The organism is Acidovorax sp. Root217 (genome assembly GCF_001428645.1).
GTDB lineage: Bacteria > Pseudomonadota > Gammaproteobacteria > Burkholderiales > Burkholderiaceae_C > Acidovorax.
Genome location: NZ_LMIH01000023.1, coordinates 167138 through 223611, shown reverse-complemented (window position 1 = coordinate 223611; position 56474 = coordinate 167138). Strand labels below are relative to the sequence as shown.

Annotated in this window: 53 protein-coding genes (1 of these 53 cut by a window edge); 27 read left to right on the top strand and 26 right to left on the bottom strand. The window is 64.0% G+C overall.

What is annotated here, in order from left to right; all coding sequences use genetic code 11:
* The 5 genes from rbfA to ASE31_RS20905 all read left to right on the top strand — a co-directional run.
* Window positions 1-168 carry the 3' end of a 30S ribosome-binding factor RbfA gene (gene rbfA / locus ASE31_RS20925; protein WP_057203714.1) on the top strand. 207 nt of this gene lie to the left of the window's left edge, so only the last 168 of its 375 coding nucleotides appear in the window; its start codon lies beyond the left edge, outside the window; the stop codon is at window positions 166-168.
* 3 nt (window positions 169-171) lie between these two features.
* A complete protein-coding gene (truB, locus tag ASE31_RS20920; RefSeq protein WP_057203713.1) occupies window positions 172-1164 on the top strand; it encodes a tRNA pseudouridine(55) synthase TruB in 993 nt (330 codons plus the stop codon).
* Entirely contained in the window at window positions 1161-2981 is a 1821-nt protein-coding gene (gene typA, locus ASE31_RS20915; protein WP_057203712.1) for a translational GTPase TypA, read from the top strand. Before truB ends, typA begins: the two co-directional genes overlap by 4 nt.
* Before the next feature lie 213 nt (window positions 2982-3194).
* Window positions 3195-4067 (top strand): DMT family transporter, encoded by an 873-nt coding sequence (locus ASE31_RS20910; protein WP_369819480.1) that lies wholly within the window; start codon window positions 3195-3197, stop codon window positions 4065-4067.
* Between the two features lie 11 nt (window positions 4068-4078).
* Complete coding sequence (locus ASE31_RS20905) at window positions 4079-5182, top strand: enoyl-CoA hydratase/isomerase family protein (protein WP_057203859.1); 1104 nt, start codon at window positions 4079-4081, stop codon at window positions 5180-5182.
* A 355-nt stretch (window positions 5183-5537) separates the two neighbouring features.
* On the opposite strand, the gene ASE31_RS20900 is transcribed toward ASE31_RS20905, so the two are convergent.
* The 4 genes from ASE31_RS20900 to smpB all read right to left on the bottom strand — a co-directional run bounded on the left by ASE31_RS20900 (window position 5538) and on the right by smpB (window position 7989).
* Window positions 5538-6431, bottom strand: coding sequence for an anti-sigma factor (locus ASE31_RS20900; RefSeq protein ID WP_057203858.1), 894 nt, complete (start codon window positions 6429-6431; stop codon window positions 5538-5540).
* Entirely contained in the window at window positions 6431-7000 is a 570-nt protein-coding gene (locus ASE31_RS20895) for an RNA polymerase sigma factor (protein WP_057203711.1), read from the bottom strand. Before ASE31_RS20895 ends, ASE31_RS20900 begins: the two co-directional genes overlap by 1 nt.
* Before the next feature lie 21 nt (window positions 7001-7021).
* Window positions 7022-7390: a hypothetical protein gene (locus tag ASE31_RS20890; protein ID WP_057203710.1), complete on the bottom strand. Its 369-nt coding sequence runs from the start codon at window positions 7388-7390 to the stop codon at window positions 7022-7024.
* Window positions 7391-7515: 125 nt separating this feature from the next.
* A complete protein-coding gene (smpB, locus tag ASE31_RS20885) occupies window positions 7516-7989 on the bottom strand; it encodes an SsrA-binding protein SmpB (protein ID WP_057203709.1) in 474 nt (157 codons plus the stop codon).
* Window positions 7990-8137: 148 nt separating this feature from the next.
* On the opposite strand from smpB, the gene ASE31_RS20880 reads away from it, so the two are divergent.
* Together ASE31_RS20880 and ASE31_RS20875 are read left to right on the top strand one after the other, a co-directional pair.
* Window positions 8138-8578 (top strand): type II toxin-antitoxin system RatA family toxin, encoded by a 441-nt coding sequence (locus tag ASE31_RS20880; RefSeq protein WP_057203708.1) that lies wholly within the window; start codon window positions 8138-8140, stop codon window positions 8576-8578.
* Window positions 8571-8927 (top strand): RnfH family protein, encoded by a 357-nt coding sequence (locus ASE31_RS20875; RefSeq protein ID WP_057203707.1) that lies wholly within the window; start codon window positions 8571-8573, stop codon window positions 8925-8927. The genes ASE31_RS20880 and ASE31_RS20875 overlap by 8 nt, the downstream gene beginning before the upstream one ends.
* A gap of 60 nt (window positions 8928-8987) precedes the next feature.
* Here ASE31_RS20875 and ASE31_RS20870 read toward each other — a convergent pair whose 3' ends face one another.
* Window positions 8988-9539: a DUF4124 domain-containing protein gene (locus ASE31_RS20870; RefSeq protein ID WP_057203706.1), complete on the bottom strand. Its 552-nt coding sequence runs from the start codon at window positions 9537-9539 to the stop codon at window positions 8988-8990.
* Between the two features lie 140 nt (window positions 9540-9679).
* Here ASE31_RS20870 and guaB point away from each other — a divergent pair, with 140 nt between their 5' ends.
* The 4 genes from guaB to guaA all read left to right on the top strand — a co-directional run bounded on the left by guaB (window position 9680) and on the right by guaA (window position 13638).
* Window positions 9680-11155, top strand: coding sequence for an IMP dehydrogenase (gene guaB, locus ASE31_RS20865; RefSeq protein ID WP_057203705.1), 1476 nt, complete (start codon window positions 9680-9682; stop codon window positions 11153-11155).
* Between the two features lie 114 nt (window positions 11156-11269).
* Entirely contained in the window at window positions 11270-11542 is a 273-nt protein-coding gene (locus ASE31_RS20860; protein WP_057203704.1) for a type II toxin-antitoxin system Phd/YefM family antitoxin, read from the top strand.
* Window positions 11539-11973: a type II toxin-antitoxin system VapC family toxin gene (locus tag ASE31_RS20855; protein WP_057203703.1), complete on the top strand. Its 435-nt coding sequence runs from the start codon at window positions 11539-11541 to the stop codon at window positions 11971-11973. Before ASE31_RS20860 ends, ASE31_RS20855 begins: the two co-directional genes overlap by 4 nt.
* 45 nt (window positions 11974-12018) lie before the next feature.
* A complete protein-coding gene (guaA, locus tag ASE31_RS20850) occupies window positions 12019-13638 on the top strand; it encodes a glutamine-hydrolyzing GMP synthase (RefSeq protein ID WP_057203702.1) in 1620 nt (539 codons plus the stop codon).
* A gap of 237 nt (window positions 13639-13875) precedes the next feature.
* Here guaA and ASE31_RS31865 read toward each other — a convergent pair whose 3' ends face one another.
* The 7 genes from ASE31_RS31865 to ASE31_RS31185 form a co-directional block, all read right to left on the bottom strand.
* Window positions 13876-15126, bottom strand: a complete 1251-nt coding sequence (locus ASE31_RS31865) for a hypothetical protein (protein WP_157412602.1) — start codon at window positions 15124-15126, stop codon at window positions 13876-13878.
* Window positions 15127-15360: 234 nt separating this feature from the next.
* Window positions 15361-16536, bottom strand: a complete 1176-nt coding sequence (locus ASE31_RS20840; protein ID WP_082604293.1) for a hypothetical protein — start codon at window positions 16534-16536, stop codon at window positions 15361-15363.
* On the bottom strand, window positions 16533-18452 hold the full coding sequence (locus ASE31_RS31190; RefSeq protein WP_082604292.1) for a hypothetical protein: 1920 nt from the start codon (window positions 18450-18452) through the stop codon (window positions 16533-16535). The genes ASE31_RS20840 and ASE31_RS31190 overlap by 4 nt, the downstream gene beginning before the upstream one ends.
* Window positions 18453-19667 carry a hypothetical protein gene (locus ASE31_RS20830; protein ID WP_057203698.1) on the bottom strand — a complete coding sequence of 405 codons (1215 nt, stop codon included), beginning with the start codon at window positions 19665-19667 and terminating at the stop codon, window positions 18453-18455.
* An 18-nt stretch (window positions 19668-19685) separates the two neighbouring features.
* Entirely contained in the window at window positions 19686-21623 is a 1938-nt protein-coding gene (locus ASE31_RS20825; RefSeq protein ID WP_082604291.1) for an HAD-IIB family hydrolase, read from the bottom strand.
* Between the two features lie 14 nt (window positions 21624-21637).
* A complete protein-coding gene (locus ASE31_RS20820; protein ID WP_235514710.1) occupies window positions 21638-22294 on the bottom strand; it encodes an NADAR family protein in 657 nt (218 codons plus the stop codon).
* Window positions 22291-22482, bottom strand: a complete 192-nt coding sequence (locus ASE31_RS31185) for a hypothetical protein (protein ID WP_082604290.1) — start codon at window positions 22480-22482, stop codon at window positions 22291-22293. Before ASE31_RS31185 ends, ASE31_RS20820 begins: the two co-directional genes overlap by 4 nt.
* 655 nt (window positions 22483-23137) lie before the next feature.
* Here ASE31_RS31185 and ASE31_RS20815 point away from each other — a divergent pair.
* The 3 genes from ASE31_RS20815 to ASE31_RS20805 all read left to right on the top strand — a co-directional run bounded on the left by ASE31_RS20815 (window position 23138) and on the right by ASE31_RS20805 (window position 25932).
* Window positions 23138-23524, top strand: a complete 387-nt coding sequence (locus ASE31_RS20815; protein ID WP_057203856.1) for a hypothetical protein — start codon at window positions 23138-23140, stop codon at window positions 23522-23524.
* A gap of 82 nt (window positions 23525-23606) precedes the next feature.
* Window positions 23607-24665 (top strand): hypothetical protein, encoded by a 1059-nt coding sequence (locus ASE31_RS20810; protein ID WP_235514709.1) that lies wholly within the window; start codon window positions 23607-23609, stop codon window positions 24663-24665.
* A gap of 214 nt (window positions 24666-24879) precedes the next feature.
* Complete coding sequence (locus ASE31_RS20805; RefSeq protein ID WP_157412601.1) at window positions 24880-25932, top strand: hypothetical protein; 1053 nt, start codon at window positions 24880-24882, stop codon at window positions 25930-25932.
* Window positions 25933-25951: 19 nt separating this feature from the next.
* On the opposite strand, the gene ASE31_RS20800 is transcribed toward ASE31_RS20805, so the two are convergent.
* A complete protein-coding gene (locus ASE31_RS20800; protein ID WP_057203694.1) occupies window positions 25952-26905 on the bottom strand; it encodes a GlxA family transcriptional regulator in 954 nt (317 codons plus the stop codon).
* A gap of 109 nt (window positions 26906-27014) precedes the next feature.
* Between ASE31_RS20800 and ASE31_RS20795 the strand changes: the two genes are divergently transcribed.
* The 4 genes from ASE31_RS20795 to ASE31_RS31860 all read left to right on the top strand — a co-directional run bounded on the left by ASE31_RS20795 (window position 27015) and on the right by ASE31_RS31860 (window position 30809).
* The gene (locus tag ASE31_RS20795; protein WP_057203693.1) at window positions 27015-28010 is read left to right on the top strand and encodes an SLAC1 anion channel family protein; all 996 of its coding nucleotides are present in this window, start codon (window positions 27015-27017) and stop codon (window positions 28008-28010) included.
* 177 nt (window positions 28011-28187) lie between these two features.
* Complete coding sequence (locus ASE31_RS20790; protein ID WP_057203692.1) at window positions 28188-28838, top strand: TetR/AcrR family transcriptional regulator; 651 nt, start codon at window positions 28188-28190, stop codon at window positions 28836-28838.
* 22 nt (window positions 28839-28860) lie between these two features.
* A complete protein-coding gene (locus ASE31_RS20785) occupies window positions 28861-30576 on the top strand; it encodes an acyl-CoA dehydrogenase family protein (protein ID WP_057203691.1) in 1716 nt (571 codons plus the stop codon).
* 95 nt (window positions 30577-30671) lie between these two features.
* On the top strand, window positions 30672-30809 hold the full coding sequence (locus tag ASE31_RS31860; RefSeq protein ID WP_369819477.1) for a winged helix-turn-helix transcriptional regulator: 138 nt from the start codon (window positions 30672-30674) through the stop codon (window positions 30807-30809).
* 235 nt (window positions 30810-31044) lie between these two features.
* Here the strand turns inward: ASE31_RS31860 and ASE31_RS20780 are convergent, their stop codons facing one another.
* The 4 genes from ASE31_RS20780 to ASE31_RS20765 form a co-directional block, all read right to left on the bottom strand.
* The gene (locus tag ASE31_RS20780; protein WP_057203690.1) at window positions 31045-31800 is read right to left on the bottom strand and encodes a zeta toxin family protein; all 756 of its coding nucleotides are present in this window, start codon (window positions 31798-31800) and stop codon (window positions 31045-31047) included.
* A complete protein-coding gene (locus ASE31_RS20775; RefSeq protein WP_057203855.1) occupies window positions 31797-32045 on the bottom strand; it encodes a hypothetical protein in 249 nt (82 codons plus the stop codon). Before ASE31_RS20775 ends, ASE31_RS20780 begins: the two co-directional genes overlap by 4 nt.
* A 65-nt stretch (window positions 32046-32110) precedes the next feature.
* On the bottom strand, window positions 32111-32755 hold the full coding sequence (locus tag ASE31_RS20770) for a protocatechuate 3,4-dioxygenase (protein WP_200961149.1): 645 nt from the start codon (window positions 32753-32755) through the stop codon (window positions 32111-32113).
* A gap of 46 nt (window positions 32756-32801) precedes the next feature.
* Window positions 32802-33662, bottom strand: a complete 861-nt coding sequence (locus ASE31_RS20765) for a MurR/RpiR family transcriptional regulator (protein ID WP_057203853.1) — start codon at window positions 33660-33662, stop codon at window positions 32802-32804.
* A gap of 125 nt (window positions 33663-33787) precedes the next feature.
* Between ASE31_RS20765 and ASE31_RS20760 the strand changes: the two genes are divergently transcribed.
* Entirely contained in the window at window positions 33788-34792 is a 1005-nt protein-coding gene (locus ASE31_RS20760; protein ID WP_057203689.1) for a tripartite tricarboxylate transporter substrate binding protein, read from the top strand.
* A 4-nt stretch (window positions 34793-34796) separates the two neighbouring features.
* Complete coding sequence (locus tag ASE31_RS20755) at window positions 34797-35753, top strand: succinylglutamate desuccinylase/aspartoacylase family protein (RefSeq protein ID WP_057203688.1); 957 nt, start codon at window positions 34797-34799, stop codon at window positions 35751-35753.
* A 9-nt stretch (window positions 35754-35762) separates the two neighbouring features.
* Here ASE31_RS20755 and ASE31_RS20750 read toward each other — a convergent pair whose 3' ends face one another.
* Complete coding sequence (locus ASE31_RS20750) at window positions 35763-36539, bottom strand: helix-turn-helix domain-containing protein (protein ID WP_057203852.1); 777 nt, start codon at window positions 36537-36539, stop codon at window positions 35763-35765.
* Between the two features lie 352 nt (window positions 36540-36891).
* On the opposite strand from ASE31_RS20750, the gene ASE31_RS20745 reads away from it, so the two are divergent.
* The 3 genes from ASE31_RS20745 (at window position 36892) to ASE31_RS20735 (ending at window position 39018) form a co-directional block, all read left to right on the top strand.
* On the top strand, window positions 36892-37548 hold the full coding sequence (locus ASE31_RS20745) for an MSMEG_1061 family FMN-dependent PPOX-type flavoprotein (RefSeq protein WP_235514716.1): 657 nt from the start codon (window positions 36892-36894) through the stop codon (window positions 37546-37548).
* Window positions 37535-38269, top strand: a complete 735-nt coding sequence (locus tag ASE31_RS20740) for a siderophore-interacting protein (protein WP_057203687.1) — start codon at window positions 37535-37537, stop codon at window positions 38267-38269. The genes ASE31_RS20745 and ASE31_RS20740 overlap by 14 nt, the downstream gene beginning before the upstream one ends.
* Window positions 38270-38361: 92 nt before the next feature.
* Window positions 38362-39018 carry a 2'-5' RNA ligase family protein gene (locus tag ASE31_RS20735; protein ID WP_057203686.1) on the top strand — a complete coding sequence of 219 codons (657 nt, stop codon included), beginning with the start codon at window positions 38362-38364 and terminating at the stop codon, window positions 39016-39018.
* 278 nt (window positions 39019-39296) lie between these two features.
* Here the strand turns inward: ASE31_RS20735 and ASE31_RS20730 are convergent, their stop codons facing one another.
* The 4 genes from ASE31_RS20730 to ASE31_RS20715 form a co-directional block, all read right to left on the bottom strand.
* Window positions 39297-41930 (bottom strand): diguanylate cyclase domain-containing protein, encoded by a 2634-nt coding sequence (locus tag ASE31_RS20730; protein ID WP_057203685.1) that lies wholly within the window; start codon window positions 41928-41930, stop codon window positions 39297-39299.
* Between the two features lie 151 nt (window positions 41931-42081).
* Window positions 42082-43710 (bottom strand): methyl-accepting chemotaxis protein, encoded by a 1629-nt coding sequence (locus ASE31_RS20725; RefSeq protein WP_057203684.1) that lies wholly within the window; start codon window positions 43708-43710, stop codon window positions 42082-42084.
* A 202-nt stretch (window positions 43711-43912) separates the two neighbouring features.
* On the bottom strand, window positions 43913-45628 hold the full coding sequence (locus ASE31_RS20720; protein WP_082604284.1) for a PAS domain-containing methyl-accepting chemotaxis protein: 1716 nt from the start codon (window positions 45626-45628) through the stop codon (window positions 43913-43915).
* A gap of 47 nt (window positions 45629-45675) precedes the next feature.
* A complete protein-coding gene (locus ASE31_RS20715) occupies window positions 45676-46395 on the bottom strand; it encodes a helix-turn-helix domain-containing protein (RefSeq protein WP_057203683.1) in 720 nt (239 codons plus the stop codon).
* A gap of 153 nt (window positions 46396-46548) precedes the next feature.
* Here ASE31_RS20715 and ASE31_RS20710 point away from each other — a divergent pair, with 153 nt between their 5' ends.
* The 4 genes from ASE31_RS20710 (at window position 46549) to ASE31_RS20695 (ending at window position 51299) form a co-directional block, all read left to right on the top strand.
* Entirely contained in the window at window positions 46549-48099 is a 1551-nt protein-coding gene (locus ASE31_RS20710; RefSeq protein ID WP_162261426.1) for a PAS domain-containing sensor histidine kinase, read from the top strand.
* The gene (locus tag ASE31_RS20705; RefSeq protein ID WP_057203681.1) at window positions 48096-48737 is read left to right on the top strand and encodes a response regulator transcription factor; all 642 of its coding nucleotides are present in this window, start codon (window positions 48096-48098) and stop codon (window positions 48735-48737) included. Before ASE31_RS20710 ends, ASE31_RS20705 begins: the two co-directional genes overlap by 4 nt.
* Window positions 48738-48957: 220 nt before the next feature.
* Entirely contained in the window at window positions 48958-50925 is a 1968-nt protein-coding gene (locus ASE31_RS20700) for a bifunctional diguanylate cyclase/phosphodiesterase (RefSeq protein ID WP_057203680.1), read from the top strand.
* 41 nt (window positions 50926-50966) lie between these two features.
* Window positions 50967-51299: a hypothetical protein gene (locus ASE31_RS20695; protein WP_157412598.1), complete on the top strand. Its 333-nt coding sequence runs from the start codon at window positions 50967-50969 to the stop codon at window positions 51297-51299.
* Between the two features lie 68 nt (window positions 51300-51367).
* On the opposite strand, the gene ASE31_RS20690 is transcribed toward ASE31_RS20695, so the two are convergent.
* From ASE31_RS20690 to ASE31_RS32745, 4 genes are all read right to left on the bottom strand, one after another.
* Window positions 51368-52657: an HD-GYP domain-containing protein gene (locus tag ASE31_RS20690; protein WP_057203678.1), complete on the bottom strand. Its 1290-nt coding sequence runs from the start codon at window positions 52655-52657 to the stop codon at window positions 51368-51370.
* Between the two features lie 66 nt (window positions 52658-52723).
* On the bottom strand, window positions 52724-54277 hold the full coding sequence (locus tag ASE31_RS20685) for a chemotaxis protein CheW (protein ID WP_057203677.1): 1554 nt from the start codon (window positions 54275-54277) through the stop codon (window positions 52724-52726).
* Window positions 54278-54329: 52 nt separating this feature from the next.
* On the bottom strand, window positions 54330-55691 hold the full coding sequence (locus tag ASE31_RS20680; protein WP_057203676.1) for a PAS domain-containing methyl-accepting chemotaxis protein: 1362 nt from the start codon (window positions 55689-55691) through the stop codon (window positions 54330-54332).
* Window positions 55692-55843: 152 nt separating this feature from the next.
* The coding region (locus tag ASE31_RS32745) for a methyl-accepting chemotaxis protein (protein WP_235514708.1) at window positions 55844-56474 on the bottom strand (631 nt) is incomplete at its 5' end.

Here is a 56474-nt window from a genome sequence, read left to right as displayed (position 1 = left end):
GCGGCGCTCAACCAGGCGGCTGGGTTCCTGCGCAACGGCCTGTTCAAGCGCCTGCACATCCACACGGTGCCCACGCTGCACTTCGTGTACGACCGCACCTCTGAGCGTGCGGCCGACATGAACGCCTTGATCGCCAAGGCCGTCTCTTCGCGCGCCCAAGAGGAGTAGTCCATGCACTCGCCTCGCACCAGGGTGCAGCGGCGCCCTGTGCATGGGGTGTTGCTGCTGGACAAACCGCTCGGCCTGTCGAGCAACGACGCCTTGCAAAAGGCCAAATGGCTGCTGCGCGCCGAAAAAGCGGGCCATACCGGCACGCTTGATCCGCTGGCCAGCGGCGTGCTGCCGCTGTGCTTTGGCGCGGCCACCAAGTTCAGCCAGCTGCAGCTCGATGCCCCCAAGACCTATGAGGCCGTGGCCCTGCTGGGCGTGACCACCACCACCGGCGATGCCGAGGGCGACGTGATCGAACGCCGCCCCGTGGTGCTGGCCGAGCTCACGCCCGAGCGCCTGGCTGCCGTGCAGCAGCAGTTCACCGGCCCCCTCCAGCAGGTGCCGCCGATGTACAGCGCCCTCAAGAAGGACGGCAAGGCCCTGTACGAATACGCGCGCGCCGGCATCGAGGTGGACCGGCCCGCACGCGACGTGGTGATCCATTCGCTTTCCCTCACGCTGCTGGCGGACAATCCGGATGCCATCGCCGTTAAAATGGTGGTGCAGTGCAGCAAAGGCACCTACATCCGCACGCTGGGTGAGGACGTGGGCGCGGCGCTGGGTTTCGGTGCCCACCTTACCTTTTTGCGCCGCATCGATACCGGGGGTATCGGGGTGGAGCGCTGTGTCACGCTGGCGCAGCTCGAAGCCATGGAGGAGGGGGAGCGCCTGGCGCAGCTGGAGCCGCCCGAGTCCCTGCTGGCGCAACACGTGCGTGTCACGCTGGACAGCGAGAATGCTGCTCGCTTCCTGTCGGGCGTACGCCGCCGAGGCACCTGGCCCGATGCCGGGGCCGTGGCGGTGTTTGGCGACAATCCCCCGGCGCTGCTGGGGGTGGGCCACATCGTGGGCGGGGAGCTGGTGCCCGACAGGCTCCTGAGTCCGCTGGAAATTCAACAAATTTTGGAAGGTACGCCGCACCTGCAAGCCAGCGGCACATTGGAAAAACTATGACTAAACAGATCCGCAACATCGCCATCATCGCCCACGTTGACCATGGCAAGACCACCATGGTGGACCAATTGCTGCGCCAGTCCGGCACCTTCGCCGACCACGAAAAGGTCGTCGACACCGTGATGGACAACAACGCGATTGAAAAAGAGCGTGGCATCACGATCCTGGCCAAGAACTGCGCCGTGAGCTGGGAAGGCACCCACATCAACATCGTGGATACCCCTGGTCACGCGGACTTCGGCGGTGAAGTGGAGCGTGCCCTGTCCATGGTCGACAGCGTGGTGCTGCTGATCGACGCGCAAGAGGGCCCCATGCCCCAGACGCGTTTCGTGACCAAGAAGGCCCTGGCCCTGGGCCTGCGCCCCATCCTGGTGGTGAACAAGGTCGACAAGCCCGGTGCCAACCCCGACAAGGTCGTGAACGCCGCGTTCGACCTGTTCGACAAGCTCGGTGCCACCGATGAGCAACTCGACTTCCCCGTGGTGTACGCCTCGGGCATCAACGGCTGGTCGTCGCTGGTGGAAGGCGCTCCTGGCGAGCAGTGGGGCCCCGACATGTCGGCCCTGTTCAACACCATCCTGAGCCACGTTCCCCCGAACACGGGTGATCCGGCCGCTCCGCTGCAGCTGCAGATCTCGGCGCTGGACTTCTCCACCTTCGTGGGCCGCATCGGCGTGGGCCGCATCAGCCAGGGCACCATCAAGCCCATGATGGACGTGGTCGTCATGGAAGGCCCCGATGGCAAGGCCGTCAAGGGCCGCGTCAACCAGGTGCTGACCTTCCAGGGCCTTGATCGCATGCAGACGCCCATGGCCGGCCCTGGCGACATCGTGCTGATCAACGGCATCGAAGACATCGGCATCGGCGTGACCATCACCGACCCTGCCAACCCCGCGCCGCTGCCCATGCTCAAGGTGGACGAGCCCACGCTGACCATGAACTTCTGCGTGAACACCTCGCCACTGGCCGGCCGCGAAGGCAAGTTCGTGACCAGCCGCCAGATCTGGGACCGCCTGCAAAAGGAGCTGCAACACAACGTGGCCCTGCGCGTGAAGGAAACCGACGAAGAAGGCATCTTCGAAGTGATGGGCCGTGGTGAATTGCACCTGACCATCCTGCTCGAAAACATGCGCCGCGAAGGCTACGAAATGGCCGTGTCCAAGCCCCGCGTCGTGTTCCGCGACGTGAACGGCGAAAAGCACGAGCCTATCGAACTGGTGACGGCCGACATCGAAGAAGGCCACCAGGGCGGCGTGATGCAGGCGCTGGGTGAGCGCAAGGGCGAGTTGGTGAACATGGAGCCGGACGGCCGTGGCCGCGTGCGCCTGGAGTACCGCATTCCTGCGCGGGGCCTGATCGGCTTCACCAACGAATTCCTGAACCTGACGCGTGGCTCGGGCCTCATCAGCAACATCTTCGACAGCTACGAGCCGCACAAGGGCGACATCGGCGGCCGCAAGAACGGCGTGCTGATCTCCATGGACGACGGTGAAATCTTCACCTACGCCCTGGGCAAGCTCGACGACCGTGGCCGCATGTTCGTCAAGGCCAACGATCCCGTGTACGAAGGCATGATCGTCGGCATCCACAGCCGCGACAACGACCTGGTGGTGAACGCCACGCGTACCAAGCAGCTGACCAACTTCCGCGTGTCCGGCAAGGAAGACGCGATCAAGATCACGCCGCCCATCGATGCCACGCTCGAATACGCCGTGGAATTCATCGAGGACGACGAACTGGTCGAAATCACGCCCAAGTCCATCCGCATCCGCAAGCGCCACCTGAAGGAAAGCGACCGCAAGCGCGCGGGCCGCTGAGAGCGCGGCGTTCCCTCTCCGTGCTGGAGAGGGGAATGACGACACCAGGCTGAAAGGCTTGCCAAAGGGCCACAGTCACCATGCTGTGGCCCTTTTGTCGTCAAGAGCGGTTAAAAGAACTCTTTCGGCGCCGTCGCTGCGCGCAGGCCTTCGGGCTGGGCGCGTTCCGTGGGGCTGCTTTTGGACGAGGATGCAGGCGATGGCGGTAACCCGGTGAAGCTCACCCATTCAAAGGCCGTGGCCCTGATGGTCGCCGTGACCCTGATGTGGTCCATCGCCGGCGTCGTCACGCGCCACCTGGAGCAGGCGCGCAGCTTCGAGGTCACTTTCTGGCGCAGCCTGTTCACGCTGGCTGCGCTGCTGGTCATACTGCCTGCGCTGCAGGGGCGTGCGGTGTTCGCCTCCATGCGCCAGAGCGGGCGGGCGTTGTGGATCTCGGGCCTGTGCTGGAGCGTGATGTTCACCGCCTTCATGGTGGCCATTCTGCTCATGCCGGTGGCCAACGTGCTGGTCACCATGGCGGCAGGGCCCCTGCTCACCGCGCTGTTCGCGCGCGTGTTCATCGGCCACCGCATCGCCCCGCGCACCTGGGCTGCCATCGGTGTGGCAGGCTTGGGTATCGCCTGGATGTACGGCTCGCAAATGGCCGGGCTGCCCGTGGTGGGCACGCTGGTGGCCTTGTGCGTGCCCGTCGCCGCTGCCATCAACTGGACGGTGGTGCAGCACGCGCAGCGCCACGGCCATGCGGTGGACCTGGCGCCCGCCGTGCTGGTAGGGGCGGTCATCTCGGTGGTGGCCACGCTGCCCCTGGCGCTGCCGTTCCAGGCCTCGGCGCATGACCTTTGGCTGCTGGCCCTGCTGGGCGTGGTGCAATTGGCCATCCCCTGCGTGCTGGCAGTGCGCTGCGGACAGGTGCTCAAGGCCCCCGAACTGGCTCTGCTGAGCCTGCTCGAAGTGATCTTTGGTATTTTGCTGGCATGGCTGGGCGCGGGCGAAGAGCCCGCTGCCGCCGTGCTGACGGGTGGCGCGCTGGTGATCGGCGCGCTGGTTTTCAACGAATTACTGGCTTTCAAGGAACAACAATGACGGAGACGACCATGACTGCAACCAATACGGCTGCCGCTGCCGAAGTGCTGAGCGAAGTGCGCGGCCAGGTGGGCTTCATCACGCTGAACCGCCCGCGCGCGCTCAATGCGCTGTCGCTGGGCATGGTGCGCGACCTCATGGCCATCCTGCTCGCGTGGCAGCACGACGATGCAGTGCTGGCCGTGGCGATTCGCGGCAGCAACAAGGAGGGCCCCTTCGGCGCCTTCTGCGCCGGTGGCGACATCCGCTTTTTGCACCAGGCCGGCAGCCAGGGCAACCCGCAGCTCGAGGACTTCTTCACCGAGGAATACGCCCTCAACCACCTGATCCACAACTACGCCAAGCCCTACATCGCCTTCATGGACGGCATCGTCATGGGCGGCGGCATGGGCATCAGCCAGGGCGCCGCGCTGCGCGTGGTGACCGAGCGCACGAAGATGGCCATGCCCGAGACGGCCATCGGCCTGTTCCCCGACGTGGGTGGCGGCTACTTCCTGGCGCGCTGCCCCGGCAGCGCGGGCGAATGGCTGGCGCTCACCGGCGACACCATCGGCGCCGATGCGGCCGTGGCCTGCAACCTGGCCGATGGCTGCATCCCGGTGGACCAGCAGGCCCCCGTGTGGGAGGCCCTGGGCACGCAGCCGTTTGCCGATGCAGAGGCCGTCAAGGCCTTCGTCGTTGCGCGCCTGCTGCCGAAGAACCAGGCGGTTGCGGTAGAACTGGCTCAGGCGGATACTTACTTCGCGCTGCCCACCGTGGGCGAGATCGTGCGCGCCCTCGAAGCCGCCGATTCCGACTGGGCGCGTGCCACCGTTGCCACTCTGCGCAAGCGCTCGCCGCTGATGCTGCACGTGGTGCTCGAACAGATCCGCCGTGCGCGCGGCATGGGCCTGGCCGACGACCTGCGCATGGAGCGCGACATGGTGCGCCACTGCTTTTACCTGCGCCCCGGCCAGAGCGAAACGGTGGAGGGCATCCGCGCCCTGGCCGTGGACAAGGACCATGCGCCGAAGTGGAACCCCGCACGCATCGAAGACGTCACGCCCGCCATGGTGGCACCGTTCTTCGCCAGCCCCTGGCCCGCGCACTCGCATCCCTTGGCAGCCTTGGTGTGACCCAGAACGCGGCCCGCTGACCTCGTCAGCGGGTTCCCGTCAGGCCCCTGCTGCGACGGCCTTTGGCGCCTGCGCGTGCATGCGCAGGAGCATCGACTCGAGTTTTTCGTTGGTCAGCCCGGTGTGCGCAGTCGCACGTGCCGCCTGTGTGTCGGCTGCCCGCACCTCTGCTCTGCCCGATGGGTCGACGGCACGGCCCAATGTGGGGGCCGAAGAACGGGTGCTGTGTGCTGTCGTCATGGCGAATCGATCCATCGGTGTTGCTGGCGCAACAGTCTGATGGGGATCCGTGCCGCCCGGTCTTGAAAAAAGCAGGGCAAAGCCGTGCGAGATCGGCCGATCTGCGGATCGGTCGCTACAGCTGCCGGTGCACCGCCGCTGCCAGGGTAAGCAACTCCTGGCGCGACAACTGGCCGCTCAGGGCATAGCCAAAGCCCTGGTCGGCCCAGTAGAAGCCAGGCACGGGGCCATCGCTGGTGAACTGGAAGGCGGTCTCTGCCGCACTGGGCGGCACCGGCGCGCCAGGCTTGGCCGCAACGGGGGCTGCCGGGGCGCCGGGCCGCGCGATGGCGCCCAGGTACAGGGTGATGCGCTCGCCCTTGGTGTTCTGGTACATGAACTGCGCGCGTGCGCCCGCATCACCGGGCAGCAGGCGGCCACCCACCAGTTCGTAGCCTTCATCGGCCAGCACGGGCAGCTTGAGCGGGCGGCCCAGCCGCTTGGAGAGCCACTGCACCAAGTGCTCCTGCTGCGCGGCAGGCACCTCTACGGGGTGGCGCACCTCGGGCTGGTACACGGCATGCGCCACGGCGGCCTGCTGGGCAAAGCGCTGCCCGGTGGCGGCCAGCACCAGGGCCTGGCTGTCGGTGCGGCCCGTGGCGGGCCACAGGCTGCGCCCGGTCCAGCCCAGGGCAAACGCCAGCAGCACTGATGCTGCCATGCCGCCCCAGCGCCACCATTGGTCCTGCCGCTCCCTGCGGGCCGACGTGCGCAGTGCGGCGGCCACCAGGGCCTCGGGCACAGGCTCGGTCAGCATGCCCTGGTGCAGGGCGCGCAGTTGCTGGCGCTGCTGCTGCCAGTGCGCCAGGGTCTCTTGCGCGCCGGCCTGGCCTTCAAGCCGGTGGCGCAGGGCGGTTTCATCCGCAGGCGACAGGCGGCCATCCGCCAGCGCATGCCATGCGGCTTCGTCGTCGGTGGGTGGGGCAGGGTGGTGGTGCTTGTCCATGGCGGGCTGGCGCTCGGGCTTCATCATTTGAGGCGGCGCAAGGTGGTTGGCTGGCCGGCGGGTGCACCGTGGTCCGGGGGATTCTCGGTGGCTGCCGGGGCCGGGGCCGGTGCGGTCGAGGCAGTAGGCGCACGCTCCATCAGCAGGCGCAGGCGGCTGCGCGCGCGCGACAGGCGCGACATCACCGTGCCCACGGGGATGCCCAGAATGCGCGCCGTGTCGCCATAGTCCATGTCCTCCAGCGTCACCAGCAGCAGCACGGCGCGCTGCTCGGGCGGCAGGCGCTGCAGGCAGCGCTCCAGGTCCAGCGCATCATCGCCCATGCCGGCGCTACCCTGCAGGCTGTCGTGCAGGTCATCCAGGTCCAGATGGGGCTGCGGCGGCTGGGTGCGCAGCTGGTTGAGGTACAGGTTGTGCATCAGCGTGAACAGCCAGGCGCGCAGGTCGCTGCCCGTGCGCCACAGCAGCCATTTGCTGCAGGCCCGCTCCAGCGTGTCCTGCACCAGGTCGTCGGCCGCCCAGGCATCGCCCGTGAGCACGCGCGCATAGCGGCGCAGTGCGGGCAGCTGTTCGACGACCTGGGTGCGGTTCATGCCGAGGGGGCGGGGTAGCGATCAGGGGCGTGCCGTGCGCCACACCTGGTTCACGCCGTCGCCCGTCTTGTCGCCGGGCTTGGCATCCTTGACCCAGTAGTACAGCGGCTTGCCCTTGTAGGCCAGTTGCATCTTGCCGTCGTCACGGGTGACCACGCTGTAGTCGCTGCCGGGTGCCTTGTCGGCCATCAGCGGCGGCCAGTTGGTGGCGCAGGGGCCGTTGCACACCGACTTGCCGCTGCCGGCAGCATCGCGGTCGAAGGTGTACAGCGTCATGCCGCCGGCACCCACGAGCACGCCGTCCATGGTTTTCACGGGGCCATCGGCGGCCATGGTGGAGCAGCCGGCAATGGCAACGAACGCGGCGATGGACAACAGGGTCTTTTTCATGGTTTCTCCAAGTGGAAGAAGGGGGTTGCAGGCACCGGCAAATGCCGCCTTGCACCTCCACAAACACCGGGGCGCAGTGGTTTATTCCACCGCGCATGAGAAAAGTTGAGCCTGCCCGCCAGGCGTCAGCGGTTGCGGCTCTTCATCGCACGCTCCACCTCGCGCTTTCCTTCGCGGTCCTTGATGGTGTCGCGCTTGTCGTGCTCGGCCTTGCCCTTGGCCAGAGCGACCTCGCACTTCACGTAGCCGTTCCTCCAGTGCAGGTTCAGCGGCACCAGCGTGTAGCCCTTTTGCTCCACCTTGATGATCAGGTGCTTGATGTCATCCTTCTTGAGCAGCAGCTTCTTGGTGCGTATGGCATCGGGGCTCACGTGGGTCGAAGCGGTCTTGAGCGGGTTGATCTGGCAGCCCAGCAAGAACAGCTCGCCGTCACGGATCAGCACGTAGCCGTCGGTCAGCTGCACCTTGCCTTCGCGCAGCGCCTTCACTTCCCAGCCGTACAGGACCATGCCTGCCTCGTGGCGTTCTTCGAAGAAATAGTTGTAGGCCGCCTTCTTGTTGTCGGCAATGCGGGCGGTTGGATCGGGTTTCTTGGCCATGAGTTATTAATTGAGGCGCAAACGAGGAGATAAAAGGCCTCCCTACAATGCTTGTGTCTCGCACCTGTCATTTTAGGGCGTGTCCTCGATCTTCTTTGGCCCATGCCACCGCATGTGGCGACGATCGTGGCCCAAGCCCTTCCCTTGCATGAAAACCGTCAACAAGTCCGTCCTCATCTGGTACAGCCCCGAAGAAATGTTCGCCCTGGTCACCGGGGTCGAAAAATACCCCGAGTTCCTGCCCTGGTGCGACAGCGCCACCGTGCTGGAGCAGTCGGACGAGGGCATGACGGCCGAGGTGGGCATTGCCTTTGGCGGCATCCACAAGGCCTTCGTCACCCGCAACACGCACGAGGCCGGCCGGCGCGTGCAGATGCGCCTGGTCAAGGGCCCGTTCTCGCAGCTCGATGGTGACTGGCACTTTCACCCCGTGGGCGACGGCAGCCAGCGCGCCTGCAAGGTCGAGCTGGGCCTGAACTACGGCTTTGACAACGCCGCCCTGGCTGCCCTGGTGGGGCCCGTGTTCGACCGCATCGCGGGCAGCATGGTCGACGCCTTCGTGAAGCGCGCGGAGCAGGTGTATGGCTGATGGCACCGGCGGCACACCGGCTGCGGCAACCCTGCAGATCACCGTGGTGGTCTCGCTGGCGCCCCGGCAGGTAAGCGAATGCACACTGCAACTGCCCCCCGGCAGCACCCTGGCCGACGCCCTGCAGGCCGCCGGGCCCACGGCTGCGCAGCGCGAGGGCATGGTGTGCGGCATCTGGGGCCGTGCCCAGCCCGAGACCACCGTGCTCAAGGACCAGGACCGGGTCGAGCTGTACCGGGGCCTCAAGGTCGACCCCAAGGTGGCACGCCGCGAGCGCTTTGCACGCCAGGGTGCACGCGCCACCGGCCTGTTTGCCCGGCAGCGGCCTGGTGGCAAATCAGGATACTAAATGAAACAAAAACGGCGCCCAAGGCGCCGTTTTTTTGCCACGAATGGGCTTTTGGCGGGCTCAGCGCTTGCAGTCGGAGGCGATCACCGCGTTGATGCGCTTGGTCTCGGCGGCGCGCTGGGCCTCGTCGAGGAACACGCGCTCACCCTGGGCCGTGGTCTGCCGCAGGGGCGTACCCGAGTCCATCAGGGCCTTGGCATCGCGTGCTTTGGTGCAGTTTTCTGCCTTGGCCTTGGCGACCTTGTCGTCCTCGGCCTTCTTCTTGGCGGCTTCGGCGGCTTCGGCTTCGGCCTTGCGCTTCTCCAACTCCTTGTCCTTTCCGCTGGCGGCACTGGCCGGTGCCGCAGGGGCTGCGGCGGCGCCAGAGGCTGCGGTAGCTGCGCCGGCCGGTGCCGGTGCGGCTGCAGCGGCAGGTGCACCGGCGGCTGGCGTGGTCACGCGCGGGCCGCCAAAGCTCGGCTGCTTGAGCATGTTCTTTTCCGGAATGTCCTGCGGTGGCGGGCGGTCACTGAAGACCTTGCGGCCGTCCTTGTCGATCCACTGCCATTGCGCGGCAGCACCCAGGGCCCAAGTGCAGGCGACGGCCAGTAAAACAATCTTGTGCAATTTCATGCAGGCAAGTTTAGCCGTGCAACAAGTCTGCCGCCAGTGCGGGCGGGAGGGGTGGGGCATGCTGCAACGCCGCACGGGCGGGTGTGGCGCCCTGCAGCGCGTTGCGCAGACGGGTACAATCCGTCTTTTGGAGCCTTCTCATGCGCCTTCTTGGAAAAGCGCTCACCTTCGACGATGTGTTGCTGGTGCCAGCGTACTCCCAGGTCCTGCCCAAGGACACGTCCCTCGCGACGAAACTCTCCCGTAACATCCAGCTGAACCTGCCTCTCGTGTCCGCCGCCATGGACACCGTGACCGAAGCGCGCCTGGCCATTGCCATTGCCCAGGAGGGCGGCATCGGCATCGTGCACAAGAACCTCACGGCGCAGGAGCAGGCCGCCCAGGTGGCCAAGGTCAAGCGCTACGAATCCGGCGTGCTGCGCGACCCCGTGGTCATCACCCCCGAGCACACCGTGCTGCAGGTGCTGCAGCTGTCCGAGCAACTGGGCATCTCCGGCTTCCCGGTGTGCGACGGTGGCAAGGTGGTGGGCATCGTCACCGGGCGCGACCTGCGCTTTGAAACGCGCTACGACGTCAAGGTCCACCAGATCATGACCCCGCGCGAAAAGCTGGTCACCGTCAACGAAAAGGACGGCACCACGCCGGCCGAAGCCAAGGCGCTGCTCAACAAGTTCAAGCTCGAGCGCATCCTGGTCGTCAACGACGACTTCGAGCTCAAGGGCGTGATCACCGTCAAGGACATCACCAAGCAGACCAGCTTCCCCAACGCCGCGCGCGACAGCGCCGGCCGCCTGCGCGTGGGCGCGGCAGTGGGTGTGGGCGAGGGCACCGAAGAGCGCGTCGAAGCGTTGGTGCGTGCCGGCGTCGACGCCATCGTGGTCGACACCGCCCACGGCCACAGCCGCGGCGTGATCGAGCGCGTGCGCTGGGTCAAGCAGAACTACCCGCAGATCGACGTGATCGGCGGCAACATCGCCACCGGCGCAGCCGCCTTGGCATTGGTCGAGGCTGGTGCCGACGCGGTCAAGGTCGGTATCGGCCCTGGCTCCATCTGCACCACCCGAATCGTGGCCGGTGTGGGCGTGCCCCAGATCATGGCCATCGACAGCGTGGCCACCGCCCTCAAGGGCACCGGCGTGCCGCTGATCGCGGACGGCGGCGTGCGCTACAGCGGCGACATCGCCAAGGCCCTCGCCGCAGGCGCCAGCACCATCATGATGGGCGGCATGTTCGCGGGCACCGAAGAGGCGCCCGGCGAAGTCATCCTGTTCCAGGGCCGCAGCTACAAGAGCTACCGCGGCATGGGCAGTATCGGCGCCATGCAGCAGGGCAGCGCCGACCGCTACTTCCAGGAGTCGACCACCGGCAACCCCAACGCCGACAAGCTCGTGCCCGAAGGCATCGAAGGCCGCGTGCCCTACAAGGGCTCCATGGTCTCCATCGTCTTCCAGATGGCCGGTGGCGTGCGCGCCGCCATGGGCTACTGCGGTTGCGCCACCATCGACGACATGAACAACAAGGCCGAGTTCGTCGAGATCACCACCGCCGGTATCCGCGAAAGCCACGTGCACGACGTGCAGATCACCAAGGAAGCGCCAAACTACCGCGCTGAATGATTGACCGTTGTGGATGCAATCTGGCCTGATTGAAAATATCTGGTCAGAATGATATAGTCTGGTCTGAATTAACCATTCAGGCCAGACTTTTTCTTTTTGGGGGTCCGTGCATCCATGCAGTCCGTCGGTATCTACGAAGCCAAGAGCAGGTTCTCCGCCCTGATCGAGCTGGTCGAGCAGGGTGAAGAGGTGCGCATCACCCGCCACGGCAAAGAGGTGGTGCGCCTGCTGCCCGTGCGCCGCCGCCCCGTCATCACCGACGAGCAGATCGCCCGCGAGCTGGGCCAGATGGACGCGCTGCACGCCAGCATCCGCCCCGCAGGCGAGGCCGCCACCACCGCCGCCCCCGACACCTTGCGCCGCAAGGGCAGGGCCGCAGCAGCATGACCGCCTTCGTCCTCGACGCCTCCGTCACCGCCGCCTGGCTGCTGCCCGACGCGGCCAGCGAGCACACGCGCCGCCTGTACACCCTGATCCGCCGCGACGAGGTCGAGCCCCAGGCCCCCAACCTCTGGCAGTGGGAGTGCAGCAACCTCATCAGCAGCGGCGTGCACAGCGGCCGCATACCGCCCGCATCGGTCGAAGGCCTGTGGGGCGTGCTCGAAGCCATACGCCACCGCGTGGAGCTGCACGAACTCGCCCCCGCCCAGCACAAGGCCGTGCTCGACGTTGCGCTCGACACCGGCCTGCCCACCTTCGACGCCGCCTACCTCTGGCTGGCCCGCTCGCTGCGCCTGCCCCTGGCCACCTTCGACCCCGCCCAGGCAGCCGCTGCCCAACGCAGCGGCGTACCGCTTCTCGACCTCTCCAGCCTCTGACCAGGCATCCCCCGTTTTTTGTCATCCCCCCGACCACCCAACGCCATGCAACACCAGAAAATCCTCATCCTCGATTTCGGCTCGCAAGTCACCCAGCTCATCGCCCGCCGCGTGCGCGAAGCCAACGTGTACTGCGAAGTGCACCCCTGCGACGTGACGGACGAGTGGGTGCGCGACTACGCCAAGGACGGCTCGCTCAAGGGCATCATCCTCTCCGGCAGCCACGCCAGCGTGTACGAAGACACCACCGACAAGGCGCCCGAAGCCGTGTTTACGCTCGGCCTGCCCGTGCTGGGCATCTGCTACGGCATGCAGACCATGGCGCACCAGCTGGGCGGCAAGGTCGAAGGCGGCCACAAGCGCGAATTCGGCTTTGCCGCCGTGCGCGCCCGTGGCCACACCGCGCTACTCAAGGACATTGCCGACTTCACCACCTCCGAAGGCCACGGCATGCTCAACGTGTGGATGAGCCACGGCGACAAGGTCACCGAGCTGCCCCCGGGCTTCAAGCTCATGGCCAGCACCGACAGCTGCCCCATCGCCGGCATGGCCGACGAAGAGCGCCGCTTCTACGCCCTGCAGTTCCACCCCGAAGTCACCCACACCGTGCAGGGCAGGGCGCTGCTCGACCGCTTCGTGCTCGGCATCTGCGGCACCCGCCCCGACTGGGTCATGCGCGACCACATCGCCGAAGCCGTCGAACTCATCCGCCAGCAGGTGGGCAATGAGGAAGTGATCCTCGGCCTGTCGGGCGGTGTCGATTCGTCCGTGGCCGCAGCCCTGATTCACCGCGCCATCGGCGACCAGCTCACCTGCGTGTTCGTCGACCACGGCCTGCTGCGCCTGAACGAAGGCGACATGGTCATGGACATGTTCGTCGGCAAGCTGCAGGCCAAGGTCATCCGCGTGGACGCGAGCGACATGTTCCTCGGCAAGCTGGCCGGCGTGAGCGAGCCCGAAGCCAAGCGCAAGATCATCGGCGGCCTGTTCGTCGACGTGTTCAAGGCCGAGGCCGCCAAGCTCAAGGCCGGCGACGGTGGGCACAAGGGCGCCACCTTCCTGGCCCAGGGCACCATCTACCCCGACGTCATCGAATCCGGCGGCGCCAAGAGCAAGAAGGCCGTCACCATCAAGAGCCACCACAACGTGGGCGGCCTGCCAGAGCAACTGGGCCTCAAGCTATTGGAGCCCCTGCGCGACCTGTTCAAGGACGAAGTGCGCGAGCTCGGCGTGGCCCTGGGCCTGCCGCCCGAAATGGTCTACCGCCACCCCTTCCCCGGCCCCGGCCTGGGCGTGCGCATTTTGGGCGAGGTGAAGAAAGAATACGCCGACCTGCTGCGCCGCGCCGACGCGATCTTCATCGAAGAGCTGCGCAACCATGTGGACGAAGCCACCGGCAAGAACTGGTACGACCTCACCAGCCAGGCCTTCACCGTCTTTCTGCCCGTCAAGAGTGTGGGCGTGATGGGCGATGGCCGCACGTACGACTATGTCGTGGCCCTGCGCGCCGTGCAGACCAGCGACTTCATGACCGCCGACTGGGCCGAGCTGCCGTACGCCCTGCTCAAGAAGGTGTCGGGGCGCATCATCAACGAGGTGCGGGGCATCAACCGCGTGACGTACGACGTGAGCAGCAAGCCGCCAGCGACGATTGAGTGGGAGTGAGTTGGGTTTCTGGTAGACCAGTTACTTGAAAGTTGCCGCCACTGCTTACTTTTCGAAAGGTAAGTCGCGGCAGCTATTGAGGCCTGTCGCTGTGCAGCGACGTTATGACGGTGCATAAGAGCGCCTCTTGTCACGAGCATGGCTCGGCGAGAGGCCGGCTCGAATAGATAAAGAATATTTAAATTGCAGTGACATGCAGGTGGGTGTCTGCTGCTGGTTCGGATTGAATATCGTCGATCAAAATCGAAATTCACCGTCATGCGTATACAGGTCCTTCACGCCAAAGCGAAGTTGTTTAAATACACCTGTTTTTATGCCGTCATTGAATACGCTCCAATAGGCCTTTCTAAAACCGTCAGGTCCATCACAGAATGTGCAATATTGTGTCAGCTCGACAAAGCCTATTCCCAAACAAGGAATGCCGATCTTCTGATGGAGTCTCATAAGTCTTGCGCTGTAATGTTGATAGTCGTATGTAATGCGCTCTCTGATGACCACGAGACTGAGAACTTCCTTATCCTCGATTTCAACTGACACAATTTTTTTATCAACGATGAATTGGAGGGGATGGGTCCTTTTCAGGTAGCCGATAGCTCCTGCTACTTGATTGCACCCATCATCCAGCTGGCTTTTTGCCTTACTTCTCTTCCGATCAAAGGAGCTGGAAAGCATCTTCTCGGTATTTGGTGAGTCTTTCGCTTGAATTATCAGAATGTAGTCATCTGCGACTACGAGAACATCGCAGATTTCCTCGCGGTCATTTTTTCGCAAGGGCGCGTGATAGATTTGTTGGGGGTTGAATATTCTCTGCAGCATGAGTAGAATATCCATTTCTTGGAATTGACCAGGCTCCAAACGCACAAGGGAGACTTCTGCAAAACCAGCTGAGCCGTGGAAGGTAAAGAGTTCCGGTCTCTCATCCCTAAATTTTCGATCTTCCTCGTATAGAGGGTTTAAAAAACTAACTGTAATTGCTTGCTCATCGTCAGCCGTTGATCGCATTCCAAACCAGGTTTCACCCAATTTCCGCGTGTCGAGGTCTATGTCATGCGCTGTCGGGTAAAGCTTGGCAGATGTGATCCTAGCACTAGCAATAGGCGGTATATCAATCATGGCCTCATATGCCAGCAATTCCCGATTGTGCTCATCTACCATTCTAACGAATATGCGAGAAATTTGCAGCGTTTGCAGAAGTGCCTGGGCGTGCGGCTCATGCGCAATTGGTGTCCAAACAGTGAGCGGGTTATCTATATCATCAAAGAATGCGGACACAAGACCAATAGTTGAAGAGCCCTGCCGTTCAAGAGGGACGACATAAATCTTGAACCCCCTATTCATTCTTGATGTGAGCAAGTACTGATGAGGCATCTTGACAAGGAGGGTGGGAAGATCATCACCAGGCACTACAAAGACCGTGAGCCCTCCCGGAAAACGAACGGCCTCGTTCCAGAGTGTGGGCTGGCTCGCACTGAGAATTTGATGTTTCACAGAAAAATAAACCCCACTCGAAAGCGGTTGCCTCTACTTGTTGAATGATGCTCGGTCAGCGACGACAGGCACGAGTTTTACTCAATATGCGTAGTCAATTGCAGTATCTCTGTAGTCGCCACTCGATATATGCCCTGAGAGGTCATGGCACTCACGCCGCCTCGCCGCACACGCAGTCCTGTTCCTTGTGGCAGGGGGTGAAATGAATCTGTATCGGTCGCTGCATCAGGTGAATCATGCATAGGCCTCGCCAGTAAGGACCATTGCCGAAACGTCTGGGTTTGAGGCTCGTAAGGCAGCCGTCGATACGCTATAACGTCTCGGCTCTGCATAAGGAATCGCAACCCCATAGTTGCCATCCACGATGTCCAACTTCATTTCGTAGCATGCCAGCGCCGCGCCCAGCGTGATCAGCTTGCTAGCTAGGGGCGTGACCACGAGTCGGCATCCGCCGATCACACTCAAGCTTCGCTGATAACGCTTCATCGCGCCCAACAGCTGCCGATACGCCTCGAAGGGATTACTCTCGTGAGCGTAAAGCACATTGGTCAAAGGTGTCTTGCTCACGTCAAACAGCGGCACCTTGTATTCGATCAGCAACCGGTCGCCTCGACGCGGATCGCGCGAGGGGTGCGGAAGCACCGGACATATCTCCGCAGAGTCTGGAATCTGTTCGTACATCACCTTTTGTAGTTGCGACACCCTGTTCTCGCCAAGTACTGGAAACCACACGAGTGGCCAATCGCGAGTGCTCTCAGTTTGCAACGCGCTTGCAAATCCAGGAATCAAGACCAGCTCGTTGCTGGGATCTTCGGATTGGATCACGCTGTCAAGGCCAGCATCTTCGCCGACGAGGATCTGTAGATTGATTTTCGACGCCGCCAATGGCACTGGCGCGTTACGGTTGGGCACTAGCCGATCCAGCAATGCGAGCATGAGCGATAAGTACGCTATTCGGGGAAGTGAGCTTACGTCGAGAACGATGTCTGTCTGATCAGAGACTGCGCGAAGCACTTCTTCGGTTCCGAGTCTGAGCGCATTGCTAGCGCTCAGATCATCCTCTCCCTCGGCCGTTGATTCAATCATGACCGTTCGTGATGCGCCAATGACGGCGAACCGTTGTTCCAGAGCTCTTGCGTTTGCTTCCGTCACTTCGACGAGTTCGTCGCTTAGCTGATAGCCGCGAAATCCCACCAGCAGCAACTCCGCCTTTTCAACGAAGCAACCTGACGAGGTAACGCTGCCGATGAAGCGGTCCATAACGGACTGCGCCCGCAAGTCAAATCCACGCCCCCCGACGTATAGGAGTCGAATGCCGCTATCAGCACGCCGACGCTGTTGGAACATCTGATCCCACATATCCTGCACTTCGGCGCCACGCCGAAACACATAGCGGTTCCATAGCGTCATCGCGACACCTCCACCGAGCGGCGTTTGGTTGGCGCGGAGGGGCCGTCCATCCAACTTATCAAGGCCTCGGCAGAAACGTCCTGCCAACCGCCGTATTGAAGAGGAAGGTCGTGGTACGCACAGAGCGACCTGTTCAGATAGAACACTGTACCCTCTTCCCTGGAGGCGCTGGCCGCGCTACCGCGTGTCGTCAACAGATTCTCCGCAACGCACTCCCAAAGCACGCGGGCAAGCAGCGCATGAGGTTCCGAGGTCTTTGTCTGCTCTGGTCGCAATCTGCTTAGTTCGTAGCGGCTGAGCCGGATGCCAGTTACACCCGGCGCATAGGAGGCTGACATCTGAAATGTCTTGTCTCGGCAGTACTGGCCGATGGCATCCAGCAATCTCTGGGCTCTGGTTCCTTCGGTGTGACTCTTCGGTATGAAATCGCGCTTGCGCTTGGCAGTTTCTTTGATACGGCGCTCCTGTTCCGATGGGGACAAGCGAAGGTCTGGCTGCCTCCGAAGAACCTGTTTGGCAACCATGCCCTCGTATAGGCTCGCAGCGACAGCCAGGAGCTCTTCGACGTTGGTGGTTGCCAAGGCACAGAGCCGATCAATGCCATAGTAGTAGGGTAATTTTAGGTCGTCATGACAAAGTATCTCGGCAGCACCGAGCACCTTACTGTCGCGTTCGTCGAGGTCCTCCGCAGGAAGCGGCACGAGTTCAAGCGTGAGTTGTCGCCGGCCTTCGGACCGGGCAACCAGGATGCGCGTGACGTACAGCTGCATCAGGCTCTCAAAACCAATCGTCTTCTGCCCTTCATCTGCGTGTGCCAACCAATCTGCATAACGAATGTTTTCCCGGTGGCGCTCCATCTCTGCAGCGAAAAGTGCGACCGCCTTTCCGAACACCTCCGAGAGATCTTCAGGAGTGAGCTGATCCTCAAGATATTGCGAGAATGCGCCTGCGGGGATTTCGCGCTGGACGTCTAACCGGCGGTCCAAAATGCTTTGGGCGAAGGTCGCGAACTGATGCTGACCACTCTTGCCGGACCACATGTCCTCGATGGGGTAGTGGCGAAGGTCTCGGCCCTCGCGAGCGCCCTGAGACAACAAGGCATCCCCCAGTGCGATGCTGCGCTCGGCCAGCCACACGGGAATCGCAGGCCGAAGCTCGACAAGCTCCTCCAACATCAACTCGCGCTGTTTCTTCCGAAGCTTCTGGAGGTCATCGATCATCAGCAATCGGCGCGGCGCCAACAGTTTTCCACCGCGCAAGAACTTGACAGATTGCAACCAAAGCACGCTTTCAAACCGGACATGTAGCGGAAGGTCGGCGGAAGCGTCGCTTGCGAGCGAATCAAGCTTGGCATACACAGCTCGTTCCCGCTCTTCCGCCCATCGAACCAACTCAACGGCCGAATCTGCCGTCGGAATGGATTTGAGATCACGCGCCAAATCGTCGTACTCTAAACGCACGTCAGTGAGTTGATCGGTCGACGCGTAAGCAACTAGCGAAGCAAGACTTCTCAGGGTTCGGAGAACCACCCGACAATCAAAAAGCGCTCTGAACAATCCCGCTTGTGCCATAGACGCGCCTGGTGGGAGATCAGCATAACCTGAAGCACAAGATAGGAGCACACCAAGTAACTGAGGCCCTTCAGTTTCATGCATGACCTGGCGTCCCAGCAAACGTTGGTACGACTCGTCTTGACCGGCTCGGGCATTCCAGAAAGCTCGCAGTGCCGCCGGCGTAAAAGCACGCAGCAGAGTGGTCTTACCACCTCCTGGCGGACTGGTAAATAGATGAACCGCGCCGTTGAAGGCGTCCTCGTGCAGTCTTTCGAAGATTTTCGGGGAAAAAAGACGAACAAACTCTTGGTCGGAGGTGCGCTCCGACATTCGCTCCAAGAAAGGATTTGCGCGATAGGCCACTCAAAACTCCTTGTGGCGGCTCACGCGAGGAAAGAGTCCATGGAATCGGTGCGCCTCTGAACCCCATAGCATGTAGACCGAATTGTTGGGCGTGTTGTGGGAGAGGACTACCGGCAACGCACACCCGGCAAAACCCATTTGCGCCGTGCTTGTACCGCCTACCTCAATGTGCTCGTCGAAAGCATCCGGGTCGTAGTACTTTGGATTTGTCAGTATGGACTGCAGTTCCGCCGGGACATTGTGCGTAAGGCCGACGCCCGGCTCGATGATCCAAAGCACTCGCACTTGAAGCGGCTTGTAATTGTTCTCCGACGTGAAGCGCTCAGCCCAGTACTCGATATGGTCGATCGCTTGGCGCGTTGCGACATATAGCAGGAGGAAGACTTCGTAGTGCGATGTATCGATGAGGTCGCCTTGATGAAGTCGCTCATAGATCTTCTTGATCTTTCCCTTGAATTTGTTGCTGCGACTATCGAAGCGAATATAGGTATTGCCACTTCCGGAGAAATCGTCCATCAACCACACCAGTGTGAACTTCGCTGATTGCTTTACGCTGCCAGAGTCAGGCTTAACTCGGAGAGCGTCAATCAGAACATTGGCTTGGGCCTTGTCTCCAGACTCATATGCCTGCCAGATGTCGTCATTCTCAGGAAGAGACGTTGGTGGTGATTTTTTCAAAGCCTTTGCCAGCGCCTGCAGCATGTCTTCCGCCTTGGCTTCGCCAAGCTCGTATGCTTGCCAGATTTGCTCGTTGCTGATTTCTCCATTGCTGGCTCGTAGGAGCTCATTGGTGCGGGCACCATCACTCAGTCCCAAGTACAAGGACTTCAGCTTCAGTTCCTTGAAGCGGTCATCTCGGCAGATCTCGCCGACCCGGTAGGTGGGGATGCCCTTTTCTTCGGCCACAAGACGAATCCGTTCTTGGACGATGATGTCTGGATACGCATGCTGCACCAGGTGTGAGAGTTCGTGGTCCGACACATAGACCAACCGCTCGAGCACAAATCCGAGCGCAGCGGCACGATCGGGCATGTCGAACTGATTGAGCCATAGAGCAAGGCTCTCGACGAATCGCCTCCCCGGACCGAACCTCTGGTAGTCGTCGTATTTGTAATCAGCGAGCAAACGAAGGACAGGAACATTGTCCAAGACGACGTCCTGGTCCTGCCATCCCATGACCTTGGCAAGCAAGTACTGTGCGTTCTCGTCCTTCATTGCGCCTCCGTTTCTTTATCAGTTGTCTAGCTTGAAGCGAAATGAACCAACGAGCGGGTCTATCTCTGCATGATCGAGATACCAAAGGGTGGCGTCCACATCTCGCTTGTGGTGCGGTGCCAGCTTCCATCCTCGATCGAGGCGTCGGGAAGGCTGGTCAACGCTCAAGGAAAAGCGGTGCTCAAGCAACGAGGCGTCGTTGCCGGGCCAGGCACCTTGATCACCCATCGTCACGATCTCGTAGGGATCAATGCCACGAGCTTGGATCATGCTGGCGACCAGGTGCGACTTATTGACATTGGCGGCCAACACGTCGACGGAGTGTTTGCTTCGCACGACAGTGGATGGGTCCAGGCCAGCCTGCCGAAGCGAATCAGCGATGACAAACCACATGTTCTCCGCGTTGGCACCCTCCTTGAACCGGACGCTGATCTGGTGTGGGTATGTCTCGCGAACACGCTCGATCGGCACACCCAGGCTTTCAAGGCGCCCCAGAATGCGCCGCACGTGACTAAGAAACTCGTTGGTGACAATCCCTTTGTCGATCTCTTCGTCAAGCAGGCCGATCCAGCCACCGTTATAGAGGCCCAGGTGTACTTTCGACCATGCTTTGCTCGGTAGTACATCTCGCAAATGTTCTTGGATCGATCCTCCCCGACCGGACGCGACACCAACAACGATGCCTGCGTCGAGTAGGCGCTTCAACCGTTCCACTATCGGCGCAGAGGGTGGCGAGTCCTTGCGCTGAGAGCTGCACAGGGTGCCGTCATAGTCGAAAACGATCGCACGGAAAGGCTGCAGCGAAAGTGCCGACTCGAAACTTGAAAGCGCTCGGCTCATTGCGCCATTCGACCCAATCGATGGCCACCGAGCACCCAGCACTTCGAACTTGGATTGCTCGCCACGTCGCCCTTTGTCCTCAGGGCCCGGGATGAACGACGGGAGGTCCACGTAGTACAGGTCTCGCCCGAATGAAGGCACGTGAGGCTTGGCTGGGTCTTTTCCCATCTCTGCGGCGATGAGCGAAACAAGCCGCATCTGGGCGACCAGACCCGCCAGCAAGTCTTGTGGGAGCCCTCCTCCAAGCGGCATGGTGCAGACCGGTACATCCGACGGCAGTAGCTGCTGCATCCGGGCCCAAAGCCGCTCCACGCCGGGCTCGACAAGCGCAAGAATGGCGCAGTCCTGGGCGCGCTCAGCAAGCCAGAGATGTCGCCCATGTGCAAAAGAGCGAATATCGGCCAGTTGGGTATACAGAAGCGCCGACTCTGAAAGCTTGGACTCCAGATCGGCGGCGACTGGCCTGAGCAGCGGCGAGAAGACGATGATAAGGCCCTTGCGAGGAACGGCCTGGCGCACAAAATCCTGCGCGCCTGTCAGCCATTCCTGAACCGAATGGCCGCCGATACGCAGCCCATCGAGTGACTCTGGAAATTGAACTGCCTCCGAGTGCAGCGCGCCGTACGCCCGAGCAATCAGGACGGCGTCGAGCAGGAGGCTGTTGGTTGCAAGATAGCCGTCTTTCTTGGCGAGCTCGAAGACATGAGGGGTAACTTCGGGAAGCTCTCTGACATGCTCCATCAGTGGACTTGATCCCCGGTTAGTCACAACGTGGAGCGTGCGAGAACTGTGGCGTCGTGCGCGCTCCAGCACTTCGATGATGTCAGGATTCTTGCCTTCGGCGGAGATCATGAACACCGGACTCGAGGCGGCCAGCGTGGGATTGCAAATGATCTCGAGCGGCGTTGACGGTCGCGAGACGCGTCCTGTGTACAGCTCGTGCAAATTGCACAGGAGAGATGCTACGGTGAATGAGCCGCCAGAGCCTACACCGATGATGCTTGATTCTGCGGCGCTGGCAATCGCAAGCTTTAACGGTTCGATGTTCGCCGACATCGCAGCAATGAATGTATTTCCCAGCTCTGCAAGCTCACCGTCGTAGTAAGTACTGGACATAGGGATTTGTTCGCTTACACCACAGCCGCTTTGCGCTGCGAACGATTCACCGGCTTATCGCTGCTCGCGCTGAATACCTTGCGCGGGGCGCGTTTTGCTTTTGGCGCTGGCTTTGCGTACTCAGCGCGCAACTCCATAAGCATGACGCCTAGCATGTTTTGCCCTTTCCCCTCTACCTCTCCCCACAACCTGTTCACGGCGTTGTTGACCGTTCCGGCCTCGACCAGCCGCGCCTCACCAGTCGAGATCAGTAAGGCCTTCAAATCAGCATGTTGCTCGAACTTGGCACGGAGCACCGCACGCATTCGATCAAACTTTATGTCGGCCCAGTTTGGCACGACATCCCACACGTAGAGGCCATGCGCGGCCATGGCAGCCAAGGATGGCGTGGGAGCGCTGAGAATCCAGTCGCGTACAGCGGGCTTGCTCGCCTTGCCTGCCTGGTAGGCGTGCTCGGAGGTCGCATAGGTGCGTCCTTCGAACTCAACCGACCGGGGAAAGAGATTACTGAATGCTCCGTAGGGCTTCTCGTTAGCGCGATAGAAGTGAATCTCGTGCTTTTGTGCCACGTTGCCGGTGTTGGGCTGGGACTCTGATGCCGCAGGTTGTGAGACGACACGCGTCTTGCTGGCCGCAGCCTTCTTGGCTGTCGGGGTTGGCTTCTTGATCAATGTTTTTCCTTGGCGTTTCGTGCAGGGGTCAGCCCGACCGCTTCACAGTGATTGAGGATTAGCACCTCAATTAGACTGGTCATGCTGCGGTGCTCCCGAATCGCCGCTGCCTCGGCTGCGGCCTTGATCCGCGGATCAAGCCTTAGCGTCATCGAGGCGGTTTTCACTTTGGGACGTTGACTGGCCATCGGAGTCGGGCGTTAGCCCAGGGGTTGCGATTCCATCAACTGTACTGCGTTTTGCAGTGCGTTGAGTCCCACTTGCCAATGCAACTCCCGTCAACGCGCCAGGGTTTGGTTCTTCTGTGTAGCAAGTAGACTTCCGATGCTCGGCGTCACCGCGCGGCAGGCGAGTCGATAGTCCGATGGTCTCTCCAAGATGATGAGATTTTAATCAGCCCTGCTTTCCGACGCGGGGCTGAACTGCACTGCAATACGTCGGGGAGAAAGTCAAGGAGTGCGGTGCTACGTGTCTGTACGACACACTGGATGGAAACGCCTCGACGGGCGAAATCGTTAACGTTGCGAAGAGGCATGTCAGCATGTCAAGTAAGCCGCAGGCGCTTTAGTGCAATCGTTGACCTCGCGCACGGCGGGCAGCAGGGGGCTGTCCGAAGCATTCATTGGGCCGTGATCTTCGAATCACAAGCTTGACCAAGGTACGCAAGCCGCTGCATGCGGATCGCCAGCGCGGATCCCACCCATCGACAGAACCCATACCTCAGTAGGGTTCCCGAGCCCGCGATGCGCTTCCACAATGGCCTGGACCGTATTGCCCTCGCTCGCGCAGGGCAACGCGCAATGCAACTGGCCATTCCCCACCTCTACGTCTCAAACCATGCCCATGACCTTTCCGCGAATCTCTTCTGCCTGCGTCGCATCCCTCCTGGCCCTGTGCGGCTGCGGCACCACCGTCACGCAGCAAGGCATCGAGCAGCGCACGTCGCAGGCCATTGGCCGCGAGGTCGGCACCTTCACCATCAGCGACCAGCAGAAGGAAGAAGGCAGCAACGGCCGCATCAACTACCGCGTTCGCACGCGCGAGGGCGCCAGCTATTCCTGCTACATGTATTCACCCTCGCAGTTCACGAAGGCGATGACGTTTGGCCAGACGCCGCAGTCGGATGCGATCTGCACGGCCATGGCAGGGCAGGGTGGGGGTGGCGCTGCTACTGCTGCTCCCGCTCCCGCGTCGTGCAACGCCTTGCTTCGCGCGGCGAACCGTTGCTGAATGAGTGAATGAACGCAGTCGGTTTCGCCGTTTCGCCCTTCACCCCAATAGACAAGGCTTCATGCATTTCACTCTGCCTCCCATGATCCAGCACGCCCCTGCACATCGTTCTTTCACAGCGCTGTGCGCCCTGTCGGCCTGCGTGCTCGCGGCATGCGGCGGGGGAGGGGACGATCCCTCCGGCGGCCTGGGTTCTGTATCCGGGGTGCTGTCCGGCCTGGAGCAGGGCAAGTCCCTCGTCTTGCAGAACAACGGCAGTGATGACCTGGCACTCAGCGCCAACGGTGCATTTGCCTTTGCGCAGCCGTTGGCGCTGGGTGCTTCGTATGCCGTGACCGTCAAAGCCCAGCCCGTCGGGCAGCAGTGCACGGTGGGGCAGGGCACGGGCACCCTGACGGCAGCGCCCACGAACGTGCGGGTCGACTGCGTGAGCGCTGGCGCCGGCTTCACGCTGGGTGGCACGGTGGGCGGCGTGCCCGGTGGCCAGACCGTGGTGCTCACCACTGCGGGCGGTGAGGACCTTGCCGTTGCCGCCGACGGTGCGTTCACCTTCGCCAGGCCGCTGCCGGCTGGTGCAAGCTATTCGGTGACTGTGAAGACGGCCCCCGCTGGCTCGGGTTGCGTGGTGCGCAATGGTTCTGGCGTGGTTGCCGCTGCCGCTGTGAACTCGGTGGCGGTGCAGTGTGCGCCGCTGGCCATGCTGCCGGACGGTGAATGGCAGCAGGACCGGTGCCAGCCCTCGGCCAGTGGCGGCGTGCGAGACCTGTGGCGCCTTTCAATTCGGGGCGAGGGTTGGTCGTCGGTTGACGTGGCCGTAGGCACTGTGAATTACCCCAATGGGCAGTGCGATGGCGAGGGTGTTGCTTCTGACCCGAGAGCCTCCAGCCGCCGCAGCTTCTGGTTCCAGCCGCAACGCTCGGAGGCCGGGGCAGGCCTGGCGGTGTTCTGGGGCAACACCCAAGCCTTCCCATACGGCCATTTGGTTGCCCCGGTTTGGACGCGTGTGGCGCTGGTGCGCAAGGCCAATCACCTGTGCCTGCTGGACGACCCGGCCACGCTGTCGACCTTCTCCACTGCCGCCAGCCTGGAGCCGGTTGTCACTGCGGCCGTCGCTGCTGGCCAGTGCTACGCCCCGCGTTAGCGTGCGGGCTGGAGAGTTGGCATGCCGGCCGTGGTCACGGCACTGCGCCTGTTTTGCCCCGCAGCCGTGGGATAGATAGACCCGTCCAGCTCTGTGCCAATGCATGACAATTTTCAAATTGTCATGCATGTAGCGCCGGGGCCACAGGGCGGGTGGAAGGTTGCGGCCTTCACGCACAATGCGGCGCATCGCTGTTGCAGTGGAGGCATATCCGATGAGCTACGTAGTCCACATCTGGGAGCATCCCGAACCGGCCAGTCTGACGGCGGCGGATCGTTTGCACGAGTACCTTTCCGATCGGCCTTCGCCCCGGTCCGCAAAATGGCAGCGTCTGCACGATGAGGTCGAATCGCGCATGGCGGCGCTGGGTACACCCATGGAGTGGATCGAATCCCCCATCGACCCCGAGCACCGGGAGCGCACCTACGGCCTGCTGTTCGACGGGCCCGATAATTTCCCGCAGGTGCTGGTGCAAAGCGCCACGGCGCTCGGTCTGAGCGTTTACGACGACCAGGCGGCGCGCCTGTACCTGCCGTTCGGCTATGTGCTGACCTTCGACGGCATTGCGCGCATGGACTGGGGCGATGGTGCCATGCCGCCGCCCCGCATCGGCCCGGCAGAGCGCGAGGCGGTGCTGGAGCGCTGCGAGGCGGCGTGGCGGCCGCGGTTCGAGGCGCTGGGCTTTGGCCTCAGCCGCGGCGAACTGGTGCGCGACGCGATTTCCCTGGTGGCCGAGCGCAAGGTGCCGGTGGGCACGCAGAGCATAGAGATCAGTTTTTCCGCCTTTCAGGACCGCCTGTCGTGCAGCGTGGTGGCGGCTGTTTTGCCGGACCTGCCCGACGCGGTGCGCGAAGCCTGTGGCGGCGTCAAGCAGATCCAGGTGCGCGGCCGCGAGTACCGTGGCATGGCTGCCTTCATGCGCGATTCAGGCAACGAGCCGCTGAGCATTGGCGGCGCCCTGCGCAATGCCGAGTATGTGGACCGGCTGATCGACGGCCTCTTCGAATACCTGGACGACGAAATCCTGCCCACGCTGGACGCCTGCACCACGGCCAACGACGTACTGCACGCTGTACTGCACCCGGACGAGAAGCCCGGCGTGCTGCGCCCGAGCCGGCTCACCTTGGCCCTGGCCTGGCTTGCCGGCGACAGCACCCTCGAACGCGCGGCCGAGGAGTACGCCAGGATCCACCCGGACTGGAGCGTGGACTGGGGCGACAAGGTGACCGAAGCGCTGCGCGCCTTGCCGCGGGGCTCGGTGGCATAGCTCACCGGGTTGACCGCTTTCACCCCGCAAAGCGCCTGCGGTACTCCACCAGGCTCACCCCCAGCCGGCGCGTAAACGCCCGCCGAAACCCGTCCACGCTGGCGTAGCCCACGGCGTCCGCCAGGCGCTTGGCGGGTAGGTCCGACTCTTCGGCCAGGCGGCGTGCGGCGTCGATGCGGGCGTTCTCGACAAACTCCGCAGGCGTGGTGCCCGCCTCGCTGCGAAAGGTGCGGGCAAAGCTGCGCTCGCTCATGCCGGCGTGCGCCGCCAGGGCGGGCACGGAGAGGTCGCCTTTCAGGTTCGCGAGGATATGGTCCTGCAGCGCGCGCACGCTGCTGCGCTCAGCCGTCTGCGCCGCCAGGTGGGCGCTGAACTGGCTTTGCCCGCCGGGGCGTTTGAGAAACATCACCAGCTCGCGTGCCACGCGCAGCGCCAGATCGCGGCCATGGTCTTCCTCCACCATGGCCAGGGCCAGGTCCATGCCTGCGGTGACCCCGGCGGAGGTGAAGAGCCTGCCGTCCTTCACGTAGATGGCGTCGGCTTCGACGCAGGCCTCGGGGTAGGCAGCGCTCAGGCGGGCGGTGGAGTTCCAGTGCGTGGCCACGCGTTTGCCGTCGAGCAAGCCGGTTGCGGCCAGCACGAAGGCGCCGGTGCACACCGAGCCATAGCGCCGCACCGTGCGCGCGCGGCGGCGCAGCCAGTTTTGCAGGTGCTCGTCGGCCACCATGTCGTCGAGGTTGGGGCTGCCCGCCACCAGCAGTGTGTCGATGGCACCGCGGTGCGTGGCCACGGTGGCATCCACCGCCATGCGCAGCCCGCTGCTGCTGCGCAGCGGGCCTTCGGTCGCGCTGAGCACCTGCACCTGGTAGGCGCGCGGCTGGCCGAGCTGGCGCGCCGCCTCAGCAAAGACGTCCGCCGGCCCGGCCACGTCGAGCAGCTGAAAGCGGGGAAAGGCGAGGATGGCGATGCGCATGGCAGTGGGGGCCCGGTGATTGGCAGAAAACGCCGTGCCTTGCCTGGGACGGCTGCGTCAGTTTGGCAGAAACTACCTATCCATGCAAATTCAGCCAAGCGAGCCTGCCATGCAAACTTCGTCGATCCACTCCTCCCCATCGGCATTTCACCCGCGCACCGAAGCCTCGGTGCGCAACCTGCCCGTCAACCTGTTCGCATCGGTCATGGGCCTCAGTGGCCTGGCGCTGGCCTGGCGGTTGGCGCACGGCAGCCTGGGCGCACCGGCCGTGATCGGTGAGGCCATTGGCGGGTTCGCGCTCCTGGTCTTCGTGCTCCTGTCGGCGGGCTACCTGGCCAAGATCGCCCGGCACCCCGACGCGGTGCGCGCCGAGTTCAACCACCCGGTGGCGGGCAACTTCTTCGGCACCATCGCCATCTCGGTGCTGCTGCTTTCTGCCGTGGTCGAGCCCTACAGTGCGCCCGCTGCGCAAGGCATCTGGACGGTGGGCGTGGTGGCCACGCTGGCACTGTGCTTCATCGCCGTCGCGCGCCTGCTCAAGGGGCAGGTGGACGCATCGCTGGCCGTGCCGGCCTGGATCGTGCCGTGCGTGGCCACGCTCGACATCCCGGTGACTGGCGGGCACATGCCCATGGCCTGGGCGGGCGAGGTCAACCTGCTGGCCGGCGCTGTCGGCACCGTGCTGGCCCTGGTGTTGCTCACGCTGATCATCGGCCGGCTGGTGCACCGCGAGCCGCTGCCTCCGGCCATGGCTCCCTCGCTGATGATCCTGGTGGCGCCGTTTGCCGTGGGCTTTCTGGCGTATGCCAACCTGGCTGGCGGCATCGACCGGTTTGCCGGCATGCTGTTCTATGTGGGGCTGTTCATGTTCGCCGTGGTGGCACCCAAGGTGTTTCGGCGCGGCGTTCCGTTCACGCCCGGCTGGTGGGCCATCAGCTTCCCCATGGCGGCGCTGGCGAATGCGGCGCTGAAGTATGCGGAATGGCGCGCGAGCGGGCCGCTGTGGGTGGTCGCCATCGTGCTGCTGGGCGCGCTGAGCCTGGCGCTGGCCGTGCTCACGGTGCGCACCGTGCGGATTGCGCTGGACGGCACGTTGTTCAGGTGAACCGCCACTCGACTGGCGAACCAGGGTAGGACAATTCTGGAATTGTCATAGATCCACGCGAATCCAGCGCACAGGTTCATGGAGGGCCCTTGTGAGGGCAGACGACTCTTGTCCTTGTGCAAAACAAAAAGACTGAACTAGAATTCACTTCATTGCTGAACTGGAGTTCATTTCTTCATGGCCTACCGCCAGACCCCCGCTGTGGAAGCCCGCCTGCAAGACAACCGCAGCCGCATCCTCCAAGCCGCGCGCACCCTGGTGAGCGAGGGTGGCTGGAAGGAGGCGCAGGTGGCCAGCGTGGCAGCGGCGGCCGGCATCGCCACGGGCACGGTGTACCGCTACTTTCCGTCCAAGGCCGAGCTGTTTGCCGAGGTGCTGTCGGCCGTGTCCCAGCGCGAGGTGGATGTGCTGACCGAGATCGCCAAGTCCGACGGCACAGCAGTGGCCCGGCTGCATTCGGCGGTGGAAACCTTTGTGCGGCGTGCCATGCGCAACCCACGCCTGGCCTATGCGCTGATTGCCGAGCCCTGCGACCGCGAGATCGACGAGGCCCGGCTGACCTACCGGGCCGCCATCAGCGAGGTGGTGCGCTCCATCATCGCTGCGGGGCAACTGGCGCAGGAGATGCGGGCTGACGTGCAGCCCGACATCGCCGCGTCCGTCATCGTGGGCGGGTTCATGGAGGGGCTGATCGGCCCGCTGTCACCGCTGAGCCGCCAGCAGCACCAGGACACGGACAGCTACCGGCATGGGGTGGCCCTGCTCGCCGGCCAGATCGCCCGCCTGGCGTGCACCAGCGTTGCGACACCCCCGGCCACGGTTCGATAACCAACCCCCTGGAGACAACACCATGAACAAGCCCCATCCGCCCGGCATCCTCGACGCATCGTTCGCAGACCGCTATGGCACCCACACGGTGCTCAACCAGGCGCAGCCCGCCAGCGGCTTCAATGCCTTCACCGGCGACACGGTGCTGCGCGCGGCCATCGATCGCGAGGCCCCGTGGGCTGCAGGCCGCTGCGAAGCCCTGGGCGCGTTGGTGGGGGACGAGCAGGTGCAGGAGCTGGCGCGCCTGGCCAACCGCCACACGCCCGAACTCAAGACGCATGACCGCTTTGGCAACCGCATCGACTGGGTGGATTTTCACCCCAGTTGGCACGAGCTGATGACCCTGGCGTGGAAGCACGAGGTGCCCAACCTGGCCTGGCGCACCCAGGAGAAAAACGGCCACTACGCCCGTGCTGTGCTGTCCTATCTCTGGAACCAGGTCGAGCAAGGGACGGCTTGCCCGACCGGTATGGCCTATGCCTCCCATGCGGGCTTTGCGGCCGAGCCGGCCCTGGCCATCTGGGCCGAAAAATCCAAAGGCACGGCCTACGAGTTCAGCCGCCGCGAGGTGGGCGACAAGCCCTCGGTGGTGGTTGGCTATGCCATGACCGAGAAGCAGGGCGGATCGGACCTGCGCGAAACGCAAACCACGGCGCACTACTCGCACTCAGGCGACTACTACGGTGCCACGGCGCGCTGGTACGAGCTGACGGGCCACAAGTGGTTTTGCTCCGTGCCGCAGTCCGACGGCTTCTTCACGCTGGCCAAGGTCGCGGGCGAGGTGAGCTGCTTCTTTTTGCCGCGCACGCTGCCCGATGGCAGCTACAACCGGCTCTTCGTGCAGCGGCTCAAGGACAAGGCGGGCAACCGGTCCAACGCCTCCAGCGAAGTGGAGTACGCGGGAACGCTGGCCATCCTGGTCGGCGAAGAGGGCCGTGGCATCCGCGAGATCCTGTCCCATGCGCACCTGACGCGGCTCGATTTCGCGATCGGATCGGCGGGCCTCATGCGCCAGTCACTGACCCTGGCGCTTCAGCACACCAGCACCCGCAGCGCCTTCGGCACGCCCATTGCCGAGCGGCCGATGATGACCAATGTGCTGGCGGACATGGCCGTGGAGGTCGAAGCGGCCACGCTGATGGCCTTGCGCGTGGCCCGGGCCACCGACAGGATGGGCGCCAGCGAGCACGAACGGCTGCTGGCCCGCGTGGCCACCCCGGCCGCCAAGTTCTTCAACTGTTCGCGGGCACCGTCCATCGCCTACGAGGCGCTGCAGTGCCATGGCGGCAATGGCTTCATCGAAGAAAACCCGATGGCGCGGCTGTACCGCGAAGCGCCGCTCAACAGCGTGTGGGAGGGCACGGCCAACATGATGTGCATGGACGTCCGCCGCGCCATGGCCAAGGACTCGCGCACCATCGACGCCCTGTTCGATGAAGTCAGGCCCTTGGCCGGGCAGGATGCGCGTTTCGACGCCCTGGTCCAGCACACCGGCCGCCTGGTGCGCGGGGCAGTGGACGACGAGTTTCTTGCCCGCCCCATGACCGAAGCGGTGGCGCGCGTGCTGCAAGGCGCAGAACTGCTGCGCCACAGCACGCAGGAGGTGGTGGACATCTTCCTGAGCACCCGCAGCCCCGGTGCCTCGGGCGCCTGGGGCGCGCACTATGGAACGCTGGCCTTCACCGTCACGCAGGCCTCCGCGCAGAAGGTAGTGCGGCGGGCTATGGTGGGCGCATGAGCACCTGGAGCACGTGAGCACCTGAGAGCCGCGGCGCGTGGCACCGGCCCTGTCCGCACCGCTGGCGCTCGGCCGATCAACTCGACCTGCCGGGATTGCTGGTACGCCTGGCCGAAGCGATTGACCAGGAAGTCGGAAGCACGGCCAATCTGGCGCGCAAGATGGGCATTGCCCGCACGACGGTGGAGGCCCGCCTGACAAGGCTGGAGGCGCAGGGGTTGATCTGCGGCTAACGGGTCACCAAGACCCATACCTCGGTGCTGCTGGCGCTACCGGTGGACCGCAGCGCCTGACAACGCGGTGCGGAAAGTGCGTAAGCAGGCTCCAAGTGCGCGGCACCACATCGATTGCTGGGGCGACGCGGGTTTCACCACCGATGGTGTCTGCGTGAACCCGGGCGAACTGCACCATGGGTGCATGGTGCTTTACCGCTGGCGGTGGGGTTTTACAAGGCTGGCGCTGAACGGTCTACTCGAACTGGTCCCACAGCGCTGTTTTGAACCAGGCGGGCATTTCGTCGGTCTTGAGTTCGATTTGTGCGCTGTGCATCGTGTCTGAGCCGGTGGTGATCACTTCAGCGATCCAGACACGCTCAGCCCCGGAGTTGTCAAAAATGTACGCCCGGTCTGCACTGGATACTGCGTCTGAGAGCAACTCAAGGCACCGCACGTACCTGCTGCGAATCTTGTCTTCCGCAACAGGATGTCCGCCTGTCTGCACGCGGTACTGAACACGGGCCACATTGATGTCTGGGTCTTCCGTTGCCACGAAATAGAGATAGGTGCGGTAACCGGCTTGCTGTGCTTTTCGCAGAAATTCGATCTTGTCCGGTGAAGACATGACGGTTTCAAACGTGAACGACGTCTGTGCTTTGAGCAATTTGTGCCGGACAAAATCTGCCAATACCGATGCGAAGTAGGAATTCACGGCAACCGGGCCGAATACGATCCTGCTATCCTCCAACGTCAGCTGCTGGGCTGACCGGAGCAGTCCTGCGTTGCTCAGGAGGGTCGACGCACGAAGAAAAGCCAGGAGCTCGGATTCATCGGCACTGACCATGAATTCGGCCAGATCCATGTATCCGTTCGTGCGAATGGATTTTTCGATCTCATCGGCGTTGACGTAGACGCCGAGCCACTGGGCTGGCAGCATGTCCTTGATGGTGCTTTTCCCAGAGCCATTCGGCCCTGCAAACATGCGCAGTCGGGGAACCTGCGCCGTCATGCCTTGCGTGCCCGCACCCGTGTCGAGCCGATTGCGACGGCCATGGGTTTGGAAATATTGCGAATCACGCGCACCGCCCCCTCCGCGGTGGTTTCAATCAGCTGCCCATTGCGCGCCTCTATCACTTTGCCGGTCGTCGTGAGGGCCTGTAGATATGCCTTCTGAAAAGCGCTTCCCGCCAGCACTGGTATGCGGGCTTCCAGGCGCAGCATGGACTCTTCGCTGATGGGGGACGGGGTGTTCATGGGGTGCTCCAAATCGTTCTCTATGCTACTTCACTTGAGCGTCGCCAGGCCCTCGCGGGCCTGCCTCAGGCCGCGACCACGATCGGAAAGCGCGCCTGCAGCCCATCCGCGCCACGTGTGAACGGCACCGTGAGCGCATCGCGCCCGGCTTCGGACAGGTTGCGCCACAGAAAATCGCGCGCATTGCCCGCATCGCCGGCCACGTAGAGCTGCGTGGTCAGCAGCTCGCGCGGGCCCAGGCGCACCTTGAAGTGCACGTGCGGCGTGCGCCCGCTGTAGGGCATGGGGCGGATGGTGCGAAAGCGGTAGCTGCCGTCTGCCCCCACGGCCACCTTGCCAAAGCCCTGGAAGGCCCCGTCGGCCTTGTCGCCGTCGCCCGGGTGGTGGTAGTGGCCGTGTTCATCGCACTGCCAGATTTCGACCTGTGCGCCGCGCACGGGCTTGCCTGCCAGGTCGGTCACCGTGCCCTCGACCCAGGCCGGTTGGCCGGCCCGGTAGCTGAGCTGGCCGTTGCGCAGCAGGTCGTGGTCGGCATCGTCGGGCAGGCGCACGGGATAGAAAGGCCCCTCGGTCTGCGACGGGGTGGCAATGCGTGCCGCAGCCGGTTGGGCCCGGGCGCCCAGCCAGAGCGCGGGAGCGACTACCAGGGCAGCGGCGACGGTGCGCCGGGGCAGGGCGGTGGTGGTGGGCGCTGGCGTGGGGGTGTGCATCGCCATGTGAGCGCAGGGCGGGGCGCGAGTTCCCGCACAGGTGCCGTCAGCCCGGGTTTTCCTTCCAGTGCTTGGCCCAGAGGGCCTCGCCGCGCTCCAGCGCCGCGCCCAGTTCCTTCTTGCGGCGCTGGGCCACGGCCATGATGAGCGCGTTGGAGACCGACAGGGCGGCGGTGTACGAGTCGAACGGCGATGCGCTGGAGGTGCGCACCAGCAGCACCTGGTGGGCCGAGGCCACGGGCGGCGCGGTGGGTGCGTCGGTCATCACCACCACCTGGGCGCCTTGCTCCCTGAAGTATTTTGCGGCGCGTGTGATGGCCAGCGAGTGGCGGCGGAAGGTGGGGGCCAGCAGCACATCGTGCTCGCCGATCCAGAGCATTTCATCTTCCACGAACAGGGGCATGGTCGCGGCCATCAGCCGCACGTCGGGCAGGCACAGGTTCAGGTGCAGGGCCAGGTGGCTGGCAATGGGGGCGCCGTGGCGCTGGCCCAGCACGTGCACGCGCGCCTTGCGCTGGGTGAGCAGGCGCACAGTGGCCTCGAAGGCCGCAACGTCGAGCGCGGCGAAGGTGGTGGCCAGGTTGTGCTGGTCGTGCAGCAGCACGTTGTCCAGGCACGAGCGGATGGAGATGTCGTCGCCGATCACGGCGCTGGCCCGCGTGCCGGGCGTGGCGAGCAGGGCTGTCACCTCAGAGCGGGCTTCCATCTGCGCCTGGGCATAGCTTTCGTAGCCCAGCTTGACGAGCAGGCGCACCACGGTGGAGGCGCTGGTGTTCACCTTGCGCGCGAGCTGCGTGGCCGATTCGAGCAGGCCCTGCGGGTGCTGGGCCTGCAGCTCGGCGACCAGGCGCTGCTCGCTCTTGGTGAGCTTCTTGCCGTAGCTGGCGATGCGTTGGTTCAGGTTCATGGCCATGGGATTGTGCGCAGATCTGGCGAATGTCCATTTTGCATATGTTGTTGCAAAATTGAAATCAAACTGCAAGAATATCTTCAAATATTTCCCTGCCACTGCTCTACCACCCCAGGAAGCCCATGAACTCCACATCCCCTGCCTCCACCCTGCGCCGCCGCGAGCTCCTGGGTGCAGGCCTTGCTGCCGCCGCTGCCGCATTGCCTTTTGCGGCCTATGCGCAGGCCTTTCCCTCCCGCCCGGTGACGCTAGTGGTGCCGTTCCCTGCGGGCGGCTCGGTGGACCTGATCGCACGGCTGTACGCCGAGCCGTTGGCCAAGGCGCTGGGCACTTCGGTGGTGGTCGACAACCGGGCCGGTGCCGGCGGCTCTATCGCCAGCGCCCAGGTGGCGCGCGCCAAGGCCGATGGCTACACGCTGGTCGTGTCCTCGCAAAGCTCGCACCTGGCCAACCCGCTCACGCAGTCCAATGTGGGCTATGACCCGATCAAGGACTTTGCCTCCATCGCGCAGCTGGCGCGCACGCCCAACGTGCTGGTGGTCAACCCGGCCGTGCCGGCCAAGACGCTCAAGGAATTCATCGCGCATGTGAAGGCCAACCCCGGCAAGCTCAACTTCTGCAGCGCGGGGCCGGGCAGCATGGGCCAGCTCAATGCCGAGCTGTTCAAGAACGCCACCCAGCTCGATGCGGTGCACGTGCCCTACCGGGGCGGCGGCCCGCTGGTCACGGCGCTGATGGCCAACGAGGTGCAGTTCGGCCTGGACAACCTCGCGCCCTTCCTGCCCCAGATCCAGGCCGGCAAGCTGCGTGCGCTGGCCGTGGCCGCGCCCACACGCCTGTCGGTGCTGCCCGATGTGCCCACCTTCGAAGAACTGGGCTACCCCTTGAGCAACTCCACCTCGTGGATCGGCCTGGCCGCGCCCGCGAAGACGCCGCCCGAGGTGCTGGCCGCGCTGTACAAGGCCGTGCGCTCGGTGGCCGAGCAGCCCGCGATGATCGAAGCGCTGCAAACACGCGGCGCCCTGGTGCCCGAGGCCCTGTCATCCGCACAGTTCACCGCGATGATGGGCGAGCGCCTGGCGGTGTACGGCGACCTGGTCAAGCGCCTGGGCATCCGGGGTGAGTAAGCCGATGTCGACGCAAGCCGCCTTCGCCCCCGACAATTCGCCGCTGGAGGTGCTGCCGCGCGACCTGTCGGCTTACCGCCAGAGCAACACCGGCATCGCCTATGTGCACCGCTTCGAATCGGGCCGGCCCGGCCCGCACGTGCTGATCAATGCGCTCACGCATGGCAATGAGATCTGCGGCATGGTGGCCGCCACGCACCTGCTCGACACCGGTGTGCGCCCCAAGGTCGGCACGCTCACGGTGAGCTTTGCGAATGTGGAGGCTTACGAGGCCTTCGACATCGACCGGCCCTACGAGAACCGCCAACTGGTGCACAACCTCAACCGCATCTGGTCGCCCGAGATGCTGGACGGCAGCGAGCAAAGCCCCGAGCTGCGCCGCGCGCGCGAGCTGCGCCCGGTGCTGGCTGCGGCCGACAGCATTCTCGACATCCACTCCACCCGTGCGCCGGTGCAGCCCTTTTGGGTCTACCCGGAGTTCGCGCGCAATGCTGCATTGACTCTGGCCGTGGGCAACCCGCTGGTGCACCTGGTGATGCCCCCGGGCTCGGCACCGGGCACGGGGGTGATGTCCTATGCCCGCCATGGCGACCCGGCCAGCGACAGCCTGGGCGCGGTGGTGGTGGAGTGCGGGCAGCATTTCAGCCAGTCATCTGCCGACCTGGCCACCGACGTCACGCTGCGCTTTCTGGCGCACCATGGGCTCATCGACGCCATGCCTGCACCCGCCGACAGCGCGCCCGCGCGGCGCTTTCGGCTGCTGGAGGTGCACCTGGTGCAGACGCAGCAGTTCGCCTTCACGCGGCCGGTCATCGGCTTCGAGACCTTTGCCAAGGGCGAGCTGATCGCGGTGGACGCCGACAAGGAGATCCGCTCGCCCTGCGACGACTGCACCATCTTCATGCCCACGCGCGACCCGGTGGTGGGGCGCGAGGGGGTATACCTCACGGTGCAGGTGTAGATCGCCTGTTCACAGCCGCAGGCGGTAGGCCGCAGGGGTCTCCCCGAAGCTGCGCTTGAACAGGGTGATGAAGGCGCTGGCCGTGGCGTAGCCCAGGTCCAGCGCGATGCTGTTCACCGGCACATTGGCGGCCAGCATCTCCAGCGAGCGCATGAGGCGCGCGCGCTGCCGCCAGGCGGTGAAGTTGAAGCCCGTTTCCTCCACGAAGCGCCGGCTCAGCGTGCGCGAGCTCAGGGCCGCCCACCGGGCCCAGGCCTCCAGGTCGCGCCCGTCGGCCGGGTCGGCGATGAGCGCACGCGCAATGCGCTGCAGGCGCACGTCCTTGGGCAGGGGCAGGCCCAGGGGCTCGACCGGCAGGCTGCGGATCTCGTCCAGGATCACCCCGGCCACGCGCGACTGGCCTGCGTCCAGCGGGCCCAGCGGCCACTCGGCCGCGCGCAGCACCGCCTCGCGCAGCAGGCCCGAGGTGCGCAGCGTGCAGGGCCTGGCGGGCAGGCCCTGGCAGGCGGCAGGCTCGACATACACGCTCCAGCCATGGAAGGGGCCATGCGATTGTGCCGCGTGCAGGTGGTGCGGCGGCAGCCACACGGCATGGATGGCGGGCACGACCCATACCGCGTCCTGCACCCTCACCGAGATCAGCCCGCGCAGCGAGCCGAAGAGCTGGCCGCGCGCGTGCTGGTGCGGCTCGGTCATGCGCTCGCCGTCCTGCGTGCCGGCGAGGGCGATGACCAGCGGGCCGTCGGGCGCGTCGATGGTGGCGAGGTCGAGCTTCAGGTCGGACATGGGGACGGTGGTGGCGGAGTGAATGGCGGCATCGAGCAATCAAATGGCGCATGCAGTCTACAGCCGCCAGGTAAATGCATCTTATTCTTGTTTGCATCGCATCAACAGGAGTCAGGCCATGCGCGCACAGGATGTTCTTCCGGACCATGTCAACGAAGTGGAGGTGGGCGGCGTCACCGTCCGCAAGGGATCGGTGGGGGCCTTCCTCGCCAATGCACGGGTGCTGCAGCACCCCGGCGCATCCGCCGAGGCCCGGGCCGCCGCCGCAGGCGACATCAAGGCATTGGCGCCGGCGCTGCGCGCGCTGGGGCTGTTCGACGTACTGGAGGTGCGGGACCCGCAGTTGCGCGCCCTGGTCGAGCCGCCTGTGCCAGAGCCGGTGGCGGCAGATGCCCCCGATCTCGATGCGCTGTATTCGCCGCCGTCCGAGATGATCCAGAAGGCGGTGCTCGACCGCCTCATCGGTTCGCACGAAAGCTACCTCAAGGCCGCGACCTTCTTCTGCCTGGCCACGGGCAGCGCCCAGGGGCTCGATGCCTCGCCGCGCGGCGGGCCGCCGGGCTTCGTGCACGTGCTCGACGAACACACGGTGGCCTTTGCCGACTGGCCCGGCAACAACCGCATCGAGTCCCTGCGCAACCTGGAGCGCGATGACCGCGTGGGCATGCTCTTCATCTTTCCGGGGCTGGAGGTGTTCCTGCGCATCAACGGCCACGGCAGGGTGTCCACCGCCCCCGAGCTGCTGGCCGAGCTGGCGGAACAGGGGCGCACGCCCAAGACCGCCACCGTGGTGGCCATCACCGAAGTGCTCATGCACTGCGGCAAGGCGGTGAACCGCGCCAAGCTGTGGGCCCCGGCGTCGCAGGTGGACCGCGCCAGCGTGCCCACGGTAGGGCAGATGCTGGCGGAGCTGACGCGGCTGGGTGGTGCCACCACGCAGATCGGCGAGGAGCAGGTGGGGCAGATCAACGCGCACTACGACCACGAGGTGCGGCATGCCCTTTACTGAGGAAGAGCGCAGGCCGGGCCTGCTGGAGCGCACCTTCGACCGGCTGCTGCTGCGCAACACGCGGGTGGCGGCGGTGCAGAGGGTGTCGGAGCGCTTTCGACTGATAGACCTGGAAGGCGATGCCCTGCAGGGCGCGGCCTGGGCGCCTGGGCACAAGCTGCAGGTCAAGGTGGCCGGGCCGTTCACGGCGCGCACTTTCACCCCCATCGTGTTCGATGCGGTGCGAGGGCACACGCGCCTGCTCGGCTATGCGCATGGAGCCGGGCCCGGCAGCGACTGGCTGCGGCGCGTGCAGGTGGGCGATGCCTGCCAGGTCTTCGGGCCGCACCGCTCGCTGGCGCTGGGTGATCTTGCGGGGCCTGTGGTGCTGCATGGCGACGAGACATCCTTCGGCCTGGCCGCTGCGGTGGTGGCGGCCATGGCCGGCCGTTCCGTGCCGCGCTGCGTGTTCGAGGTGGAGTCCCGTGCCGAATCCGCGCTGGCGCTGCAGGCGCTGGGCGTGGGGACCGCAGTGCTGGTGACGCGAAGCGACGAGGCGCTGCGCATGCAGGCGGCCAGCGAACTCTGGTCGCAGTGCAGCGGCGACGGCACGCTGTTCGTGCTCACCGGCCGGGCGCAGTCGATCCAGCAGGCCCGCCAGGCACTCAAGGCGCGCGGCGTGCCGGGCTCGCGCATCGTGTCCAAGGCGTACTGGGCGCCGGGAAAGGCCGGCATGGACTGAGGGACCATGGCACGGTTGCATCTGTTCCTGCACCGCACTGGACAAGCGGGCCCGCGAGCGCTAGTGTGGTGACCAGTCCATGGAGCCACGCCATGCCACACCAGCTGTCCTTGCCAGGGGTGGAACCCGCCGAGCCACGTCCCTCCCGGCCGCCCTCCAGGCGCGCGCCAGAGCAGCGCGCGCGGCCCCACCACCTCTTCTTTGCGGTGCTGGCCGAACCTGCGGCCGCGTGGTGTGCAGACCGCCTGCGCCGCGACCTGATCGCACGCCACCAACTGGCCGGCAGCGAGGTGCGCACCGAGCGCCTGCACCTGACCCTGGTCTCGCTGGATTGGCATGCAGAGTTTTCTGAAGCCATGGCCCTGTGGGCGGCGCGTGCAGCAAGCGGGGTGGACATGCCGGCCTTCAACATCCGGCTCGACCGCTTTCTCAGCTTTCACCGGCGCCGGGGCAATCGCCCGCAGGTGCTGTGCGGCGACGGCGAAGGGGTGGCCGGCTTTCTGGCGCTGTACCAGGCACTGCACGATGCGCTGCAAGCATCCTGGCCGGGCCCGCACCCCGTGCGTGCCGCGCCGGTCATCACCCCCCACATGACCTTGTACTACAGCCCCCGCGACGTGGCAGAGCACCCCGTGCAGCCGCTGTGCTGGACGGTGCGCGAGTTCCAGCTGCTGTACAACCGGCTGGGCTCGGGCGGCCCCTACCGGGTGCTGGGGCGCTGGCGGCTGGACCACCACCGGTTTCACTAGGAGTCTGTCGGACTTGGAGCGTCGAAAGCGAAAATCGGCCTCAGCGAGGACAGTTTTTGCCGCATTTGCAGCCCCATAGCCAGGCTATGGGGCAAAAAGACGGTGAAAAATGGACCGCTGTGGCCGATTTGCAGCCGACGATTTCCAAGTCCGACAGGCTCCTATGGCCGGACAGCTCGCGCGGCGGGCAGAAGCCTGAGGTACGCCGCCGCAAGCAGCCGAAGTAGGCACGCTCGCCCACTCTGTCATGCGGGCCGTGGGCGTCGCCCGCTTCCGGTTCAGTCGTACAGCTGGAACTGGTTTCGTCCTGCCCTCTTGGCCTTGTACATCGCGGCGTCGGCATTGCGCAGCAAGGTGTCTGGATCACTGCCGTTGCCTGGATAGAAGGCGACTCCCATGCTGGCAGATACAAGGGCTTCCTGCCCATCGCGAAGCTGGACACTTTTGCCCACCTCCGCCTGGATCCTGGCCAGCGCAGCCAGGCATTCGCCGCGGCTCTCGAGTTCTGTCATGAGCAGGACGAATTCGTCGCCGCCCAGCCGGCTCACCGTGTCGTTGGCGCGTATGCTGGCCTGCAGCCGCCGGGCGATCTCCTGCAGCAGCAGATCTCCCGCCGCGTGGCCGAGCTCATCATTGACTTTCTTGAATCCATCCAGGTCCAGATAGCAAGCAGCCAGCAGGCGGTTATTTCTTGCCGCGTGCGCCATGCCTTGCTGCAAGCGATCCGCGAGGAGGAGCCTGTTCGGAAGACCGGTCAGTCCGTCATGGAATGCGATGTGCTCGACATGCGCCTGCGCCTGTTTGATGGGCGTGATGTCGGTGAACATCCAGAGTGACTCGCCTGTGTCGCCCGAAATGATCACACCGTTGGAGTCGATCCAGATACGCTGGCCATCGCGCCGGCTCATTTCGAGTTGCCGGCGATAGTGGCCTCCCTGCAGAAGCAGGGGGTAGGCTGCGGCACCTTCAGCGGCAAACGTCTCTTCATCCACATGCAGCCGACGGGTTGGAAGGCCGATCATTTCGCCAGGCGCGTATCCGAAGATCCGGTCCATCGCGGGGTTCTTCCAGACGATTTCGCGGTTTCTGATTCTTGCGATGCCGATCATGTCGTTGTCGAGCATCGCTTCCTGTTCGCGAGAGAGCTTGCTCAGTTGCTCTTTGGTGCGGTGCAGTTCGGTCATGTCAAAAACCGCTGTGCGGCTTCGCAGGAAATTTCCCTGCCCGTCGAGCACGGCGCTGGAGTTGATGCTCACGCGACGCCGGCTTCCGTCGCGGCAGACAAGATCGATTTCCACGCCATCCAGGCTGCCATTGGCCTTGATCTGTGGAAAATTTCGCTCGAACGTGGCCCGGCCCTGCTCGGTCAGGAATTCGAAGGCATGCTTTTTTCCAACGACTTCGCTGCGCGTGTAGCCCAGCCAGGACAGCTGGGTGGCATTGATATGCACAAAGATTCCATTCGCATCGAGCGAGTGGTATCCACAGGGTGCGTTGTCATAAAGGTCGTGGATTTCCTGTGCCGAGGCCGCGAGTTGGCGCTCCATTTGCTTGCGGGCCGTGATGTCCCGGGCTGAGCAGAAGACCAGTTCCTGGTCTTCGATGCGAACCCCCGCGCTGTGGATTTCCACGTCGATCAGGCTTCCGTCGGAGCGCCTGTGCCGGGTGGCGAACTTGCGGCGTTCGCCCAGTTCAAAGGATTGGAGCCATTGTTGGATGACCCCCTGGTCAATGCTGGCGTCCCAGGTGGAGACATGCCTGCCAATCAGTGCATTGCGTTCGTAACCCAGCATGGACGCAAAGAGATCGCTCAATTCAACGACCATGCCGTCGCGCGTGAGCACGTGCAGGCCATCGCTGGCTGTGAGCAATAGCCCATGGTTGCGGCGCCCTTCGCGCAGCAGTGCGCTGCGCTGTACGCTTTCCAGTTGCCAGGCCCGCAGCACCAGCGTCGAAGCCCCGAAGAGCACGATCAGCACCACCGCCGTCAGCCCGCCGACCAGCAGGGCCTGCTGGCGCCAGAGCCCGAAATAGGTCGCTCGGTCGAAGCCGACGAGGACGAGCAGGGGGTGATTGCCCACCTGCCGATAGGCTGTGATTCTTTCGACCCCGTCCAGGGCTGTTGTGGCGACGAAGGATCCACGCCGGGGATCCCTTTGCATCGCCTGAACCAGTACCTCCGAGACATTGGTGGTCCCGACCGGGAGGCTTGCCGTTTGGCTTGGCACATGCCTGCCCACCAGCTGCATCGAATGGGTTCGCAGTGTGACGGCACCCATCGGTCCCACGTCGACCGAAGCGAGGATTCGCTGGAAGTGGTCAATGGGCATATGGGCATAGACGACCCCGGAAAATGCCCCTTCAGACGAGGCAAGACGGCGGGCCAGGACCATGACCCAGCGCTTGTCTGTGCGCGTGAGCACGGGGCCGGAGATCACCAGGCCACCGTCTTTCGCATCCCGCGCCAGGCGGAAAAACTCCCGGTCGCTCAGGTCGAGGTGCTCGTCTGCCGCCACCCCGGTGCCAACGCGAACGATGCCATCCGCGTCGGTGATGCGAAGCCCGTGCAGATCCGGGGTGAGGGCCTCCTGCCCAGCCAACACGAACTCGGCGAAAGACCGCTCCGCGAGGCGGGTGCCTGAGAGGGCGGGGCGAACCTGAACGATGACGTTCTGCAGCGCGGTGTCGACCTTCAGAACTTCGGTGTCGATGGTTTGCTGCAGGGTCGCCGCAAGGTTTTCCGCTGCGACCTGCGCCTTTTGCTCGAAGGCATCGTGGCTGGACTTCAGTGACACGACGGCCAGGGTGCTGATCAGCGCCGATAGCGCCACCACGCCAATCTTGAGCCAGCGGTTGAAACGGCCCTGCGCGGGCGTCCGCAGGTCCACTGTGGGGCGCAAGTCGACAGCCATGGTTGTATGAATAGTTCTCGGAATTGTGGATTCATTTTTTGTTGCACAAGCTCGCCTTCCCCAGATGAAGGGTTTGCGGCGCTGTATGCCAAGGGACTGAATTGGCTTCAGGCCGGGCAGGCTTGGGCTGTCGCTTTCAGTGCGGCCGGGTTCAAGCAGCGCCAGAAGCTCGCGTATGGCCAATGAGGGCCAGGCGAGGCACGCCATTGGCCAGAGGCAATGCGCGGACATTGGGCAACTTGAACTGGGCAACGGTTTCCACAAGTCCGTGCGCCTGGTGGCTCAGGCTCGATGCAGCAGCAGCCATCTCTTCGACCAGGGCGGCGTTTTGCTGGGTGGTCTGGTCCATCTGCGTCACCGCCTCGTTGATCTGGTCCACCCCCATGCTCTGCTCGCCGCTGGCGGCACTGATTTCGCCCATGATGTCGGTAACGCGCCGGATGGAGTTGACCACCTCGCCCATGGTCTGGCCTGCACGGTCCACCAGGGCGGTGCCGGCTTCCACGCGTTCCACGCTGGCACCGATCAGTCCCTTGATTTCGCGGGCCGCCGAAGCGGCACGGCCTGCAAGGTTGCGCACTTCGGTGGCCACGACGGCAAAGCCCCGGCCCTGTTCACCTGCGCGGGCAGCCTCTACAGCCGCGTTCAACGCAAGGATGTTGGTCTGGAAGGCAATGGAGTCAATCACGCCGACGATGTCCGCGATCTGCACGGAACTCTCGTTGATACTCTTCATGGTGTGCACCACTTCGGCCACCACGGCACCGCCCTGCAGCGCTACGGTCGATGCGCTCAATGCCAGTTCATTGGCCCTGCGGGCGCTTTCGGCGTTCTGGCGCACTGCAGAGTTCAGCTGTTCCATCGAGGCCGCGGTTTCCTCCAGGGCGCTGGCCTGTTCTTCGGTGCGCGAGGACAGGTCGGTGTTTCCCTGGGCAATCTGCTCCGAGGCGCTGGCGACGTTTTCGGAGCTCTGATGCACCGAGGAAACCATGGCCACCAGGCTGTCCTGCATGCGCTTGAGTTGTGCCATCAGGCTGGTGGTGTCTCCATCCTTGAGGGCGATGGCCACCGTGAGGTCGCCCTGCGCCACGCTCGTTGCCAGATGGGCAGCAGTGCCAGGCTCCGTGCCCAGCTGGCGGATGATGCTGCGGGCCACCAGGTAGCCGAAACCCAATGCAAACAGAAGGCCCATGCCGATGGACAGGGCGACGAAGAGCTGCGTGTTCTGGTAGGACGCGACTGCGTGTTCGTATTCGGCGCGCGCGGTATCCAGCTGCACCTGCACCAAGCCCCCCAGCACGTCCTGCAAGGGGTCGAGTGCAGGGTACATGTCCTTGGCGGCAAATTGGGTCAATGCGGCCAGGTCGCCTTTCTGAAGGTGTCCCTCCAGGATTTTTACGGAGCCGTCGGCGGCGGGCAGCAGCTTTTTGAACTGCTCCACCAAGCGAGTTTCTTCAGGCACCAGAGTGGTGGCCAGGTAGGCATTCCAGTTGTCGCCGATCTCCTTCTTGGCCTTGCTGATGGAGTCCAGGCCTTGCTGGGCGGTCAACGCACCGTCGCGCACCTTGTGCGCCGTATCAACGATGTTGACCGCATAGGCGTCGGATACCAGCTTGATCTGCTTGAGTGGTACCACCCGGTCCTGGTAGACGGTGTTCAGGCCTGCGTTGGAACGTTGCATGCCCATCAGCCCCGCAGAGCCGATGACAGCCATCAAAGCACACAGGGCTACAAGGAGGAGGGAGAGGCGGGTGGATATTTTGGTTTGTTGGAAGTTCATGAAGGGATCAGCTTGGGATGTGTTGATGGTTTGGAACTAAATCAACGCCGGCCTACCCTGGAACGCACTCCAATCAGGGCGACGGGCCGAAAGGCCCATCCAGATGGTGATGACGGTGTTTGACTTTGAGTGATTCTATCATTTAAATCATATATGGCAATTGTGTTGCTTTTATGCTTTTTTAATTCAAAGCGGCCCAGCCCTAAGGCAGTTGGAGGGTGCGGCCCAACGCGGTCACCCCTGGGCCTCTATTTGCCACTTGGGGCTTTTTTCCTGCATGCGCCATCACCCTCCCTGTGGCTCTTTGCAGCGCTGGCGCCCTCTGTTGAAGTGGGCCAGGGCGACTGGCACTGCCATGGATGTGGATCTGAAACACCGAGATGGCGCGCTGCACTGTCTCGGCGCTTTGGCTGAGGGTGCCCGCTGATGCGGCCGACTCTTCCACCAGGGCCGCGTTTTGCTGGGTGACGGTGTCCAGCTGCAGCACCGCCTCGTTGACCTGGGAGATGCCCTGTGACTGCTCCCTGGTGGCGCCGGTGATCTGTCTCACCATGGCACCCACCTCGCTCACGGAGGTGGTGACCTCCACCAGCGTCTTGCCTGCGCCGTGGATGCGTTCAGACCCTTCAGCGATGCGCTGGGCGGCTTCTGCGGTCAGCTGCTGAATTTCCTTGGCGGCAGTGGCGCTGCGTTGGGCCAGCGCACGCACTTCCGTGGCGACCACGGCAAACCCGCGCCCGCTCTCCCCGGCGCGAGCAGCCTCCACCGCTGCATTGAGTGCGAGCAGGTTGGTCTGGAATGCGATGCCTTCGATGACCGCCGTGATGCTGCCGATCTTGCGGGAGGTTTGCTCTATGGCGTCCATCGCCACACGGGCATCCTGCACCGCCTGTTCTCCGCGGCCTGCAATGAGGCCGCTGTCATCGCTGCGTGTCGCCATCACTGAGGCTGTTTCTGCGGTCTGGCGCACTGTGCTTGCCAGTTCCTCCATGGCTGCTGCGGTTTCCTCCAGGCTGGCGGCCTGCGTTTCGGTGCGGCCCGCCAGGTCGAAACTGCCCTGCGCGATCTCCCTGGCGGAGGCGTTGAATCCGGTGATCTCCTTGCGAACATCGCCGACCACCGCACGAAGGTTGATCTGGACCTGGTTGAGCCGGCGCATCAAGGCACCCATGGGCTCGGGAAAGTCAAGGCGTGGGACGCCCGTCAGATTGCATGCCGACAGTTCGCCCGCAAATCGCAAGGCTTCGTGCAGCGCCGCATTCAGGCGCCAGGTGAACCAGGCAAATACGATGCCCAGGCCGGTAGCGAGGATGCCGGTTCGCGCGATGGTCGCCAATGCGCCTTGCCAGTCCATGGCGTCGGGAAGCATCGACAGGGTGGCCACCAGTGCCAGTGCGAAGCCCATGCGCGATGTCAGCGATGACTGGATCGCCGAGGCAGCCAGGCCTCGCACACCCCGTCTGCGAACCTGGCCGGCTGCAATATAAAAGTCCTCCTTGCCGTTCTTCTCCTGCTGTGCCAGCCGCAGGTACAGCGACTGTGCTGCGTCGATCTGCTCCCGTGTCGGCTTGGTGCGAACGGACATGTAGCCGCTGGGCTTGCCCCCTTCCATGATGGGCGTGACGTTCGCCACCACCCAGTAGTGGTCGCCGTCTTTGCGGCGGTTCATGACCAGGCCGGTCCAGGGCTCGCCACCGCCTATGGTCCGCCACATGTCCTTGAAGGCTTGCGCGGGCATGTCGGGGTGCCGGATCATGTGGTGCGGCTGGCCAATGAGTTCTTCGTACGCATAACCGGACACGTCGACGAAGGCGTGGTTGCAGTGCGTGATGACCCCCTGCCGATCGGTCATCGATACCAGTGAATCGGTATCGGGATAGTCGTGCTCGCGGTGGGTGACGGGATGGTTGATCTGCATGGGGAATCCTTCGTAGGAATGGCTGAGTGACAGTGGCGTCAAGCCTGCTAGTGAATGGCTGCTTGCGACTCGTTGCCCAGCAACCTGCCTGCGTCGGCGATGCAAACGTGCCGCTGGTGTACCGTCAGGATTCCTTCCTGGGTCAGCCTGGAGAACAGCCGGCTGACGGTTTCGAGCTTCATCCCGAGGTAGGAGCCGATTTCTGCACGCGTCATGCGCAGCACCAGCTCCGATTCCGAAAACCCGCGTGCATGAAGGCGCTTGACCAGGTTCAGCAGGAATGTCGCGAGCCGCTCCTGCGCCCGCATGCTGCCCAGCAGCAGCATCATCTGGTGCTCGCGAACGATCTCCCGGCTCATCGCCTTGTGCAGGTGCTGCTGCATGGCGGGCAATTCACGCGAAAGCTCGGCCAGCCGGGTGTAGGGAATGGCGCATACCTCCGAATCCTCGAGGGCCACCGCGCTGCCCATGTGGCGCTCCGTGACGATTCCGTCCAGGCCGAGCATTTCGCCGGCCATCTGGAATCCGGTCACCTGCTCGTGCCCCGTCTCGGTGGCCAGGCCTGTCTTGAAAAAGCCGCTGCGCACGGTAAAGAGCGCCTTGAATGCATCGCCGTCGCGAAACAGGTGCTCGCCCCGCTTGATCCGGATGCGCCGAATCGACAACTGGTCCAGACGCACCCGTTGCGATGGCTCCAGGTCCACGGGAAAGCACACATCGCGTTGTGTGCACTGGGAGCAGGTGGCGGTGGTGGAAGCGTTGGTCATGGTGAAGGTCCCCGGTTGGTGTCACGACTGTAGGCAGCCGGTCGGGATCTGGCTGTGGGGAGTTCTCCACTGCGCCTGACGGGAGCTCCGGTCATGTTTCCTTGGCCGCCCTGACAAAGCGAACCTACAATGACCGAAAGAGGGTGGAGCGGCATGGGTGGTGCATCGGTGCATGCGTTGCCTGCCGCCCGGTTCCAACAAGATGCGTACCTCCATTTGACTGACATGCCGCCACTGCCGACCGAGGCACAGACCGGGCTTTCCGACAGCGAAGCCCGGCTGCGGGCGTTGTTCGAATCGGCCATGGACGGCATCGTCACGATCGATGCAACGCAGCGCATCGTGCTCTTCAACAAGGCGGCGGAGCGCATGTTCCGCTGCGAGGCTGCGCAAGCGCTGGGCCACCCGATCACCCGCTTCATGCCCCAGCGATTTCGTGGGCAGCATGCGGCCCACGTCGAAGCTTTCGGCACCACAGGCATCACCACCCGCCGCATGGGCTCCATCGGGGCCATCAGCGGCCTCAGGGCAGACGGGGAGGAGTTCCCCATCGAGGCATCCATCTCGCAGGTGGAGATTGCCGGGCAGAAGCTCTTTACCGTCATCCTGCGCGACGTCACCGAGCGCGTCCAGAATGAGCTGCGTCTGCGCGAGCAGCAGGAGACCCTGGCCGCGGTGATCGATGCGGCCAGCGACGCGGTGATCAGCTGTGACGAGGAGGGGTGCATCGTGCTGTTCAACCCGGCGGCCGAACGCATTTTTGGGCGCTCAGCCGCCAGCATGCTCAATCAACCGCTGGACTCCCTGATGCCCGAGCGCTATCGCAGCGGGCATGGCGCTGACCTGCATGGGTTTGTGGAATCCAAGGTCACGCGGCGCGCCATGGGCGCAGGCCGCGTCAAAGGCGTGCGCGCCGACGGAGAGGTTCTGGAGCTGGAAGCCTCCATCTCGCGTGCGGTGGTCAACGGCAAGCTCACCCTGACGGCGATCCTGCGCGATGTCACACAAAGGGCGCGGGCAGAAGAAGCACTGCTGCGCTACCAGAGCGAGCTGTCGGATCTGGCGCAGCAGCTCATGCACCAGGAAAAAGAGACGACGCAACGCCTGGCCCAGGCACTGCACGACCAGCTCGGCCAGACGCTCACCGCGATCCGGCTCACCTTCGACGCAAGCCCGGCGAACGCTCAGGATGTGCAGGCCAGCGGGAAGGCCAGACAGCAACTGGGCGGCCTGATTGACCAGGCAATCAAGCAGGTGCGCCAGGTCCTGGTGGATCTGCGCCCTCCATTGCTGGACGATGACGGGCTTGCAGCAGCCCTGGACAACGAATTGAGGTCGCGCGACCTCACCCTTCCGGGCATTGACCTGTTGCTTGAAGTCGAGCCCGAGGTCGCGCGCACACGCTGGCCAGCCGATGCAGAGTACGCAGCCTTCATGGTTGCGCGAGAGGCCACCTCCAACGCAGTACAGCACGCGAAAGCCACCCTTGTGAGGGTTGTACTGGCAGGCGATGAAAGCCAGTTTCGGATCGAGGTGATTGACGATGGGCAGGGCTGGCCCCTGGATACGCAGATCGCTCGCCCCGGGCACCTGGGCGTGGTGGGCATGCGCGAACGGGCCCTTGCCACGGGTGCCCGCTTCAGCATTGCGCCGAACCCTGGCGGGGGCACCATCGTGCGGCTGGACTGGGGTGTGCGTCGATGAGCAGGCTCTACCTGGTGGACGACCACCTGATGGTCCGCGAGGGGCTGCGGGCGGTGCTGCAGATCGCCGGCCATGAGGTCGTGGGCGAGACCGCCGACCCCACGGTGGCCGTAGCAGACATTCTGCGGCTGATGCCGGACGTACTGCTCCTGGACCTGAGCCTGGGCGGAAGGTCCGGGTTCGAAGTCCTCGCCGACTTGCAGCGCCGCTCGCTGAGCGTGCGCACCGTCATGCTCACCATGTCGGCACAACCCCAGCATGTGGCCGAATCGTTGCGCATGGGCGCAGTGGGCTATGTCCTGAAGGGTGCGCCATCGAGCGAGGTGCTGCGCGCGATCGAGGTGGTGTTGCAGGGCCGCCGCTACCTTGGCCAGGAGGTGGCGGACCTGGCGGTGCAGGCCCTCACGGCGGATGCAGACGTCGACCCCTTCGGGGCGCTGTCACCGCGCGAGCGGCAGATTGTCGTCATGGTGGTCACAGGCCTGTCCAGTGCCGCCATCGGCCGCGAGCTGCACCTGTCGCCCAAGACCGTGGACACCTACCGCAGCCGTCTCATGAGCAAGCTGGGTACGCCCAATGTGACCGCACTGGTTCGTCTGGCAATGCGCCACCAATTGCTGGGGGCGGACCCTCAATAGCCTGCACCCGGGGGGCCGGCGCAGTGCTGCGGTGGCGACACGATGCCGAGGGCAGGGGAGGCCCGCGGCGGGCTCTTGCGCCTGTGTCGACCCGGTTCCTGTCGAGTTCCCCCCCACCCAGGCCATCGAGACTTCCCCACAGACCCGGCTGCCGGCAGTTCCTACACTGGGCCATCAGGAGCGCGACACGCCCGCTCCCGGTTCCTCTTCAAGGAAACATATGGCCGATCAATCCACAATCTCCATCGACGCACACAGCGCCCACCCCGCATTTGGCAGTGAGGTGGTCGGCATGCTGCTGCAGGCCATGCGGGAATCACCTGCACCGATGGTGCTTACCGAACCGGACGGATGCATCCTCAAGGTGAACGAGGCGTTTGAATGCGCGACCGGCTACGCCATGGACGAATTGGTCGGGCGCAGCCCTGGCATGCTGCGTTCGGGGCTGCAAGGGCGCAGTTTCTACAGCACCATGTGGGCGTCGCTGGGCAGCCAGGGGCGCTGGCAAGGAGAAATCTGGAACCGCCGCAAAGACGGCCAGCTGTCGCAGGAGTACCTGACCATCGTCACCCTGCGTGGATCGGATGGCGTGGCCGCATACCATCTGGGCACCTATGCCGAGCAAGCCTCGCAACAGCTGGGCAGCGGACGTGCGAGGCGCGATGCCGCCACGGATGCAACCACCGGCTTGCTCAGCCGCAAGGCGTTCACCGAGGCCGCCGATCTCCTGAGCGAGAAGTCCCCCCTGGTGCATGTGCTCGCGCTGGACATCGATGGCTTCACGGAACTCAATGAACTGCACGGGCTGGTGTCGGGCGACGCCGTGCTGCGCCAGATGGCGCTGCGCTGCACGGAGGTCGCGGCCGCCGATGGCCGGCCTGCGGTGGTCGCTCGCGTAGGGCCCGATGAGTTCGCCATCGCGCTGGCAGACCCCCATGCGGAGGGCGGTGATGCAGTTCAGTCGTTCGCCTCGCGCCTGTATGCGAAGACGGCATTGCCCTTTGACCTCGGCGAGGGAAAGCACATCCAGATCTCGGTCAGTGTGGGCTTGTCATCGTTGGCGCAGGGGTGTGCAAGCGCTGCCGAAGCACTGCTCCATGCGTCGGCGGCCCGCCAGGAAGCCGTGCCGGGGTTGCCCATGTTGCAATGCTATGAGGCTCAGGATGGACAGCGCCGCATGGCGCTCGCGCTGCGCGATGCGGTGCGCCTGGAGCAGATCACCGTAGCCTATCAACCCAAGGTGAATCTGGCTTCCGGGCAATTGTCGGGAGTCGAGGCATTGGCCCGCTGGGTGCTGCCCGATGGCAGCAGTATCTCCCCTGCTGAGTTCATTCCACTGGCGGAGCGCCGTGGCCTGATCGGATTGATTGGCGACAGCGTGATGGAGCAGGCGCTGGCGCAAATCGCGGCCTGGCAGACGATGGGGTTGGCAGCGCCCGTGGTGGCGGTCAATTTCTCTGCGCTGCAGTTCCAACGCCAAAACTATGTGCAGCACGTTGCGCTCGCGCTGGACCGCCACGGCATTCCTGCCCGACTGCTCGAAATCGAATTGACCGAGTCGCTGCTGTTTGGCGATATCGATGCCGTGATGTTGTCTCTGAAGTCCTTTCGCAACCTGGGGGTTGCACTGAGCATCGACGACTTCGGCACGGGCTATTCCTCCTTGGCCTACCTGCGCCGCTTTCCGGTGCAGTACCTGAAAATTGACCGGCAGTTTGTCTCCGCCATGGGGGATGACGCCAGCGCCTGCGAGATCGTGCGCCTCATCGTGGACATGGCGCACCGGCTGAACCTGCGCTGCATCGCCGAAGGCATCGAAACCGAGGCCCAACTGAAGTTGCTCCAATCCATGGGCTGCGACGAGGGGCAGGGCTTTCTGTTGGCGCGCCCGCTGGACACCAGCGCCATGCAGGGGGTGCTCGCCGGCCGTCTGCCCTGGGCAGCGCTTTTCGAATCGGTGCCTGTGGAATCGGAGCAGGTTGACATGGATCAAGGTGCCCAAGGAGACTGCCAACCACAATCACCCCCTGCACGTTGCAATGGCGACGTTGCCACGGTCCCATTTTCCGAAGGGCTTTTCCAAGACATGCGAGCCGCAGCCGATACCTCTGGCGCCGCCTTCCTGAGCCCGCAGGGAGCACCGAGGGGCCCTGGGCCCTTGAGGAGTGGCATGTGCCAGACAGGCTGAACGCCGTCCGGCAGAACGCTGCACCGTGCAGGGTTCTGACCATGCTGCCGACCCGCTGGCACAGGCAGGCGGTTCAGGCGGTTTGCCGGGTGCGCGATCCCGGCTGCGTCATCACCGACGTACCCAGCGTGACGGATGCGGTGCTGGTGCTCTTGAGCGAGCCCGTCGATCTGATGGTGGTGGACATGGGGCTCGCAGGTGACATGCTCGGGGTGCTGCAGCACCATGCCCGCCGCTCCGCGCCCCGGGCGAAGATGGCCTTGTTCAAGGCAGAGCCGAACTCCGCGAGCAGCGCAGCCACTGGCGATCTGTTGCAAGGGCATTCCTGGTCGGACATGGAGACGGTCCTGGATCATCTGCTTCAGGATGCCTGAGAAGGAGCCGTGGTGAGGTCCGCCTAAATGTGTGGTTTGATGTGTCGCGCGGGGCTCCCCTCCTGCTTTCAGCGAGAAGCTGAAGGCAGGCCCGACCACAGTTCGTTGAGGTCCGGAAAATTCCATTGGTCCGGGTCTTCGCGCGCCACGATCTTCTCGGTACACCCTGGCTCGGCCAGATCGATGCTTACGGGTGGAATGCGCATGTCCGATTTGGTCGAGAAGAACACCTTCACCTTGGGCGAGGTCAGGGACTTCTGGCCCTGCTCGGTCACCACGCCGATGCGCCCGGAGGTCAGCCGCACCAGCGAACCCACGGGGTAGATGCCGATGCTTTTGACGAAGGCCTGGAAGAGGCGCGGGTCAAAATGCCCCTTGGTCCACTCGGCCATGCGGCGCAGCGACTCCGCCGGGTCCCAGCCGCGCTTGTAAGGGCGGTCGGAGGTGATGGCGTCGTACACATCGCAGATGGCCGTCATGCGCGCGATCAGGCTGATTTCTTCACCCTTGAGCTTGTCGGGGTAGCCCGAGCCATCCATCTTCTCGTGGTGGTGGCGGCAGGCATCGAGCACCGAGTCTTCCACGCTGCCGCCCTCCTTGAGCATCAGGTAGCCCTGCACCGGGTGGCTCTGGATGACGGTGAACTCCTCATCCGTGAGCTTGCCTGGCTTGTTGAGCACCGCCAGCGGAATGGCCGCCTTGCCCAGGTCATGCAGCAGCCCCGCCATGCCGGCGCTGCGGGTGTGCTCTTCATTGAGGTTGATCTGCTTGGCAAGAGCCACCATCAGCGCACACACGGCCACCGAATGCATGTAGGTGTAGTCGTCTGCCGTCTTCAGGCGGGCCAGGCTGATCAGCGCGCTCGGGTTGCGCGTGACGGAGTCGGAGATCTCTTCCACCAGGCTGCGCGCATTCTCGGAATTCACCGCCTTGCCCATGCGTGCCTCTTTGAACATCGAGACTACCGCCTGTTTTGACTCCACACAGATGGATGCCGCTGCCTGCAACTCGCTGTGCATGCTGGCGGCAGCCCGTCCCCGCGCACGGCGGGGCGGCGGCGAGGGCGGGGGAGGCGGATCCACCACCAGGGGCGGCATGGTGTCGAGCATGCCGAAATCGGTCTCCACCTGAAAATCCGCCTCCTCGCGCGAGACGGAGCGCACACCGGCCGCCACGTCCAGGCCCTTGGAGGTGTCGATCCAGACCTCTTCGATGGAGGCGGCCTTGATGCGCGCCAGGTCCTTGGGCTCCTTCAAGACGAACTTGGCCCGCCAGAACGGGTGGTCCATCCACGATCCGCAGAAATCGTGCACATACATGCCCAAGGTAAGGTGCTGAATGCTGATGCGCTTGAGCATGAAGAATTTCCCGTTCTGGCTGCGCTTCGGCAGCGATCAAGATTTCAAGATGGAAGAACGCCAGATTCAGCCAGGCAGGGCTTGCCCTTGGCTGGAAGACGTCGTGGCGGAGGTGGCGCCGGAGCCGCTGCCTGGACGGGAGGGCATCGAATTCTGTGCATTCAGGCCATGGTCCTGGAATGCCTGGGCCTGGCGCCCAATGTCCACGATTTCATAGCTGCCTTGTTTGCCGGCCACTTCGGTCGTGAGCACGTTGAGGCGGCGGCCCTTGTTCAGTTGCAGCGAGACAATGGTGCCCACAAACGCGGGTACCAGATCGATGACAGCCTCCACCACCAGCGCGGTCAGCCGGTTCGCTTCTTTCACGATGAGCAGGCGTCGTTCCGGCCCGGTGATGCAATGCACCCCTTCTGTGGCAAGGCGCAGGTCCAGCAGCGGCACCAGTGTCCCCCGCCATTGGTAGTGGGTTGCCAAGGGCAGTGTGGCCCCATCCTCGTCTGCTTCTGCCTTCACGATCTCCTGTATGCCCTTCAGAGGGGTTGCCATGGTACGACCTGCCTGAAAGACCAGGTGTGCTTCTGGTGAGACATTGGCCTCATCTCCAGACCGGCCACCGAGACCCTTGCCCAGGCTGGAGCCTGCTCGGCCGAGCGTTTGCATGTCTTCGGAACCGATGGCGCCCATGGGCAAGGCGCTGAACAGTGCAGTGACCGACAGCAGCTGTATGGGGCGCCCGGCGGGGTCGCCGGGGTCTGAGACCACGCTGGAGCCCAGCGGGGTGACCGCCGGCTGAAGCCGGTCTGACTCAAACCGCTGCACCGCCACGAACTCGTCGACCAGTATCCCCAAGGCTTCGCTTGGCGTGCGGACCACCAGCAGCCACGGTGGCAGCGGGGTGTCGGAAGAGGGGCTTTCCAGCCCCAGTTCCTGGTGGAGCCCAACCACTGGTACCTTGCGCTGGCCCCAGGCGAACACGCCTTGCAAGCCCTTGACCAGGCTCGGCAGCTTTTGCAGGGGCGGGGTCGGCATCAAGGTGCCCACCGACAGCACTGGCACCGCAAAGCGCAACCCTCCCAGCCCGACCACGACGTGGGTCTCCGTGTGGGCAGGGCGTGCGTCGTCGATGCTGCCTTGCTGGGCGGGCCGGTCGTCGGATGCGGAAGACGCGCCCAGCGCCTGGCGCATGGCCGGCTGTTCCTGCACCCAGACCTGGGTTTGCTGCAGAAGATGCTCTGTGTCCAGCAGGGGAACCGGGTGCTCGAACCCCTTGACGTGAAGGACACTGTGGAACAGCTCGTGCGCAGCGCTGTCATGGTGTATCTGGTGCACGGCGCCAGGCTCGACCAGCACGATGCCCACCGTGCGTTCGATGGCTATGCCGGTCATGCGCCCTGATTTTTGCAGGATCATGACCTGCGCATGGGCGGGGGGGCTATCCGCCTGCAGCAGGCTGCCCCAACAGGTCAGGTCCACGATGGGTACCACCTGTCCCCGGTGCTGGAATACGCCTACCAGCACACGTTCGCTGCGCGGCAGATGGGCGGCCGGGCCGTTGAGCGGCAATGCCTGGCCCACTTCGTTGACCGGTACGGCCAGGGTGATGCCTGCCGTGCGAACCATGGCATACCGGTTGGCCCTGGGTGGAGGGAGAGAGGACGAAGTCGACACTGCTTCAGCCTCCGTTCGCCGAGCCATGCAACTCGGACAGCAGGCGCGCAGCGCTGTGCGTCGCATGGGCCTGCTGCGCCGATGCCTTGTGGATATCCGTCATGGCGGAGCAGGAGTTGCCCACCGCGCGCGTGATGCGCGAAAACACGTCCTCGACCTGCTCCGAGAGCCGGCTGCCCTCTTCGATGCGCAGCAGGGTCTCGGTCATCAACTGGCTGATGCCTTTGGTCGCGGCGGAGGATTTCTCTGCCAGCTTGCGAACCTCGTCGGCCACGACCGAAAAGCCCAGGCCGTGCTCGGCGGCACGGGCGGCTTCGATGGCGGCATTGAAAGCCAGCAGGTTGGTCTGGCTGGCAATGTCGCGGATGGTGTCCACAATGTCGTTGACGCTGCGCGACGCATTCTGTATCTGCCGCGTCGCTTCGCGTGAGCGCTCCAGCAACGCCGTGCCGCCGGATGCCTCCTCCTGGGCCGAGAGAGCCAGCGCAAGCGACTGCTGTGAGCTGCTGGTGATGCCATCGGTAGAGTCCGACAGTTGTTCCAGTACCGCAGATATCTCGGGGACTTTTTCGCGGATGGTTTGTTCCCTGTGGACCTGTTCGGTCACGTCAATCGCGAACTTGACGACCTTGTAGGGATTGCCATCAGCATCCAGGATGGCGTTGTAGGTGGCCTGGATCCAGACCTCTGCCCCATGCTTGCCCATACGCATGTAGCGTCCGCTCTGGAACTGGCCCAGCGACAGATCGGCCCAGAAGTTGCGGTACTCGGCAGACTTCACCAGCTCGGGCGTGCAGAACATGCTGTGGTGTTGGCCCTTGATTTCTGGCAGCGTATAGCCCAGGGCGCGCAGGAAGTTGGGGTTGGCGTCGATGACGTTGCCCTGCATATCGAACTCGATGACCGCCTGTGAGCGCGACAGGGCATCGAGCTTTCCTTCGAATTCGCTGCTGCGCAGCTTTTCGGCCGTGATGTCTGTGGCGAACTTGACCACGCTTTCAGGCCGCCCGTCGGCGTTCAGTACCGGGTTGTAGGACGCCTGTATCCAGATCTCTTTACCCTGCTTGTCCATGCGCCTGTATTCCCCCGCATCGAAATCGCCCCTTCCCAGTCGGTCCCAGAAGAGGGCGTACTCGCGGGACTTGGCAAACTCCGGCGCGCAGAACATGCGGTGGTGCTGCCCCTGCACTTCCTGAAGCGAGTAGCCAAAGGTCTGCAGAAAATTGTCATTGGCGTGCAGGACCCGGCCATCGAGCGAAAACTCGATCACCGCCTGCACGCGGTTGATGGCGGCGTACAGAGCCTGCGTGCGCGGGCCCTGGTCCGCCAGCAGGAAATCTGAGGCGGAGATGGATGTGGAGTTCATGGAGAAGCTCTCGGGAGATGGATTGGTCAGGCGAATCGCTCGGTGTGGAGCCGGGCAAAAGTCAAATGACCAGGGCTTGCTATCTGGGCCGCGCAGCCCCTGCTGCGGCTACTGCCGAAATTGGGGCGCGACGGACAGCAGGCGGCAACTGGTCAGAAGTTTTCCCATTCATCGTTGTTGCCTTGCGCGGGCTTGCCGGTGGCCAGGGCGGGGCTGGTCCGCAACGATGCCGGGCCCGTCAGTGGTTTGGCCTTGGCCTGCGTGAAGCCGCCATTGCCCTTGGGCAGCGCCTTGCGCTGTAACGTGGTGGGGCGCGGCGCGGCGGTGGCCGGGCGGGGCGCTGGGGCCGGCGCGCTGCGGGCGCTGGCATCGAGCTTGAACACCGCCACTGCGTTGACCAGCTCGCCCGCCTGGCCGTTCAGGCTGCTGGCTGCTGCCGCCATTTCTTCCACCAGCGCTGCGTTCTGCTGGGTGGCCTGGTCCATTTGCGTGACCGCTTCTCCCACCTGCGCGACGCCTGCAGCCTGCTCGCTGCTGGCAGCACTGATCTCACCCATGATGTCCGTGACGCGACGGATGGAGGCGACCACCTCGGTCATGGTGGTGCCGGCCTTGTCCACCAGTTGCGTGCCTTGCTCCACGCGCTCGACGCTGGCGGTGATCAGGCTCTTGATTTCCTTGGCCGCTTCGGCACTGCGCCCGGCCAGGCTGCGCACTTCGCTGGCCACCACGGCAAAGCCCCGGCCCTGTTCGCCCGCCCGGGCGGCTTCCACCGCCGCGTTC

What these genes read in the sequence shown, in the direction of transcription:
- truB (WP_057203713.1), top strand. Translation starts at nt 172, where the DNA reads ATGCACTCGCCTCGCACCAGGGTGCAGCGGCGCCCTGTGCATGGGGTG.
- typA (WP_057203712.1), top strand. Translation starts at nt 1,161, where the DNA reads ATGACTAAACAGATCCGCAACATCGCCATCATCGCCCACGTTGACCAT.
- ASE31_RS20905 (WP_057203859.1), top strand. Translation starts at nt 4,079, where the DNA reads ATGACTGCAACCAATACGGCTGCCGCTGCCGAAGTGCTGAGCGAAGTG.
- ASE31_RS20900 (WP_057203858.1), bottom strand. Translation starts at nt 6,431, where the DNA reads ATGAAGCCCGAGCGCCAGCCCGCCATGGACAAGCACCACCACCCTGCC.
- ASE31_RS20895 (WP_057203711.1), bottom strand. Translation starts at nt 7,000, where the DNA reads ATGAACCGCACCCAGGTCGTCGAACAGCTGCCCGCACTGCGCCGCTAT.
- ASE31_RS20890 (WP_057203710.1), bottom strand. Translation starts at nt 7,390, where the DNA reads ATGAAAAAGACCCTGTTGTCCATCGCCGCGTTCGTTGCCATTGCCGGC.
- smpB (WP_057203709.1), bottom strand. Translation starts at nt 7,989, where the DNA reads ATGGCCAAGAAACCCGATCCAACCGCCCGCATTGCCGACAACAAGAAG.
- ASE31_RS20880 (WP_057203708.1), top strand. Translation starts at nt 8,138, where the DNA reads ATGAAAACCGTCAACAAGTCCGTCCTCATCTGGTACAGCCCCGAAGAA.
- ASE31_RS20875 (WP_057203707.1), top strand. Translation starts at nt 8,571, where the DNA reads ATGGCTGATGGCACCGGCGGCACACCGGCTGCGGCAACCCTGCAGATC.
- ASE31_RS20870 (WP_057203706.1), bottom strand. Translation starts at nt 9,539, where the DNA reads ATGAAATTGCACAAGATTGTTTTACTGGCCGTCGCCTGCACTTGGGCC.
- guaB (WP_057203705.1), top strand. Translation starts at nt 9,680, where the DNA reads ATGCGCCTTCTTGGAAAAGCGCTCACCTTCGACGATGTGTTGCTGGTG.
- ASE31_RS20860 (WP_057203704.1), top strand. Translation starts at nt 11,270, where the DNA reads ATGCAGTCCGTCGGTATCTACGAAGCCAAGAGCAGGTTCTCCGCCCTG.
- ASE31_RS20855 (WP_057203703.1), top strand. Translation starts at nt 11,539, where the DNA reads ATGACCGCCTTCGTCCTCGACGCCTCCGTCACCGCCGCCTGGCTGCTG.
- guaA (WP_057203702.1), top strand. Translation starts at nt 12,019, where the DNA reads ATGCAACACCAGAAAATCCTCATCCTCGATTTCGGCTCGCAAGTCACC.
- ASE31_RS20840 (WP_082604293.1), bottom strand. Translation starts at nt 16,536, where the DNA reads ATGACGCTATGGAACCGCTATGTGTTTCGGCGTGGCGCCGAAGTGCAG.
- ASE31_RS20830 (WP_057203698.1), bottom strand. Translation starts at nt 19,667, where the DNA reads ATGAAGGACGAGAACGCACAGTACTTGCTTGCCAAGGTCATGGGATGG.
- ASE31_RS20825 (WP_082604291.1), bottom strand. Translation starts at nt 21,623, where the DNA reads ATGTCCAGTACTTACTACGACGGTGAGCTTGCAGAGCTGGGAAATACA.
- ASE31_RS31185 (WP_082604290.1), bottom strand. Translation starts at nt 22,482, where the DNA reads ATGGCCAGTCAACGTCCCAAAGTGAAAACCGCCTCGATGACGCTAAGG.
- ASE31_RS20815 (WP_057203856.1), top strand. Translation starts at nt 23,138, where the DNA reads ATGACCTTTCCGCGAATCTCTTCTGCCTGCGTCGCATCCCTCCTGGCC.
- ASE31_RS20810 (WP_235514709.1), top strand. Translation starts at nt 23,607, where the DNA reads ATGATCCAGCACGCCCCTGCACATCGTTCTTTCACAGCGCTGTGCGCC.
- ASE31_RS20805 (WP_157412601.1), top strand. Translation starts at nt 24,880, where the DNA reads ATGAGCTACGTAGTCCACATCTGGGAGCATCCCGAACCGGCCAGTCTG.
- ASE31_RS20800 (WP_057203694.1), bottom strand. Translation starts at nt 26,905, where the DNA reads ATGCGCATCGCCATCCTCGCCTTTCCCCGCTTTCAGCTGCTCGACGTG.
- ASE31_RS20795 (WP_057203693.1), top strand. Translation starts at nt 27,015, where the DNA reads ATGCAAACTTCGTCGATCCACTCCTCCCCATCGGCATTTCACCCGCGC.
- ASE31_RS20790 (WP_057203692.1), top strand. Translation starts at nt 28,188, where the DNA reads ATGGCCTACCGCCAGACCCCCGCTGTGGAAGCCCGCCTGCAAGACAAC.
- ASE31_RS20785 (WP_057203691.1), top strand. Translation starts at nt 28,861, where the DNA reads ATGAACAAGCCCCATCCGCCCGGCATCCTCGACGCATCGTTCGCAGAC.
- ASE31_RS20780 (WP_057203690.1), bottom strand. Translation starts at nt 31,800, where the DNA reads ATGACGGCGCAGGTTCCCCGACTGCGCATGTTTGCAGGGCCGAATGGC.
- ASE31_RS20775 (WP_057203855.1), bottom strand. Translation starts at nt 32,045, where the DNA reads ATGAACACCCCGTCCCCCATCAGCGAAGAGTCCATGCTGCGCCTGGAA.
- ASE31_RS20770 (WP_200961149.1), bottom strand. Translation starts at nt 32,755, where the DNA reads ATGCACACCCCCACGCCAGCGCCCACCACCACCGCCCTGCCCCGGCGC.
- ASE31_RS20765 (WP_057203853.1), bottom strand. Translation starts at nt 33,662, where the DNA reads ATGAACCTGAACCAACGCATCGCCAGCTACGGCAAGAAGCTCACCAAG.
- ASE31_RS20760 (WP_057203689.1), top strand. Translation starts at nt 33,788, where the DNA reads ATGAACTCCACATCCCCTGCCTCCACCCTGCGCCGCCGCGAGCTCCTG.
- ASE31_RS20755 (WP_057203688.1), top strand. Translation starts at nt 34,797, where the DNA reads ATGTCGACGCAAGCCGCCTTCGCCCCCGACAATTCGCCGCTGGAGGTG.
- ASE31_RS20750 (WP_057203852.1), bottom strand. Translation starts at nt 36,539, where the DNA reads ATGTCCGACCTGAAGCTCGACCTCGCCACCATCGACGCGCCCGACGGC.
- ASE31_RS20740 (WP_057203687.1), top strand. Translation starts at nt 37,535, where the DNA reads ATGCCCTTTACTGAGGAAGAGCGCAGGCCGGGCCTGCTGGAGCGCACC.
- ASE31_RS20735 (WP_057203686.1), top strand. Translation starts at nt 38,362, where the DNA reads ATGCCACACCAGCTGTCCTTGCCAGGGGTGGAACCCGCCGAGCCACGT.
- ASE31_RS20730 (WP_057203685.1), bottom strand. Translation starts at nt 41,930, where the DNA reads ATGGCTGTCGACTTGCGCCCCACAGTGGACCTGCGGACGCCCGCGCAG.
- ASE31_RS20725 (WP_057203684.1), bottom strand. Translation starts at nt 43,710, where the DNA reads ATGAACTTCCAACAAACCAAAATATCCACCCGCCTCTCCCTCCTCCTT.
- ASE31_RS20720 (WP_082604284.1), bottom strand. Translation starts at nt 45,628, where the DNA reads ATGCAGATCAACCATCCCGTCACCCACCGCGAGCACGACTATCCCGAT.
- ASE31_RS20715 (WP_057203683.1), bottom strand. Translation starts at nt 46,395, where the DNA reads ATGACCAACGCTTCCACCACCGCCACCTGCTCCCAGTGCACACAACGC.
- ASE31_RS20710 (WP_162261426.1), top strand. Translation starts at nt 46,549, where the DNA reads ATGGGTGGTGCATCGGTGCATGCGTTGCCTGCCGCCCGGTTCCAACAA.
- ASE31_RS20705 (WP_057203681.1), top strand. Translation starts at nt 48,096, where the DNA reads ATGAGCAGGCTCTACCTGGTGGACGACCACCTGATGGTCCGCGAGGGG.
- ASE31_RS20700 (WP_057203680.1), top strand. Translation starts at nt 48,958, where the DNA reads ATGGCCGATCAATCCACAATCTCCATCGACGCACACAGCGCCCACCCC.
- ASE31_RS20695 (WP_157412598.1), top strand. Translation starts at nt 50,967, where the DNA reads ATGCTGCCGACCCGCTGGCACAGGCAGGCGGTTCAGGCGGTTTGCCGG.
- ASE31_RS20690 (WP_057203678.1), bottom strand. Translation starts at nt 52,657, where the DNA reads ATGCTCAAGCGCATCAGCATTCAGCACCTTACCTTGGGCATGTATGTG.
- ASE31_RS20685 (WP_057203677.1), bottom strand. Translation starts at nt 54,277, where the DNA reads ATGGTTCGCACGGCAGGCATCACCCTGGCCGTACCGGTCAACGAAGTG.
- ASE31_RS20680 (WP_057203676.1), bottom strand. Translation starts at nt 55,691, where the DNA reads ATGAACTCCACATCCATCTCCGCCTCAGATTTCCTGCTGGCGGACCAG.